The sequence below is a fragment of the Azospira oryzae genome, from assembly GCF_004217225.1.
Taxonomy (GTDB): domain Bacteria; phylum Pseudomonadota; class Gammaproteobacteria; order Burkholderiales; family Rhodocyclaceae; genus Azospira; species Azospira oryzae.
Window position 1 is genome coordinate 451,088 of sequence record NZ_SHKM01000001.1, and the last position, 57,037, is coordinate 508,124.

The 57,037-nt window shown below is 67.4% G+C and carries 46 protein-coding genes (2 of these 46 cut by a window edge); 19 read left to right on the forward strand and 27 right to left on the reverse strand.

The genetic code is table 11. The features are described from left to right. A protein-coding gene (locus EV678_RS02050) for a PDDEXK family nuclease (RefSeq protein WP_130458331.1) crosses the window boundary here: on the reverse strand, positions 1-274 show its beginning. It extends 914 nt beyond the left edge of the window; only the first 274 of its 1,188 coding nucleotides appear in the window; it begins with the start codon at positions 272-274; the stop codon falls past the left edge of the window. A 254-nt stretch (positions 275-528) separates the two neighbouring features. Between EV678_RS02050 and zapE the strand changes: the two genes are divergently transcribed. The 6 genes from zapE to EV678_RS02080 all read left to right on the forward strand — a co-directional run bounded on the left by zapE (position 529) and on the right by EV678_RS02080 (position 7,671). Next, positions 529-1,644, forward strand: a complete 1,116-nt coding sequence (zapE, locus tag EV678_RS02055; protein WP_014237278.1) for a cell division protein ZapE — start codon at positions 529-531, stop codon at positions 1,642-1,644. A 68-nt stretch (positions 1,645-1,712) separates the two neighbouring features. Beyond that, a complete protein-coding gene (locus EV678_RS02060) occupies positions 1,713-2,618 on the forward strand; it encodes a secretin N-terminal domain-containing protein (protein WP_130458332.1) in 906 nt (301 codons plus the stop codon). Positions 2,619-2,676: 58 nt separating this feature from the next. Continuing rightward, a complete protein-coding gene (locus tag EV678_RS02065) occupies positions 2,677-5,202 on the forward strand; it encodes a Lon protease family protein (RefSeq protein WP_130458333.1) in 2,526 nt (841 codons plus the stop codon). A 4-nt stretch (positions 5,203-5,206) separates the two neighbouring features. After that, positions 5,207-5,683 carry a YbaN family protein gene (locus EV678_RS02070; RefSeq protein ID WP_130458334.1) on the forward strand — a complete coding sequence of 159 codons (477 nt, stop codon included), beginning with the start codon at positions 5,207-5,209 and terminating at the stop codon, positions 5,681-5,683. A gap of 548 nt (positions 5,684-6,231) precedes the next feature. Next, complete coding sequence (locus EV678_RS02075) at positions 6,232-7,116, forward strand: helix-turn-helix domain-containing protein (protein ID WP_130458335.1); 885 nt, start codon at positions 6,232-6,234, stop codon at positions 7,114-7,116. A gap of 51 nt (positions 7,117-7,167) precedes the next feature. Beyond that, on the forward strand, positions 7,168-7,671 hold the full coding sequence (locus EV678_RS02080) for a NuoB/complex I 20 kDa subunit family protein (protein WP_235832431.1): 504 nt from the start codon (positions 7,168-7,170) through the stop codon (positions 7,669-7,671). Between the two features lie 75 nt (positions 7,672-7,746). On the opposite strand, the gene adhP is transcribed toward EV678_RS02080, so the two are convergent. Continuing rightward, complete coding sequence (gene adhP / locus EV678_RS02085; RefSeq protein WP_130458336.1) at positions 7,747-8,769, reverse strand: alcohol dehydrogenase AdhP; 1,023 nt, start codon at positions 8,767-8,769, stop codon at positions 7,747-7,749. A gap of 70 nt (positions 8,770-8,839) precedes the next feature. After that, positions 8,840-9,715, reverse strand: coding sequence for a LysR substrate-binding domain-containing protein (locus tag EV678_RS02090; RefSeq protein WP_014237286.1), 876 nt, complete (start codon positions 9,713-9,715; stop codon positions 8,840-8,842). A 95-nt stretch (positions 9,716-9,810) separates the two neighbouring features. Here EV678_RS02090 and EV678_RS02095 point away from each other — a divergent pair, with 95 nt between their 5' ends. Beyond that, complete coding sequence (locus EV678_RS02095) at positions 9,811-10,845, forward strand: YeiH family protein (RefSeq protein WP_130458337.1); 1,035 nt, start codon at positions 9,811-9,813, stop codon at positions 10,843-10,845. Here the strand turns inward: EV678_RS02095 and EV678_RS02100 are convergent. The 12 genes from EV678_RS02100 to EV678_RS02155 form a co-directional block, all read right to left on the reverse strand. Next, positions 10,765-12,039, reverse strand: coding sequence for an MFS transporter (locus EV678_RS02100; protein ID WP_130458338.1), 1,275 nt, complete (start codon positions 12,037-12,039; stop codon positions 10,765-10,767). The genes EV678_RS02095 and EV678_RS02100 overlap by 81 nt on opposite strands. A 222-nt stretch (positions 12,040-12,261) precedes the next feature. Then, positions 12,262-12,741, reverse strand: a complete 480-nt coding sequence (locus tag EV678_RS02105) for a hypothetical protein (protein WP_130458339.1) — start codon at positions 12,739-12,741, stop codon at positions 12,262-12,264. Between the two features lie 142 nt (positions 12,742-12,883). Continuing rightward, positions 12,884-13,402: a hypothetical protein gene (locus tag EV678_RS02110; protein ID WP_130458340.1), complete on the reverse strand. Its 519-nt coding sequence runs from the start codon at positions 13,400-13,402 to the stop codon at positions 12,884-12,886. Positions 13,403-13,720: 318 nt separating this feature from the next. After that, positions 13,721-15,901: a catalase/peroxidase HPI gene (gene katG / locus EV678_RS02115; protein WP_130458341.1), complete on the reverse strand. Its 2,181-nt coding sequence runs from the start codon at positions 15,899-15,901 to the stop codon at positions 13,721-13,723. Positions 15,902-16,161: 260 nt separating this feature from the next. Then, entirely contained in the window at positions 16,162-16,545 is a 384-nt protein-coding gene (locus EV678_RS02120) for a cupin domain-containing protein (protein WP_014237291.1), read from the reverse strand. Between the two features lie 84 nt (positions 16,546-16,629). Continuing rightward, on the reverse strand, positions 16,630-17,514 hold the full coding sequence (locus EV678_RS02125; RefSeq protein WP_130458342.1) for a hypothetical protein: 885 nt from the start codon (positions 17,512-17,514) through the stop codon (positions 16,630-16,632). A gap of 55 nt (positions 17,515-17,569) precedes the next feature. Further along, positions 17,570-18,526 (reverse strand): ABC transporter permease, encoded by a 957-nt coding sequence (locus EV678_RS02130; protein ID WP_130458343.1) that lies wholly within the window; start codon positions 18,524-18,526, stop codon positions 17,570-17,572. Further along, positions 18,523-19,491, reverse strand: coding sequence for an ABC transporter permease (locus EV678_RS02135; RefSeq protein ID WP_130458344.1), 969 nt, complete (start codon positions 19,489-19,491; stop codon positions 18,523-18,525). Before EV678_RS02135 ends, EV678_RS02130 begins: the two co-directional genes overlap by 4 nt. Positions 19,492-19,538: 47 nt before the next feature. Next, on the reverse strand, positions 19,539-21,113 hold the full coding sequence (locus EV678_RS02140; protein WP_130458345.1) for an ABC transporter substrate-binding protein: 1,575 nt from the start codon (positions 21,111-21,113) through the stop codon (positions 19,539-19,541). A 459-nt stretch (positions 21,114-21,572) separates the two neighbouring features. Then, entirely contained in the window at positions 21,573-22,661 is a 1,089-nt protein-coding gene (gene trmA, locus EV678_RS02145) for a tRNA (uridine(54)-C5)-methyltransferase TrmA (protein ID WP_130458346.1), read from the reverse strand. A 161-nt stretch (positions 22,662-22,822) separates the two neighbouring features. Then, a complete protein-coding gene (locus EV678_RS02150; protein ID WP_130458347.1) occupies positions 22,823-26,641 on the reverse strand; it encodes a response regulator in 3,819 nt (1,272 codons plus the stop codon). A gap of 259 nt (positions 26,642-26,900) precedes the next feature. Further along, positions 26,901-28,175, reverse strand: coding sequence for an O-acetylhomoserine aminocarboxypropyltransferase/cysteine synthase family protein (locus EV678_RS02155; protein ID WP_014237298.1), 1,275 nt, complete (start codon positions 28,173-28,175; stop codon positions 26,901-26,903). A 250-nt stretch (positions 28,176-28,425) separates the two neighbouring features. Between EV678_RS02155 and EV678_RS02160 the strand changes: the two genes are divergently transcribed. Beyond that, complete coding sequence (locus EV678_RS02160; RefSeq protein WP_014237299.1) at positions 28,426-28,920, forward strand: CZB domain-containing protein; 495 nt, start codon at positions 28,426-28,428, stop codon at positions 28,918-28,920. Here EV678_RS02160 and EV678_RS02165 read toward each other — a convergent pair. Then, on the reverse strand, positions 28,890-29,168 hold the full coding sequence (locus tag EV678_RS02165; RefSeq protein WP_130458348.1) for a hypothetical protein: 279 nt from the start codon (positions 29,166-29,168) through the stop codon (positions 28,890-28,892). The genes EV678_RS02160 and EV678_RS02165 overlap by 31 nt on opposite strands. A 9-nt stretch (positions 29,169-29,177) precedes the next feature. Continuing rightward, positions 29,178-31,781 (reverse strand): DNA mismatch repair protein MutS, encoded by a 2,604-nt coding sequence (gene mutS, locus EV678_RS02170; protein ID WP_130458349.1) that lies wholly within the window; start codon positions 31,779-31,781, stop codon positions 29,178-29,180. A gap of 187 nt (positions 31,782-31,968) precedes the next feature. On the opposite strand from mutS, the gene EV678_RS02175 reads away from it, so the two are divergent. The 7 genes from EV678_RS02175 to EV678_RS02205 all read left to right on the forward strand — a co-directional run bounded on the left by EV678_RS02175 (position 31,969) and on the right by EV678_RS02205 (position 38,521). Beyond that, a complete protein-coding gene (locus EV678_RS02175) occupies positions 31,969-32,391 on the forward strand; it encodes a DUF1924 domain-containing protein (protein ID WP_130458350.1) in 423 nt (140 codons plus the stop codon). An 11-nt stretch (positions 32,392-32,402) separates the two neighbouring features. Then, positions 32,403-32,882, forward strand: coding sequence for a Diheme cytochrome c (locus EV678_RS02180; RefSeq protein ID WP_014237303.1), 480 nt, complete (start codon positions 32,403-32,405; stop codon positions 32,880-32,882). Positions 32,883-32,891: 9 nt separating this feature from the next. Beyond that, on the forward strand, positions 32,892-33,551 hold the full coding sequence (locus EV678_RS02185; protein WP_130458352.1) for a cytochrome b/b6 domain-containing protein: 660 nt from the start codon (positions 32,892-32,894) through the stop codon (positions 33,549-33,551). A 40-nt stretch (positions 33,552-33,591) separates the two neighbouring features. Continuing rightward, a complete protein-coding gene (locus EV678_RS02190; protein ID WP_014237305.1) occupies positions 33,592-34,269 on the forward strand; it encodes a response regulator transcription factor in 678 nt (225 codons plus the stop codon). Further along, on the forward strand, positions 34,266-35,633 hold the full coding sequence (locus tag EV678_RS02195; RefSeq protein ID WP_130458353.1) for an ATP-binding protein: 1,368 nt from the start codon (positions 34,266-34,268) through the stop codon (positions 35,631-35,633). Before EV678_RS02190 ends, EV678_RS02195 begins: the two co-directional genes overlap by 4 nt. 24 nt (positions 35,634-35,657) lie before the next feature. Continuing rightward, positions 35,658-36,956: an HD-GYP domain-containing protein gene (locus tag EV678_RS02200; protein ID WP_235832391.1), complete on the forward strand. Its 1,299-nt coding sequence runs from the start codon at positions 35,658-35,660 to the stop codon at positions 36,954-36,956. A gap of 86 nt (positions 36,957-37,042) precedes the next feature. Then, positions 37,043-38,521, forward strand: coding sequence for a hybrid sensor histidine kinase/response regulator (locus EV678_RS02205; RefSeq protein ID WP_130458354.1), 1,479 nt, complete (start codon positions 37,043-37,045; stop codon positions 38,519-38,521). An 18-nt stretch (positions 38,522-38,539) separates the two neighbouring features. Here the strand turns inward: EV678_RS02205 and pdxR (EV678_RS02210) are convergent, their stop codons facing one another. Continuing rightward, entirely contained in the window at positions 38,540-40,081 is a 1,542-nt protein-coding gene (pdxR, locus tag EV678_RS02210) for a MocR-like pyridoxine biosynthesis transcription factor PdxR (protein WP_130458355.1), read from the reverse strand. 220 nt (positions 40,082-40,301) lie between these two features. Between pdxR (EV678_RS02210) and EV678_RS02215 the strand changes: the two genes are divergently transcribed. Both EV678_RS02215 and glyA read left to right on the forward strand, forming a co-directional pair. Further along, the gene (locus tag EV678_RS02215; RefSeq protein ID WP_130458356.1) at positions 40,302-41,528 is read left to right on the forward strand and encodes a benzoate/H(+) symporter BenE family transporter; all 1,227 of its coding nucleotides are present in this window, start codon (positions 40,302-40,304) and stop codon (positions 41,526-41,528) included. An 82-nt stretch (positions 41,529-41,610) separates the two neighbouring features. Next, a complete protein-coding gene (gene glyA, locus EV678_RS02220) occupies positions 41,611-42,912 on the forward strand; it encodes a serine hydroxymethyltransferase (RefSeq protein ID WP_130458357.1) in 1,302 nt (433 codons plus the stop codon). 53 nt (positions 42,913-42,965) lie between these two features. Here the strand turns inward: glyA and EV678_RS02225 are convergent, their stop codons facing one another. Both EV678_RS02225 and EV678_RS02230 read right to left on the reverse strand, forming a co-directional pair. Then, positions 42,966-43,682, reverse strand: coding sequence for a Crp/Fnr family transcriptional regulator (locus EV678_RS02225; RefSeq protein WP_130458358.1), 717 nt, complete (start codon positions 43,680-43,682; stop codon positions 42,966-42,968). A gap of 280 nt (positions 43,683-43,962) precedes the next feature. Next, positions 43,963-44,739, reverse strand: a complete 777-nt coding sequence (locus EV678_RS02230) for a ferredoxin--NADP reductase (RefSeq protein ID WP_130458359.1) — start codon at positions 44,737-44,739, stop codon at positions 43,963-43,965. Between the two features lie 134 nt (positions 44,740-44,873). On the opposite strand from EV678_RS02230, the gene EV678_RS02235 reads away from it, so the two are divergent. Beyond that, positions 44,874-45,830, forward strand: coding sequence for a LysR family transcriptional regulator (locus tag EV678_RS02235; RefSeq protein ID WP_130458360.1), 957 nt, complete (start codon positions 44,874-44,876; stop codon positions 45,828-45,830). A gap of 135 nt (positions 45,831-45,965) precedes the next feature. On the opposite strand, the gene EV678_RS02240 is transcribed toward EV678_RS02235, so the two are convergent. The 3 genes from EV678_RS02240 to pdxR (EV678_RS02250) form a co-directional block, all read right to left on the reverse strand. Further along, positions 45,966-46,301 (reverse strand): cupin domain-containing protein, encoded by a 336-nt coding sequence (locus EV678_RS02240; protein WP_130458361.1) that lies wholly within the window; start codon positions 46,299-46,301, stop codon positions 45,966-45,968. An 85-nt stretch (positions 46,302-46,386) separates the two neighbouring features. Then, positions 46,387-46,578 (reverse strand): hypothetical protein, encoded by a 192-nt coding sequence (locus tag EV678_RS02245; RefSeq protein ID WP_014237316.1) that lies wholly within the window; start codon positions 46,576-46,578, stop codon positions 46,387-46,389. 335 nt (positions 46,579-46,913) lie between these two features. After that, entirely contained in the window at positions 46,914-48,380 is a 1,467-nt protein-coding gene (gene pdxR / locus EV678_RS02250; protein ID WP_130458362.1) for a MocR-like pyridoxine biosynthesis transcription factor PdxR, read from the reverse strand. A gap of 93 nt (positions 48,381-48,473) precedes the next feature. On the opposite strand from pdxR (EV678_RS02250), the gene EV678_RS02255 reads away from it, so the two are divergent. Beyond that, entirely contained in the window at positions 48,474-49,187 is a 714-nt protein-coding gene (locus tag EV678_RS02255) for a pyridoxamine 5'-phosphate oxidase family protein (protein WP_130458363.1), read from the forward strand. A 69-nt stretch (positions 49,188-49,256) separates the two neighbouring features. Here EV678_RS02255 and EV678_RS02260 read toward each other — a convergent pair whose 3' ends face one another. The 4 genes from EV678_RS02260 to EV678_RS02275 form a co-directional block, all read right to left on the reverse strand. Continuing rightward, the gene (locus EV678_RS02260; protein ID WP_130458364.1) at positions 49,257-49,865 is read right to left on the reverse strand and encodes an HD domain-containing protein; all 609 of its coding nucleotides are present in this window, start codon (positions 49,863-49,865) and stop codon (positions 49,257-49,259) included. A gap of 191 nt (positions 49,866-50,056) precedes the next feature. Further along, positions 50,057-52,225 (reverse strand): AAA family ATPase, encoded by a 2,169-nt coding sequence (locus tag EV678_RS02265; protein ID WP_130458365.1) that lies wholly within the window; start codon positions 52,223-52,225, stop codon positions 50,057-50,059. Positions 52,226-52,522: 297 nt separating this feature from the next. Then, positions 52,523-55,843, reverse strand: coding sequence for an error-prone DNA polymerase (locus EV678_RS02270; RefSeq protein WP_130458366.1), 3,321 nt, complete (start codon positions 55,841-55,843; stop codon positions 52,523-52,525). A 248-nt stretch (positions 55,844-56,091) separates the two neighbouring features. Then, a protein-coding gene (locus tag EV678_RS02275) for a Y-family DNA polymerase (RefSeq protein WP_130458367.1) crosses the window boundary here: on the reverse strand, positions 56,092-57,037 show its 3' portion. 653 nt of this gene lie beyond the right edge of the window; 946 of the gene's 1,599 nt are visible here — the last part of the coding sequence; its start codon lies beyond the right edge, outside the window — the gene reads right to left on this strand; the stop codon is at positions 56,092-56,094.

The window sequence follows — 57,037 nt, forward strand, 5'->3', positions numbered from 1 at the left end:
ACTGTATGAGCCAGAGCCTGTCATCAATTCCCTCGCTGAAGGTCGATTCCTCCTCGACGGTTTCGCCTTCATCAGCTGAAGCAGAGGGTTGAGTCTCCTTGGCGACGATTTCGTAGCCTCTCGCATCGAACCCATCGTCGCTGCCAGAACGCCCCGTGGCTTCCAGTCGCCGCCAGGGCTTGAACTTGTACGCAAGCTGTCGCACGAGGTCTTCGAATCTCTTCGGGTCTAGGTCTTCGAAGTGCAGGGGGCCAATTGTGCGAGTGGTGGTCATGCCGTAAGCGTATCAGGAGAAAGGTTTGCTGGGTATGCGGGTGCTGTCGGCTTAATAGGATTAACCGTTGCTGGCATGCTCGGGAGCTGACGTCGGCGACAGCCCGGTTGTGGCCGTTAGCTGAAGTTCCTGATCAACGGCTGGGCCGTCCCCGGCTGATGTTTTAAAATAGCCTCCTTTCCGCGCCGATCCTTTCAGGCTGCCAGGCGCCACAACAACATCGCACCCCCCGAGGTGCTCCCGACGGATTCCCCATGCCCCACCGTACCCTCAACGTTCCCGAGCGCGGCATGCTCGATGCCTATGAGGCCCTGCTGGCCTCCCGCGGATTCACTGCCGATGCGGCCCAGAAGGCGGCGGCCGAGCGGCTGCAGAAGCTCTATTACGAGCTGGTGGCCTTCAAGGCGGCGCGGCGCAACAAGCTCTACAAGATGTTCAATTCCCGCCTGGAAGTGCCCCGGGGCGTCTATTTCTGGGGCGGGGTGGGGCGGGGCAAGAGCTTCCTCATGGACTGCTTCTACGATTCCGTGCCCTACAAGCGCAAGAAGCGCATCCACTTCCACGGCTTCATGCAGCAGGTGCACAAGGACCTGGAAAGCCTCAAGGGCGAGACCGATCCCCTGGCCATCCTGGCCGGGCGCATTGCAGCCGAGACCCGGGTGCTGTGCTTCGACGAGTTCCACGTCTCCGACATCGCCGACGCCATGATCCTGGGCCGCCTGCTGGAGAAGCTCTTTGCCAAGGGGGTGGTGCTGGTGATGACCTCCAACTACCCGCCGGAAAACCTCTACCCCAACGGCCTGCAGCGGCAGAACTTCCTGCCCACCATCGCCTTGCTCAAGCAGCAGCTGGACGTGGTGCAGGTGGAGGCGGGCATCGACTACCGCCTGCGTACCCTGGAGCAGGTGGAGATCTACCACTATCCGGCCGACGACGCGGCGGAAGCCAAGATGGCCGACTACTTCCGGGAGCTGGCCGGCGGGGAAGGGCAGGCCGGCGGCAGCATCGAGGTGCTAGGCCGGGAGATTCCCGTGCTGCGCCGCTCCGCCGGGGTGGTGTGGTTCGACTTCCAGGCCCTGTGCGACGGCCCCCGTTCCCAGAACGATTACCTGGAACTGGCCCGGGCCTACCACACGGTGCTGGTCTCCCGTCTGCCCCGCATGAATTCCACCCAGCGCGACATGGCCCGGCGCTTCACCTGGCTGGTGGATATCTTCTACGACGCCAAGGTCAAATTCATTGCCACCGCCGAGTGCGAGCCGGAAGGGCTGTACACCGAGGGCACCCACGCCGGCGAGTTTTTCCGCACCGTCAGCCGCCTGGTGGAAATGCGTTCCCGGGACTACCTGGCCTTGCCCCATCTGGCTTGAGTTTTCGGGAGGGCGGGGCGACACTGGTGCCGCCCCTTTCCTGCCGTGCCGATCATTGGAGGTCTGCCGTGAAGCGTCTGCTGCTGGTTCCGTTGCTCGCCCTGGGCCTGTTCCTGGGGATGTTCTCCATGGCCTGGGCCCAGCAGGAAGTGGAGATCGTGCCCCTCAAGAGCCGCACCGTGGACCAGGTGCTGCCGGTGCTGCAGCCCCTGGTGGAGCCGGGCGGCGCGGTGTCGGGCATGAACAACCAGCTCATCATCAAGGGCAGCCGGCGCAACCGGGAGCAGCTGAAGCAGGTGCTGGCCTCCATCGACACGCCGCCGCGCATGCTGCGCATCCGGGTCACCCAGAACCGGGACCTGGACAGCCGGGGCCGGGACGTGGGCGTCTCCGGCAACGTGGGCCTGGGCGGCAATGTGCGCATCATCCAGTCCCCCGGGGCCGCCGGCACCCTCAACGGCAGCGGCAGCCTCGGCCGTAGCGGCGGCGGCAGCGTGCAGATCCAGCGGGGCGGCTCCAGCGTGACCACGGAGATCGTGGACACCCGCAGCACCCGCAGCAGTTCCGCCGGGCAGATGGTGCAGGTGATGGAAGGGGGCCGGGCCTTCATCCAGATGGGCCAGTCCGTGCCGGTGCCCCTGCGCCAGGCCGTGCTCGGTCCCAATGGCGTGGTGGTGACCGAGAGCACGGTGTACCGGGACCTGGGCCAGGGCTTCTATGCCGAGCCCCACCTAGCGGGGGATCGGGTGACCCTGGAAATCAGCCCCCAGAGCGACACCCCGGGCAGCTACGGCCCCGGCAGCGCCAATATCCAGCGCCTCAGCACCACCGTCTCCGGCCGCCTGGGCGAGTGGATCGCCCTCGGCGGCATGGGCCAGGAATCGAGCGGACGGGAGCGGGCCAACAGCACCCTGTCCACCCAGGACGTACGCGACAACCGGACCGTCTGGCTGCTGGTGGAAGAGATCAAGTAGTCCCGGCTTTCCTTTTTTTCCGCAGCCCCGGCGGCGGAACACAACAACCAAGAAGAACATGACCGATTTTCGCCAAAATCCCTGCCGCCTGCCTCCGGAGCGCCTGTTCACGCCCTGTCCCGAGAGCCTGCTGGAATTCGCCACCACCGCCGAACTGGACGATCTGGCCGAGGAATTCGCCCACCCCCGGGCGGTGGAGGCCTTGAGCTTCGGTCTCGACATTCCCCGCCACGGCTACAACCTGTTCGTCCTCGGCGAGCCGGGCAGCGGCCGCCACGCCCTGGTGCACCGGGTGCTGGACACCCAGTTCCGCCATCGCGGCAACGGCGATGCCGCCTGGGACTGGTGCTATGTGCACAACTTCCAGGAGCCGACCCGGCCGCGCCTGCTGAGGCTGCCCGCCGGCCGCGGCAGCAAGCTGCGGGAGGACATGCAGAACTTCGTCTCCGGCCTAGCCCCGGCCCTCACCGCCGCCTTCGAGAGCGACGACTACCGGCGCCGCCTCAATGCCCTGGAAAGCGAGGCCAAGAAGCGGGAGGACACGGCCCTGCGTACTCTTGGCCGGGAGGCCATGAGCAAGGGCGTGGCCCTGCTGTCCACCGAGGAAGGCTTCACCTTCGTCCCCGCCAAGAGCGAGGACGAGACCATGAGCGAGGAGGAGTACGACGCCCTGCCCAAGGAGCGCCAGGAGGAGCTGGACGCCATCATCGAATCCTACGAGCCGCGCCTGCAGGACCTGGTCAGCCAGTTCCCCCGCTGGCAGCGGGAGCTGCAGGCCAAGGTCAAGGACATCTCCCGGGAGGCCCTGCGCCTGGCCGTGGGCCACGAGATCGAAGAACTCAAGCCCGCCTATGCCGACCTCGCGGAGGTGAGCGCCTTCCTCGACGCGGTGCTGCACGACGTGGTGGAAACCGGCGACAACCTGCGGGAATCCCAGAAGGGCGAGGGGGAGATGGAAACCCTGCTCTTCTCCGGCAGCATTTCCCTGCAGCGCTACCTGGTCAATCTGCTGGTGGACAACAGCGGCACCAGCGGCCGGCCGGTGGTGTGCGAGAGTCTGCCCACCTTCCAGAACTTGCTGGGCCGGGTGGAACACACCGCCCACATGGGCATGTGGGTTTCCAACTTCACCCTGATCCGGGCCGGCGCCCTGCACCGGGCCAACGGCGGCGCCCTGGTGCTGGATGCGGGCAAGCTGCTGACCCAGCCCTACGCCTGGGAAGGACTCAAGCGGGCCCTGCAGGCCGAGCGCCTGCGCCTGGAATCGCCGGAGGATCTCTTCGGCCTGCAGAGCACCCAGCAGCTCGAGCCGGAGCCCATGCCCCTGGACGTGAAGGTGGTGCTGGTGGGCGATCGCAACACCTACTACCTGCTCTCGGAAATGGACCCGGAATTCGGCGCCCTGTTCAAGGTGGCGGCAGACCTGGAAAACGACGTGGTGCGGGGCCCGGAGAATGCGCTGCTCTACGCCCGCCTGCTGGCCACCCTGGCCCGCCGCGACCAGCTGCGGGCCCTGACCCGGGCCGCCACGGCCTGGGCCATCGAACGGGCGGCCCGCCTGGCCGAGGATTCGCGCAAGCTCACCACCCGCACCCGGGTGCTGGCCGACCTGCTGCGGGAGGCGGACTGGATGGCGGAAAAGGACGGCGCCCCCGACATCGACCGCCAGCATCTGGAGCGGGCCCTGGCGGCTCAGGTACGGCGCGCCGACCGGGTGCGGGAGCGGCAGCAGGAGGCCATCCTCAACGGCGAATTCATGATCGCCACCGAGGGCATGGAAATCGGACAGATCAACGGCCTTGCCGCCATCGACATGGGCGAGCTGACCTTTGCCCACCCCATGCGGGTCACCGCCGCGGTGCGCATGGGCGACGGCGACGTCATGGACATCGAACGGGAAACGGAACTGGGCGGCCCCCTGCACAGCAAGGGCATGCTCATCCTCTCCGGCTTCCTCTCCAACCGCTTCGGCCGCCTGGTGCCCCTCTCGGTCAATGCCAGCCTGGTCTTCGAGCAGTCCTACGGCGAGGTGGACGGGGACAGCGCCTCCCTGGCCGAGCTGTGCGCCCTGCTGTCGGCCATCGGCATGCTGCCCCTGCACCAGTCCCTGGCCATGACCGGCTCCCTCAACCAGCTGGGCCAGGTCCAGCCCATCGGCGCCGTCAATGAGAAGATCGAAGGCTTCTTCGACATCTGCCAGGCCCGGGGCCTGACCGGCAAGCAGGGGGTGATCATTCCCGCCGCCAACGTCTCCCACCTCATGCTGCGGGCCGACGTGGTGGCGGCGGTGCGCCGCGGCGACTTCCACGTCTTCGCCGTGCGCCATGTGGATGAGGCCATGGCCCTGCTCACCGGCCTGCCGGCGGGCACTCCCGATGCCAAGGGCGAGGTGGCCCCGGACAGCGTCAGCGGCAAGGTGGCCACCCAGCTCATGGAACTGGCCCAGCAGCGCCACGGCCCGCCGGAAAAGCCCAAGGCGCCGCGCAGGAGCAAGGCCAAGGAAAGCCCGGCCAAGCCCAAGCCGGGCAAGGAGCCGGTGGAAGACGTGGCCGGCCACGGGGAGCGCGGGGCAGGGGAGGCCTGAGCCCATGGGCGATCCGGGGCAGGGGATGGAGCCCCTGGCGGAAGAGGGTGCGGTCACCCCGGCGGAACTGCAGGCCGCCGCCGAGGTGGTGGAACATGCCTCGCCCCTGGTGCGGGGCCTGCTCATCGCTGCCGGCAGCCTGTGCGTCGTGCTGGGTGTGGTGGGCCTGTTCCTGCCCCTGCTGCCGACCACGCCCTTCATGCTGCTGGCCGCCGCCTGCTACGCCCGGGCGTCCCTGCGTTTCTACCGCTGGCTCACCGGCCATCGCCTGTTCGGCCCGCCCATCCTGGAATGGCGGCGGCACCGGGCCATTCCCTACCGGGCCAAGCGGGCCGGAGTGCTGCTGATGGCCCTGACCTTTTCCACCTCCATCCTGCTGGTGGTGAAAAATCCCTGGGCCCAGGCCGGCCTGGCCGCGTTCGGCCTTTTCATGTGCCTGTGGCTGTGGCGCCTTCCCTCCCGGGACCGGCCGGGGGGCTGAGCGCCGTGGGCCGCCAGGGCCGGCTCCCTCCTTCAGGGGGCGTGGGCAGGCCCACAGGCCGGCGATGCGGGCCGGCTATAAGGACTATTTCCCGATTCAATTGGCTTGCGCCGCCGCCCCTTGCTAAGGTGGATTCACCTTTGATGCCACCACCGTGAAGGAGCCAGCCATGACCCGGATGATCGAAGAAGCCCGTTGCATCTTCACTCGGCTGTGGGCCGATGCGGTGTGGGGGAACCGGCCGGCCGCCCTCTCGTTCCGCCCCGCCAGGCCGCGCCACGCCGCGCGCCCCATGCCCCACCCCCAGCCGGCCCCCTGAGGCCGCCCCCGCGGCCCTGCGGCCCCATTGCGCCGCCAGAAGCCGCACCAGATAAGCCTTTCCAGGTGGTGCCGTGGGGTGGCCGGCAAGGTGGCCATGCCTGGAGGCGGTGCCGCTGACAGGCACGGCCGGGGCCGGTCCCGGCCGGCTGTCCCCGGTGCCACTTTTTTCATCGGCCGGCGGCTGCGCTAGACTGGCGGGCAATTCCCTTTGCATGAAGGTTCGGCCCATGGTTATGCCCCTGGTGGTGGCGCCCCATCCGGAACTGGCTCCCTGGATCTACCACATCCTGGTGATGCCCCTGGACGGCTGTCTCTCCCGTCTGCCCTCGGCCCTCAGCCCCGGCCTGCTGCTGTTCGCCCGGGGCGGTGCGGTGCAGCCCCTGGCCGACGGCAGCTGCCGGGCCGTGCCCCGTGCCAGCCTGACGGGGCCCTATCTGGGCCCCCGGGAGTCCCGGGCGGCGCTGGGCAGCGTCTTCCTTTCCGTCATGTTCCGCCCCGGCGTCATGGCCGAAGCCCTGGGGCCCGGCGTCGGCGAGCTGCGGGACCGCATCGTGCCCCTGGATGAAGTGCTGCCGCCCCTGCTGGTGCGGCAGATGCTGGAAACGGTGGATGCCAGCGACTCCCCGGCCGACTGGGTCGCGTCGGTGCAGGGCCTGCTGCGCCGCTGCCTGCGTCCGCGGCGCGACCCGGCGCGGCTGGCCGACCTGCTGGGCGCCTCCACCCACCTGTTTTCTCCCGCCGGCCAGATCGCCGCCCACCTGGGCATCGGCCTGCGCCAGCTGGAACGGCGGGTGGCCCACGGTTACGGCGCCAATCTGCGGGAGCTGCGGCGGGTGGCCCGTTTCGGCTTCTCCCTGGCCCGTCTCCAGGCCCAGCCGCCCCGGCGGGGCGAATTGACCCGCATCGCCCAGGACTTCGGCTACTACGACCAGGCCCACATGGACCGGGATTACCGGGACATGGCCGGCGCCTCCCCCGGGGAGCTGCTGCGCGCCGTCGCCGATGGGGCTCCCGGATACTGGTGGTATCGCCTCGGGCAGCGGGACTTCCGCGACCTCTTCCTGCCCGACGATGTCGACTCCGTACAAGCCGGACTCTTTTCCCCCGCCTAGACTGCCCACCGTTTCCCTTGTCTGGAGAAAACGGTGCAACACGCTCCCACCCTGTACGGCGACGGCTATCTGCTGACCCAGGTCGACACCCTGACCGAAGCGGTGCGCAGCAACAGCCTCTGGTATCTCAGTTTCGGCCTGGCCTGCTGCGCCGTGGAAATGATCCACGCCGCCGCCTCCCGCTACGACATGGACCGCTTCGGCATGATGCCCCGGGCCAGCCCGCGCCAGGCGGACCTGATGATCGTCGCCGGCACCGTCACCAACAAGATGGCCCCGGCCCTGCGCAAGCTCTACGACCAGATGGCCGAGCCCCGCTACGTCATCTCCATGGGCTCCTGCGCCAACGGCGGCGGCTTCTACCACTACTCCTACTCCGTGGTGCGGGGCTGCGACCGCATCATCCCGGTGGACATCTACATTCCCGGCTGCCCGCCCACCGCCGAGGCCCTGCTCTACGGCCTGACCCAGCTGCAGAACCTGGTGCAGCGGCGCAAGCGCCTCATCCATCGGGCCGAGGAGGCACGGGCGGCGGAGGCAACGAAAGGCGCCTAGGGCGGCCCGGGCGGCCATGAAAAAGGCCGGCTCGGAGGAGCCGGCCTAGCAGCCGTTGTGCTGATACTGGTGCAGCTAGATGTTGAGCACGATGCGGCCGTCGATGTGGCCGGCCTTCATGCGGCCGAAGATGTCGTTGATGTTCTCGATCCGGTCAGTGCTGTAGTGGGTCTTCACCTTGCCCTCGCCGGCGAAGGCCAGGGCTTCTTCCAGGTCCTTGCGGGTGCCGACGATGGAGCCGCGCACGGTCTTGGCGTTGAGCACCACGTCGAAGATGGGCAGGCCGAAGTCGCCGGGGGGCAGGCCCACCAGGGACATGGTGCCGCGCTTGTGCAGCATGCCCAGGGCCTGGCTGAAAGCACTGCGGGAGACGGCGGTGACCAGGATGCCGTGGGCGCCCTTGATCTGCTTCTGGATTTCCGCCACCGGGTCCACCCGGGCCGCGTTGAGGGTGACGTCGGCGCCCAGGGTCTTGGCCAGGGCCAGCTTTTCGTCCGCCACATCGACGGCGATGACGTGGAAGCCCATGGCCTTGGCGTACTGCACCGCCATGTGGCCGAGGCCGCCGATGCCGGAGATGGCGACCCAATCGCCGGGCTTGCATTCGAGCACCTTGAGGCCCTTGTACACCGTGACGCCGGCGCACAGCACCGGGGCGGCGGGGGCGAATTCCAGGGTGTCGGGCAGCTTGCCGACATAGCCCGGATCGGCCAGCACGTATTCGGCATAGCCGCCGTTCACCGTGTAGCCGGTCATCTGCTGGGAATCGCAGAGGGTTTCCCAGCCGGTGATGCAGTGTTCGCAATGGCCGCAGGCGGTGTGCAGCCAGGGGACGCCGACCCGGTCCCCTTCCTTGACGTGGGTGACGCCGGCGCCTACGGCGGCCACGTAGCCGACTCCCTCATGGCCGGGGATGAAGGGCAGGGAAGGCTTCACCGGCCAGTCGCCGTCGGCGGCGTGGAGGTCGGTGTGGCAGACCCCGGAGGCCACCACCTTGACCAGCACCTGCCCGGGCGGCACCTCGGGCACTGGCACTTCCTCGATCACCAGGGGCTTGCCGAATTCGTGGACGACGGCGGCTTTCATCATCTGGGCCATGACGCTTCTCCTCAATGGATGGACGATGTCTCCATCATAGGCCTTGCTGCCGCCGGTTTTCTGATGCGGGTCAAATCTCGATGCCGCACAGGGCCAGCACCGCCAGGAGCCCGGGGCTCAGGTGCCGGTCGGCATGGACCAGCACCTGCAGGTCCCGCTCCAGGTTGAGGAAGGGGGCCGCCACCGGGGCCAGCCAGCCGGCCTGGAAGGCATCCTCCAGCTCCAGGCGGGAAAGGCAGCCCAGGCCCAGGCCGGCCCGCACGCACTGGCGGATGGCCTCCGGCTGTTCCAGTTCCAGGGCCACCCGGGGCGTCAGGGTGGCGTTGGCCAGGGCCCGGTCGAACACCTCCCGGGTGCCCGAGCCCCGCTCCCGCAGCACCCAGCCGGCCCCGGCCAGGTCCGCCGGCGTGGCGGTGCCGCCGGCCAGGGGATGGCCCGCCGGGGCAAAGACCTGGAGCCGGTCCGGGCGCCAGGAAAAGCGCCGCAGGCGGGGCTCCTGCACCGGCCCTTCGACGAAGCCCAGGTCGATGCGGAAGGCCAGCAGGTCGGCCCGCACCTGTTCCGTGTTGTGCAGGGAGAGGCGCACCCGGCCCTGGGGATGGCGCCGCTGCAGTTCCGCCACCAGGGGCGGCAGCAGGTGGTTGCCGATGGTCAGGCTGGCCCCCAGATGCAGGTCGAAGGCGGCGGACCCGGCGGCACCGGCCTCGATCTCCCGCACCTGGTCCAGCACCTGCTGGGCCCGGGGCAGCAGCTGCCGGCCCGCCTCATTGAGCAGCAGCTGGCGCCCCACCCGGTCGAAGAGCTGCACCGAGAGCTGCCGCTCCAGGTCCGCCAGGGCCATGCTGGCGGCGGACTGGGTCAGGGCCACCGCCTCGGCGGCCCGGGTGACGTGGCCGTGGCTGGCCACGGCGGCGAAGACTTCCAACTGGCGCAGGGTGATTTTCATCGGCTTGACTGATGTATCGAATAAGAATTATCGGTTTTACCTATTGTATGAGCGGGGGCTAATGTTCGCCAGGTTCGTTTTCGAGAAAGAAACCCATGGCAAACCTGCGGCAGTGGAGACAGTGGATTCCCGGCCTGGCCCTGGCGGCCGCCATCAGCGTGCTGGCCTTGGGACTGGCCCTGGGCGCCGGTCTGGTGCGCTACGGCGCCAGTTCCCTGACCCTGGCCATCCTCATCGGCGCCGTGCTTGGCAACGGCTGGCCGGCCCTGGCCCAGGGCGCCCGCCGCGCCGGCCTGGGGCTGGCCCAGCGCAACCTGCTGCGGGCCGGGGTGGCCCTCTACGGCTTTAACCTTTCCTGGCAGCAGATCGTCGCCGTGGGCAGCGCCGGTCTGCTGGCGGACGTGCTGCTGGTGGCTTCCACCCTGGCCCTGGGCTGTTTCATCGGCATCCGTCTGCTCGGCCTGGACCGGGAGACGGCCCTGCTCACCGCCGCCGGCAGCGCCATCTGCGGCGCCGCAGCGGTGGTGGCGACGGTGCCCGTGCTGCGCCTGGACGAAGCCCGCACGGCGGAAAAGACGGCGGTGGCGGTGGGCACGGTGGTGCTCTTCGGCACCCTGGCCATGGGCCTCTATCCCCTGCTGTACGCCTGGATCGGCCCCCAGCATCTGGACTTCGGCCGCTACGTCGGCTCCACCGTGCATGAAGTGGCCCAGGTGGTGGCCATCGGCGATGCCCTGGGGCCGGAGGTGGCCCGCGGCGCGGTGGTGGTGAAGATGATCCGGGTGCTGCTGCTGGTGCCCTTCCTGCTCCTGCTCGGCGCCTTCCTGGCACGAGGCAGTAAGGCCGAAGCGGAGGGCGCGTCCCGCCGCAGCCCGGTGGCGGTGCCCTGGTTCGCCGCGGCCTTCATCCTGCTGGCCGGGGTCAATTCCCTGCAACTGCTGCCCGAAGGGGTGGTGGCGGCCCTGCGCCAGTGCGGCATGGTGCTTCTGACGGCCGCCATGGCCGCCCTGGGCCTGGAGACCACCCTGGCCCGCATGGGCCGGGCCGGCCTACGGCCGCTGCTGCTGGGTGCCGCCCTCTTTGTCCACCTGGTGCTCGGCGGCGGCCTGCTCAACTGGCTCTTGGGCTGAGGCGGCCTGGGTCAGGCGGCGGTAAACCAGCCCCGCTGCCAGGGTCAGCAGGCCGCAGGCCGCCAGGGTGGGGCGGATGCCTACCTGATGGGCGACACTGCCGACGATGAAGCTGCCCAGGGGGGCGATGCCGAGGAAGGCCATGGAGAAGATGGCCATGACCCGGCCCCGGTAGGCGTTGTTCACCCGGGTCTGGATCAGGGTGTTGCTGCCGGCGATGGTGATGATGACGCAAAAGCCGATACTCATGATGATGGGGTAGGCCACCTGCTGGGAGGGGCTGAGGGCGAAGCAGGTGAGGGCGGCACCCACCGCCGGGGCAGCCAGGGCCACCTTGCCCTCCAGGCCGCCCGTGTCGCGCCGGCTGGCGAGGAAGAAGCTGGCCACCAGGGAGCCGGCGCCGGCGCAGCCCATGAGCAGGCCGAAGGTGCCTGCGTCGCCGCCGAAAATCTCCTTGGCGAAGAGGGGCATCATCACCGCATAGGGGGTGGCCAGGAAGCTGATGCAGGAGACCAGCAGCAGGGAGCGCCGGATCGGGCCATGCCCGCGCACATAGCGGATGCCCTCCTTCAGCGCATCCAGGGCCGGCGCCGGCCGACTGGGGCCCTGGGCCGGCAGGCGGATGGCCGAGAGGGCCAGCAGCACCGCCAGGTAGGAAAGGGCATTGAGCAGGAAGCACACCGCCTCCCCCATCAGCACCACCAGATACCCCGCCAGGGCCGGGCCGACGAAGCGGGCTGCGTTCATGAGGAAGGAATTGAGGGCGATGGCGTTGGGCAGGTCTTCCTTGTCGTCCACCAGCTGCACCGCGATGGCCTGCCGCGCCGGCACGTCCAGGGCATTGATGCAACCCAGGCAGAGGGCCATGAAAATCAGCAGCCCCGGCGTGATCCACTCCATCCAGGCCAGCACCGCCAGCACCAGGGCCTGCACCATGGACAGGCTCTGGCTCAGCAGAAGCAGGCGCCGCCGGTCCACCCGGTCGCTCCACACCCCGGCGAAGGCGGAGAAAAAGAGGATGGGAATCTGGCTGGCAAAGCCCACGCTGCCCAGCACGAAAGCCGAATTGGAAAGCCGGTAGGCCAGCCAGGCCATGGCGATCTGCTGCATCCACGTCCCCGCCAGGGAAATCAGCTGGCCAACGAAATAGAGCCGGTAATTGCGGGAATTGAGGGCGCGGAGAAAGGCAGGCATGGCGGGGCGTCAGGAGAGCGTGCCCGACATGCTAACGAAAAGGGGAGATGGAGGTTGTGACGAATGGTAAAGCGGGGGCTAACTGCCTTAGGCAGAACTGGTAAGTTTGGATCGGCGGGGAGCTTGAAATGTAGAGCTAACGTTTGACATGAGGGGCGGCCGACAGCAGGCAAAGCCTGATGTTGGACGTCCCCTCGATGGAAGGGTTAGGCGTCGCCTTGTTCACAGCTCGAACGGCGGCAAATTGGGGTTGAGCTGCCGATCCATGGCATGCACCATTTGGCGAAAACCCCGTGAGTCAGCTAGAAACGTGGACAAGAAACCTGCGGAGTGCGCACACGCGTTGAACAGCACCACCGTATCAGACTCCTTCTTGACCTCTTCAACTCTTTCAAAGCCCGCCGCCTCGCGGAAGTAGACATCTTTGACCTTTGCTAGCCTCTTGCTGCGCTCAGGCGAATTCAATTTGTGCGCCAGGTTGTTGCGGAGGGCGTTGATTGCAAAAACCAGCTCCCACTCCCCAAGAGTGTTCTTACGAAGGCAAAGTGCCCGAGCGATGTGGGCCTTTTGAGCGAAGGTGAGGCGTGCCTCCTCGAGATGCTCTCGATGGAAGACGTACTGATCCAGTACAGCCGACAGACCCTCCTCGATAAGCAGGTGGCCTTTGAGCAGGACATGGGCCATCTCGTCGACGGTCTCCATCTCTGTTCGGAAACGCTCAATGGAAGCAAGAAGGTCGGGGTGCATCGCGTAGAGAGTATTTTGTGACGCCTAACGTTTGAATTCACCGGACTGCGCGGCTTTTCGCGCAGGTCCGGTGGAGTGATGGGTTGGGCCGCGCGCGTCAATCACCCAAGACGCTCCTGATGAACTCAACTTCCTTCAAGCGGAATGTTGAATAGATGAAGCCTTTAGTGTGCTCGTCGTAGACGCGCGAGAAATTGCCGGCCTCAGTGTAGGGTGCGCTGTACTGAACGAGCTTCTCAATGCAGTCGGCGGCACAGTTGCAATCTAGGCCACCAAAAGGAGACATGGCGTCTGGGCTGAACGCAAAGGAAACTTGTCCGGCCGGTGCAGAAAGCTCGCATTGCCGAATGAGCGGATCGTTGAGCGGCAAAGACGATAGCACCGGCGCGTGAATGCTTCCGCATCTTCGAACACCAACGAAATGGCCCGGAATGGGGTTCGATGTCATTCGATCGAGCAATGACCGAAGCTCACCGGCGGACACAGTCTTTTCACCCCGCTTAAGCGCCAAGGCTCCAGCTAGAAAGGGCAAGGTAATGCCGGTGTTTCCCATTCGTTGTTCCAGCCACTGACGCATAAGCATCAGCCAATCAGGCAGGGAGGCGGTTGTGGTCATTGCGAGGCCCAACGTGAAGTAGACGGCAAAACTGCCATATAAGCCGGTGGAACGCCGTATAAGCCGAAAAACACGGCAACCTGGGATGCTGACCGATGGAGGCTTCCGTTAACTCGTCGGCAATATTCGAGGGGATAGATGGCGGCCATACGCAACACTGATTCAATGTCGCGTTGATTTTGCCAGTCGTTCAGCTAAATGTCATGCGGGCAATTCTTGCAACCGCTTGCACATGAAAAAGGCCCGGGGCAACGCCGCCGGGCCTTGGGGTAAAGCGCCTCACCTGCCACCCTGGCGGGCGGCGGCGGGGTTGGTGCCTCAGTTGAGATCGAAGCGGTCGGCGTTCATCACCTTGGTCCAGGCGGCGATGAAGTCGCGCACGAACTTTTCCTGGTTGTCGTCCTGGGCGTAGACCTCGGCGTAGGCGCGCAGGATCGAGTTGGAGCCGAAGACCAGGTCGGCCCGGGTGGCGGTGAACTTGGTGGCGCCGTTGTTGCGATCGACGATGGCGTAGCTGTTGCGACCCGTGGGTTTCCAGGTGTAGGCCATGTCGGTCAGATTGACGAAGAAGTCGTTGCTGAGCACGCCGACCCGCTCGGTGAACACGCCGTGCTGGCTGCCGCCGTGGTTGGCGCCGAGAACGCGCAGGCCGCCGACCAACACGGTCATCTCGCTGGCGGTGAGGCGCAGCAGTTGGGCCTTGTCGAGCATCATTTCTTCCGGCGTCACCACGTAGTGGGTCTTCTGCCAGTTGCGGAAGCCGTCGGCCAGGGGTTCGAGCACTTCGAAGGATTCCACGTCGGTCATGGCCTGGGTGGCATCGCCACGGCCCGGGGCGAAGGGCACTTCGACCGGGAAGCCGGCGGCCTTGGCGGCCTGCTCCACGCCCACATTGCCGGCCAGGACGATGACGTCGGCGACGCTGGCGCCGGTCTCAGTGGCGATCTTTTCATAGACCGCCAGTACCTTGGCCAGGCGGGCCGGTTCGTTGCCTTCCCAGTCCTTCTGCGGCGCCAGGCGGATGCGGGCGCCGTTGGCGCCGCCCCGCTTGTCGGAGCCCCGGTAGGTGCGGGCGCTGTCCCAGGCGGTGGCCACCATCTCGCCGACGGAGAGGCCGGCGGCGGCGATCTTGGCCTTCACCGCGGCCACGTCGTAGTCCTTACGACCAGCGGGGATGGGGTCCTGCCAGATCAGGTCTTCCTGGGGCACGTCCGGGCCGAAGTAGCGGGCCTTGGGGCCCATGTCCCTGTGGGTCAGCTTGAACCAGGCCCGGGCGAATGTCTCCGAGAAATAGGCCTGGTCGTCGCGGAAGCGCTCGGCGATCTTGCGGTATTCCGGGTCGAATTTCAGGGCCATGTCGGCGTCGGTCATGATGGGCTTGCAGCGGATGCTGGGGTCTTCCACATCCACCGGCATGTCCTCTTCCTTGATGTTGATGGGCTCCCACTGGTGGGCGCCGGCGGGGGACTTCTGCAGCCACCAGTCGTAGCCGAGCAGCAGCTTGAAGTAGCCGTTGTCCCACTGGGTGGGGTTGGTGGTCCAGGCGCCTTCGATGCCGCTGGTCACGGTGTCGCGGCCAATGCCGCGGCTGCTGTGGTTGTTCCAGCCCAGGCCCTGTTCTTCCAGCTCGGCGCCTTCCGGGGCGGGGCCCAGGTTGGCGGCGCTGCCGTTGCCGTGGGCCTTGCCGACGGTGTGGCCGCCGGCGGTGAGGGCCACGGTTTCTTCATCGTTCATGGCCATGCGGGCAAAGGTGGTGCGCATGTCCCGGGCGGTCTTCAAGGGATCGGGCTTGCCATCCACGCCTTCGGGATTCACATAGATGAGGCCCATCATGACGGCGGCCAGGGGGTTTTCCAGGTCCCGCTCGCCGGAGTAGCGGCTGCCTTCGGCGCCGGTGGGGGCCAGCCATTCCTTCTCGGAACCCCAGTAGATGTCCTTTTCCGGGTGCCAGATGTCTTCTCGGCCGAAGGCGAAGCCGAAGGTCTTGAGACCCATGGATTCATAGGCCATGTTGCCGGCCAGGATCATCAGGTCGGCCCAGCTGATCTTGTTGCCGTATTTTTTCTTGATCGGCCAGAGCAGGCGGCGGGCCTTGTCCAGGTTGGCGTTGTCGGGCCAGGAATTGAGGGGGGCGAAACGCTGGTTGCCGGTGCCGGCGCCGCCCCGGCCGTCGGCGATGCGGTAGGTGCCGGCGGAGTGCCAGGCCATGCGGATCATGAGGCCGCCGTAGTGGCCCCAGTCGGCCGGCCACCAGGGCTGGCTGTCGGTCATGAGGGCCTTGAGGTCGTTCTTCAGGGCAGCCACATCCAGCTTCTTCAGTTCTTCACGGTAGTTGAAGCCGGCACCCATGGGATTGGTCTTGGCATCGTGCTGGTGCAGGATGTCCAGGTTCAGGGCCTTGGGCCACCATTGCATGGTCTGGCTGCCGGCGCTGGTCTGGGCACCGTGCATGACCGGGCATTGGCCGGCGGGCTTGGTTTGATTCGTGTCGTTTGCCATTTTTTCCTCCTTGGGTGAACCGTTGATGATCGGATATGAGGCAGTCTAGTGAATCGGTTGTAATTATTAAAATTGATTAATTGAATATTCTAAATAGCCAATGGCTATGATGAAGGGTGGCGGAAAAAGCGACTGCCCGGGCCGACCTGTCCGGGCAGTATAGTCCGCCGCCCAAAAAGAAAACGGCCGCATCGCTGCGGCCGTTTTGGCGTCTGCAACCGGCGGCATCAGGGCCGCCAGGGGATTGCCGGGAACCGGCCTTACACCTTGACGAACAGGGTCACCAGGGGCTCGTCGCCCACCTGGCAGCTCCAGTGGCCGTGCACCTTGGGATCGAAGGTGGCGCCGGCGGGCAGGGTGTCGGCGGAGTAGAAGTGCTGGCCGGCCTTGAAGTTGCGGCTGCTGCCGTCCTGCAGGCCGATCTTCATTTCGCCGCCGAGCACGAACAGCCATTGTTCTTCGGTGGTGCAGTGGAACTGGCTGCGGAAACCCACCGGGCTCTGGCGGAATTGGCAGGCCTTGGCCGGGGTGAGGGCGGAGAGCATGGCCTGGGGCGTGCCTTCGCTGAGGGGCACTTCTTCCTCGCGGAAGCGGGCGTAGCCGTCGTGATCGGTATACAGGGTGACTTTGGTGAAGGTGCTCATGGCTGGCTCCGGCGGAGTGGAGGGAATGGAAAGTGGTGGGAGAGTGGTGGTAGAAGCGGGCGCCGTCCGGCGCGGCGGCACCGTTCAGCGCTTGGGTTCGTGGAAATAGGGCAGCAGGGCCTTGGCCGCCTCGATGCGCTGCTCGGTGCTGGCGCCGGCGTCGTTCATCACCGCCAGGAGAAAGTCCCGGGGATCGCTGAACTGGCTGCCCAGGCTGGGAGCGGCCAGGGATGCGGCTGTCGCGGCAGGTGCCGTGGAGAATGGCTTGGCTGTTGGCTGTGCGGGCGGTTCGGCCAGCGGCTCGTTAGCCACGGCCGCGGCGGACTCCGCCTGCAGTTGCGCCAGGGCCCGCTGGAAATCCGTGGTGCTGATGCTTTTCAGGGCGGCCAGCATGTCCGCCTGCTTGTCGGCGTTGGGGGCCATGGGCAGCCAGGTCTCGTCGGCGAACATGGCGCCCATGGTGGGGTCGATGAAGGCGCTCCAGCCTTCGTTGGCCAGCCGGGCCGGAGGCAGTTGGGGGCAGTCGTTGCCCTCGCCACCGTCGACCGGGTAGCAGCGACGGGCGGCGGCGGGCACGTCAGCCAGATACTTGTGCACCAGGGCCTGGAGGAAGGCATGCAGCGCGGCGACGGGCTGGGGCTCGGCCAGGGACAGCCACAGCTGGTAGCCCGCCGGGCCGCCGACGGCCACGGCCGGGGCCGGTAGTTCCAGTTCCTCGGTGAGGGCCTGGCAGAGGGCGGCGGCCTGGGGCCAGTGGGCGCTGCGGGCAAATTCGATGACCAGGGCCCGGGCGTAGCCTTCCGGGCTGGTCAGGTGCAGGGCGATGGCGGCCTCGCCGGCCGGGCCCCGTTCCAGGTCGGCGGCGGTAAGGCGGCGGGCCGGGGCGGTGACGGCCGCGCCCGGAGGCAGGACGTGGCCGCTCTGTTGGGGCAGGCAGTAGAGGCGTTGCAGTTGGTCGATCAGTCGCATGGCGGATATCGGTTGGAAGGCGGTTGGTGTGCGGGGCCTGGGCAGGGGGCGATTGTCAGTCCTCCTGCCGGCGCGGGTCCAGCACCGCGGCCAGCCGGTCGGCGGCCAGGGTGATGGCGGTGACCGCCAGGGTCAAAAGCAGGCCCGGATAGAGGCTGATCCAGTACTGGCCCGAGAGCAGGTAGGCAAAGCCGTTGGCGATGAGGCGGCCGAGGGAGGGCTCGGTGGCCGGGGCGCCGAGGCCGAGGAAGGAGAGGGTGGCTTCCAGGGAAATGGCGGCGGCCAGCTGCAGGGGCAGGATCACCAAGAGGGGCGGCAGGCAGTTGGGCAGCAGGTGGCGCCACAGCAGGCGGGCGTGGGAGAGGCCCTGCAGGCGGGCGGCGGCCATGTAGTCCTTGCCCGATTCCACCAGGGCGGCGGCCCGGGCGCTGCGGGCGAAGTAGGCCCACTGGGAGGCGGCCAGGGCCAGGGCCACCTTGAAGAGGCCCGGGCCGGAGAGGGCCAGCAGGGCCAGGGCGATGAGCAGGGCGGGGAAGGACAGCTGCAGGTCGGCCAGAGCCAGCACCAGCCGCTCCCAGCGGCCGCCGAAGTAGCCGGCGGTCAGGCCCAGGGCAGCCCCCAGAAGGCAGGCCAGGCCGGTGCCGGCGCCCGCCACCACGAGGCTCAGGCGCAGGCCGTAGACCATGGCCGAGAGCAGGTCCCGGCCCTGTTCGTCGCTGCCCAGGAGGTAGGTGCCGCCGGCTGCGGCGGCGCTGCCCGGGGGCAGGCGGGCATCCAGGATGTCCAGGGCCGCCGGGTCGTAGGGGTCCTGGGGCGCCAGGAAGGGGCCGGCGAAGGCAGTCAGCAGGGTCAGGGCGAGCAGCAGCAGGGCCAGCTTGCCGGCGGGGTTGGCGGCGAAGCGGGCGAGGAAGGATGACGAGAAACGGCCCATGCAGCGGGCCGCAACGCCGCCGCCAGCGGAAGTGGATATGGGAGTGGAATCGGGAGTGGAATCGGGACGGGACTCACTCATTGCCGCCCCTCCCGCACCCGGGGGTCGAGCCAGCCGTAGAGCAGTTCCACCAGCAAGTTGAGGACCACGAAAAGGGCGGCGGCGAAGAGCAGGTAGGCCACCACCACCGGCCGGTCCAGGGCGTTGATGGCGTCCATCAGCAGCTTGCCCATGCCGGGCCAGCCGAACACCGTCTCGGTGACCACGGCGAAGGCGATCAGGGCCCCCAGCTCCATGCCCAGCACGGTGACCACGGGAATGAGGGTGTTGGGCAGCACATGGCCCGTCACCACCCGGCTTTCCGTCAGGCCCTTGGCCCGGGCGAAGCGCACGTAGTCCTGGGCCAGGGCTTCCCTGCTGCCGGCCCGCACCAGGCGCACCACCAGGGCGGCCTTGTAGAGGGCCAGGTTGAGGGCCGGCAGCAGCAGGTGCCGCCAGCCGTCCAGGGTGAAAACCGACAGGGACAGGCCCAGCACTTCCCGGGTCTCGCCCCGGCCCCCCGGCGGCAGCCATTGCAGTTGCACGGCGAAGACCAGGATCAGCATCAGCCCGACCCAGAAGGCAGGCAGGGCGAAGCCCAGGGTGGAGGCGGCACCGATGAGGCGGCCGGCGAGGGAGGTCGGCCGGAGACCGGCCCACAGGCCCAGGGGTATGCCCAGCAGCAGGGCCAGGAAGAGGGCACTGAGGGCCAGTTCCAGGGTGGCCGGCAGGCGTTCCAGAATCAGGGAGAGGGCCGGCACGCCGTGGATGAAGGAGGTGCCCAGATTGCCCCGGGCGGCGTTGCCGAGGAAGGTCAGGTACTGGCGCCAGAGGGGCTGGTCCAGGCCCAGGGCGGCGATGGTGCGGGCCGTGTCCGCCGGGTCGGCCTGGGGATCCACCAGCAGTTCCACCGGGTTGCCCACCACGTAGAGGGCGGCGAAGACCAGGGCGGAGACCGCCAGCAGGACCCAGGCCCCGTGCAGCAGACGGCGGAGGATGAAGGTCACGGTGCGGGTCTCGTCCGGGGTTGGGGCAGCTCGGCGTGCCTGCCGGCCTAGCGGGGCCGCACCTGGGCGGCGAAGGTGAATTCGTCGATGCGGGCCGGGTAGGTGAGGCCGGCGCGCAGGGCCCAGGTGGCCACCTGATGGTGCAGGGGGATTACCGGCAATTGCTGCATGGCCTGATCCATGGCCGTCTCGGCGGCGCGGCTGCGGCGGGCCGGGTCGGTGCTGGCCAGGGCGCTGCGGATGTCCGCATCCACCCTGGCGTCGCTGAAGCGGCCCCAGTTCCAGGCACCCCAGCCGGATTTTTCGTCCGGGGTGCCGAGCAGGGTGCGCAGGGCGAAGTCGCCGGAGAGGGAGCCCCAGCCGAGCAGGGCAGCGCTGAAATCGGCATGGCGCAGGCGGCCGAAGTAGGCGGCCAGGGGCAGGGTTTCCACCTTGGTCTTGACCCCGATGCGGCCGAAGAACTGGGCCAGGGTCTGCAGGATCTGCTCGTCGTTGAGGTAGCGGTTGTTGGGGCCGTGCAGGGTCAGGGCGAAGCCCTGGGGGTAGCCCGCTTCTGCCAGCAGGCGCTTGGCCCCTTCGGGGTCGTAGGGCTCCGCCGCCGGCTGCTGGCCGTGGCCGGGAATGCCCGGCGCCACCAGGCGGCTGGCGGGCACGCCGAGGCCGTCCAGGGTGCGGGCGGCGAGGGCCTCCCGGTTGATGGAGCGGGAGAGGGCCTGGCGCACCTTGAGGTCTTTCAGGGGATTCTTTGCCAGGGGCTTGCCGGCCAGGTCGGTGACGAAGGGCGAGGCGTCGCGGAAGAGGTCCAGTTGCAGGAACAGGGTGCGCCAGGAGACGCGCTGCTCCAGCCGGAAATTGGCAGAGAGGCGGGCATCCTTTTTCAGCCTGGCCACGTCGGCGCCGGGCACGCCTTCGATCATGTCCACCTGGCCCGCCAGCAGGGCGGCGAGGCGGGCGGCATCCGCCGGCAGGATGCGCAGGGTGAGCGTATCCCACGCGGGCTTCTCGCCCCAGTAGCCGTCGAAACGGGCCAGCTCCACCGCCTCGCCGCGGCGGAACTTGAGCAGGCGGAAGGGGCCGGTGCCCACCAGGGCCTTGCCGCTGTTGAAGTCCTCCGTGCCGGCCTTGGCCGCGGCCTTTTTGGAAACGATGAAGATGGAGGCCAGGTCCAGGGGCAAGGGGCCGTAGGGCTGGGCCGTGGTCAGGCGCAGGGTGTGGGCATCCACCACCTTCTTGCCGCTGATGGCCCTGGTGAAGCCGGTGAAGGGGCCGGGGCTCTGGGTGAGGCTGGCGGGGCGCTCCAGGGAGAAGACCACGTCCTCCGCCGTGAGGGGGCTGCCGTCGTGGAATTTCACTCCCGGGCGCAGCTTGAATTCCCAGGTGGTGGGGTTGACGGCCTGCCAGGACTGGGCCAGGCCCGGCACCAGCTGGCCATCCTTGTCCACCGCCACCAGGGTCTCGAAGAAGTGGCTGGCCACGGCGATGTTGGGGGCGGCGTTGAGATAGTGGGGGTCCAGGGAGGAAACGTCGGCGGCCAGGCCCACGCTGAGTCCGGCCGCCCGCAGGGACGGGCTGGCGAGCAGCAGCAGGGGGAGCAGGAAGGACAGCAGCAGACGACGGGCCATGGGGTTTCTTCGGGGCGTAGGAATGAAGCGCGTTGGGATGAGGGCCGACAACGGAATGATGGGGCCATGGAGGCGCCAGTCTACCGAGGCCGGCGGCCGGGGGAAAGGACGGCGGCCATCGCGGAGCGGCGTTGCTGCGGCATCAGCCGGCGGTGGTAAGTGGTGGAAGGCACCAGTCGCCGGGCGGTGCCGGGTGTGGGGGCAAGGTGCGGCGGATGAAATGGACCGGCCGGCTGGCGGGGAAGGCGGCAGCAAAGTGGGCGAGAAAGATAAGCAAGAAAGGCGGCGCCAGTCCCGGGGTTGCTGCCTCCAGACCATCGGCCTGAGAGCAAGGAAGGACGGACATTCCGGCCTATCATGGCTGGAGAATGGCGTCCTGCCTGCCTTCCAGGGCATGCCATAAAAGCATTCCGCCCCGCCCGGGGCCGGCTGCCGGCAGGGGCGCCGGCAGGCCGGGTGTCAGCGGCGGCTCAGCAGCAGGCCGCACTCCAGGTGGTCGGTGTAGGGGAACTGGTCAAAGGCGGCGGCCGCGGCGATGCGGTGGGTGTCGTGCAGGGCCGCCACGTTGGCCTTGAGGGTCTCCGGGTTGCAGGAGATGTAGAGGATGTGGTCGAAGCCCCGCACCAGTGCCAGGGTGCCGTCGTCCAGGCCGGCCCGGGGCGGGTCCACGAAGACGGTGGAGAAGCGGTAGCCCTTCAGGTCGATGCCGGCCAGGCGGGTGAATTCCTTGGTGCCGCTGTAGGCTTCGCTGAATTCCTCGGCGGAAATACGCACCACCTTGACGTTGTCCACCCGGTTGGCTTCCAGGTTGTACTGGGCGGCATGGACCGAGGTCTTGCTCATTTCCGTGGCCAGCACCCGCTCGTAGTGGGACGCCAGGGCGATGGTGAAATTGCCGTTGCCGCAATACAGCTCCAGCAGGTCGCCGCCCAGGGTGTCGGCCTGGGCGCAGGCCCAGGCCAGCATCTGCCGGTTCACCTCGCCGTTGGGCTGGGAGAAGGCGCCCTCGATCTGCTGGTAGCGCAGCTGGCGGCCTTCCAGTTCGAAGCTTTCCTCGACCCAGTCCCGGCCCAGGACCAGTTTCTGCCCCCGGCTGCGGCCGATGAGCTGGATGTTGAGCCGCTGCGCCAGGTCCCGGGCGGCCGCTTCCCACAGGGGGCGCAGGGGCCGCTTGTACACCAGGGTCACCAGCAGTTCGCCGCTCAGGGTGGAGAGGAAGTCCACGCGGAACAGGTAGTCCTTGAGCAGTTCGCTGGCCTGCAGTTCGTCCCGCAGCCGCGGCATCATTTCGCAGATGGTGGCGGAGGCCACGGGGAAGGTTTCCAGGGGCACCGCTTCCCGGGGATTGTCCGGGTTGAACATGGCGTAGGCCACCTGGCCCTCGCGGCGGACGATCTGGAACTCGGCCCGCAGCCGGTAGTGCAGGGGGGCGGAGCGGGCGATGTGGGGCTCGGGCAGGTCGAAGGGGGCGAAGTCGGCCCGGTAGCGGGCGATCTTTTCGGCCAGCAGGGCGTCGTAGGCGGCGGGGTTGATTTTGCGTAGCGGCATGGTCTTGGCAGGGCGGCAGTCACGGTGCGCCGGCGGCATGACAGGGGGCGTGACCGGGTGGATATTCGGGTCGGGCGGGCCGGCGCAGCCGCAATATACACAACTCGCCGGGGCCTTTCAGGATTTTGTGCCGGGGCGGCGGAGGCGGCCCCGGGGCTGCCCTAGAGCTTGAGCCGGTGGCTTGCCGCCAGGGCCTGCAGCCGGGCCTGGGCCTGGGTGAAGTCGAAGTCGCGCACGGCCCGGGCCAGGGGCGGGAAGTCCTCGCCCAGGGCGCCGTGGAGCAGGGCCTCGTGTTCGTCCAGGAGCTTTTCGCAGGCGAAATCGTCGTTTGCCAGCTGCTGGGCCAGGCGGGCGCAGACTTCCTCCACCTGCATCCAGTTCACCGTGGCCTTGGCCGCCGGCACTTCCTGGGTGGCCAGGACGGCGGCGATGGCGTCCACCAGCGGGGGCAGGCTGTCGGCGATCTTGCCCAGCAGGTCCTGCAGCAGGTCCGGGGGGTCCCGCTGGCGGATGGCGTGCTCCAGCCCTTCGGCCAGGTCGCGCAGGGGCATGGCGCCGATCTGGGCGCTGACGCCCTTGAGGGTGTGGGCCTCCCGTTCGGCCCCGACCCAGTCCCCGGCATCGATGGCCCGGGCCAGCCGTTGCGGGGCGTCGCGCTGGCCGCTGACGAACTTGTCCATGAGGCGCAGGTAGAGGCCTTCCCGGTCCAGGGCCTGGTGCAGGCCCAGGGTCGCATCCAGCCCGGGGATGCCGGCGAAGGGCTGGCGGTCGGCCTTGGCTGGGGCCGCGACCGGCGGCGTCGGCGTGACGGTGCCGGGCAGCGGCGCGGCGGCCTGCGGGGCCACGAGGGGCGCGCCGGGGGCCAGCCACTTGAGCAGCTTGCCCAGCAGGTCCCTCGGGTCCACCGGCTTGGCGATGTGGTCGTTCATGCCCGCCGCCAGGCAGCGTTCCCGGTCCTGCTCCATGGCGTTGGCGGTCATGGCCAGGATGGGCAGGACGGCGGCGGGGAACTGTCGGCGGATTTCCCGGGTGGCGGCGATGCCGTCCATGACCGGCATTTGCATGTCCATCAGGATCACGTCGTAACGCTGCTGGCGCACCTTTTCCAGGGCGCTGGCGCCGTCGTCCGCCACATCCACCACCATGTTGGCGCCGGCCAGGAATTCGCTGGCCACTTCCTGGTTCAGCTGGTTGTCCTCCACCAGCAGCACCCGCAGGCCGGCCAGGGGCGCCAGGTCGGGCAGGGCCTCCGGGTCGGCCGCGCTGTGGGGGCCGTCCTCATGGTCGAGGATGCGCATCACGGTGTTGAACAGCTGGGAAGGACTGACCGGTTTGATGAGGATTTCCTCGATGCCCTGGAGGCCGCTCTCGCCGGCGCTGCGGGCCAGCTCATCGCGGCCGTAGGCGGTGATCATCAGCACCAGGGGCGGCTGGGGCAGCTCCAGGCGGCGGATTTCCCGGGCCGTGGCGAGGCCGTCCATTTCCGGCATCTGCCAGTCGAGGAAGACGATGTCGTAGGGCTCCCCGGCGGCGCTGGCCCGCTGCAGTTCGGCCAGGCAGCGGTTGCCCGAATCGGTGTCGCTGACCTGGAAGCTCATGCTGCGCAGCATGTCGCAGACCACGTCCCGGGCATGGTCGTGGTCGTCCACCACCAGCAGGCGGCGGGTCCGCAGGTCGGGCCGGGGCGGGGCCCGGTGGCGGGCGGTGCTGCTCCGGCCCAGGCGGGCGGTAAACCAGAAGGTGGAGCCCCGGCCCGGTTCGCTCTCGGCCCCCACCTGGCCGTCCATCAGTTCGGCCAGGCGCTTGGCGATGACCAGGCCGAGGCCGGTGCCGCCGTACTTGCGGGTGGTGGAGCTGTCGGCCTGCTGGAAACTGTTGAAGAGGGTGGGCAGTTCCCCGGCCTTGATGCCGATGCCCGTGTCGTGCACGGCAAAGCGCAGCAGCACCTCCTGGCCCTGGTCTTCCTCCAGGCCGACGTGGATGGCCACCTCGCCCCGTTCGGTGAATTTCACCGCGTTGCTGGCGTAGTTGATCAGCACCTGGCCGATGCGCAGGGGGTCGCCCACCAGGTGGCGCGGCACCTCGTCGGCCATTTCGATGACGAACTCCAGGCCCTTGCTGGTGGCCCGCTCCGACATCAGGCTGGAGACGTCCTCCAGCACTTTCTCCAGGTCGAAGTCGATCTGCTCGATGTGCAGCTTGCCGGCCTCGCTCTTGGAGAAGTCCAGGATGTCGTTGATGATGCCCAGCAGGTGCTGGCTGGAATGCTGGATCTTGCGCAGGTATTCGCGCTGGCGTTCGTCCAGGTCGGTCTTCAGGGCCAGGTGGGTCATGCCGATGACGGCATTCATGGGGGTGCGGATTTCGTGGCTCATGTTGGCCAGGAAGTCGGCCTTGGCCTGGGCCGCCGCTTCGGCCAGGGCTTTGGCCTGGGCCATCTCCGCCAGGATGCGGCGCTCCTCGCCGATGTCTTCCACGGTGCCGGCCATGCCCTTTTCCGGGGCGTTGCGGTCGATCACCTGGGCCATGATGCGGCCCCAGAAGCGGCTACCGTCCTTGCGTACCAGCTCCAGTTCCTCACGGAAGTAGCCGTGGCGGGCCAGGCCCTCCCGCACCCGCTCGCCCACGGCGAGGAAGGTGGCCTCGTCCGGGTACCAGATGCGGGTGCTCTGCTCCAGGATTTCCCCCGGCTCGTAGCCGAGGATTTCCTCGATGGTGCGGTTGCAGCGGCGGATGATGCGGTCCCGGGTGAGCACGATACCGATGCGAGTGCCGTCGAAGACCGCCTGCTGCTCCTGGTTGGCGTCCCGCAGGGATTTGGCCAGCTCCACCAGCTCGGCGGTGCGCTCCTCCACCAGCACCTCCAGGTGGTCCCGCTCCCGGCGGATGGTCTCGTTCTGGGCGGCGATGTGCTGCTGCAGCAGGTTGAAGTTCTGCAGCAGCATGCGGATCTCGCCGCTGCCCTGGACCTCCACCGGCTCCAGGGGAATGTGGCCGGCCCCGGTTTCGCCGATCTGGCGGGCGGCCCGTTCCAGGGGCGCCAGGGAGCGGCGCACTCCCAGCCACACCAGCAGGGCCACCAGCAGGGTGATGAGGGCGGCGCCGCTGTAGATGCGCTTGGTAGCCCGTTCCAGGGGGGCGAAGGCTTCCCGGGTGGGCAGGTAGGACACCACCATCCAGTTGGCGGTGGGCACCATGGCGGCGGCGCTGATGATTTCCAAGCCCTTGGAATCCACGGTCTGGCCCGGGCCGATATAGCCCTTGAGGCGGCGATCCAGCAGGGGATTGATGCCGGGAGCCGGCAGCTTTTCCAGGACCCGGGTGGGGTCGGTGCTGGCGGCGAAGATGCCCTGGTCCAGGGCGTATACGTGGAAGCCGCCGCTCTGGCCGTTATGCACTTCGTCGGTGAGGTGCAGGGGGCTGCCCGGGGCGATCACGTCGGCACCGCAGAGGGCGCCGAGGAAGGTGCCGTCGGCGGCGATGACGGGTACCGCCACCAGCAGCACCGGCTTCTTGGCGAAGCGGCCGAACCAGACCCGGATGGCCGGCTTGCGGGTGTCCCGGATGCTGATGAAATAGCTGCTGTCGTTGTAGGGCGTGCCGACGTGGCCCCGTTGCGGATACTCGGCGGTGCGGATGCCGTTGGCGGCGATGAAGTAGATGTCCCGGGAAAAGATGCGGCTGGCCACCGTCTGCTCATTGAGGAAGGTCTGGATCTGCCGGGGCGAGTTGAGGGACTGGGCAACCAGGTGGCGGGCCAGGCCGTCGATGACGTCCAGGCGCAGCCGCAGTTCCGCTTCCAGGGTCCGGGCGAGGAAGTCGGCGCCGGTCTTCTGCTCCTGGCCGATGAGGACCACCGAATCCCGGCGCAGGGCGTCGGCCACGTAATAGGCGAGGGAACCCATGCCCAGGGCGAAAATGAGGGCGCAGAAGAGGGCCGCCTTGATCTTCAGGGGCAGGCTTTCGATTTTTCGGCGCATCCGCGTTGCTAAATTGCCCATCCGCACTCCCGCTCAGGCTCGATCCCCGCTTCCCTCCACTGCTGGGACAGCGGCGGAGGGGTTTGATTCACCCGGCATGGCCGGGCGGGCTTGCCGCCCATGGTTCCAGTGTCAAAAATTCGGGGGCGTCTTGTCAATCGGCATATGCCGAATGCGAGGCGACGGTTGTCCCGGGGGGCGCCGGGAGCAAAAAAAAACGGGGCCTGGGGCCCCGTTTCGTGGTTGCGGCAGGTTTGGCTCAGACGGCGGCCAGGGCCTGTTCCAGGTCGGCGATGAGGTCGTCGATATGCTCGATGCCGATGGACAGGCGCACCGTATCCACCGTGACGCCGGCCTTGGCCAGTTCTTCCGGGTTGAGCTGGCGGTGGGTGGTGGAGGCCGGGTGGCAGGCCAGGGACTTGGCGTCGCCGATGTTCACCAGGCGGGTGAACAATTGCAGCGCGTCCTGGAAGCGGGTGCCGCCCTCGATGCCGCCCTCGACGCCGAAGGTGAGGATGCCGGAGGGCTTGCCGCCCAGATACTTCTTGGCCAGGGCGTGGTCCGGGTGGTTTTCCAGGCCGGCGTAGTTCACCCACTTCACCTTCTTGTGGCTCTGCAGGTACTTGGCCACGGCGATGGTGTTGTCGGTGATGCGCTCCATGCGCAGGGCGGCGGTCTCGATGCCCTGCAGGATGAGGAAGGCGTTGAAGGGGCTGATGGCGGCGCCGGTGTTGCGCAGGGGCACGACCCGGGCGCGGCCGATGTAGGCGGCGGGGCCCAGGGCTTCGGTGTACACCACGCCGTGGTAGGAAACGTCGGGCTCGTTGAGGCGCTTGAAGCGGGTCTTGTGCTCGGCCCAGGGGAACTTGCCGCTATCGACGATGATGCCGCCGATGGAATTGCCGTGGCCGCCCAGGTACTTGGTCAGGGAATGCACCACGATGTCGGCGCCGAACTCGATGGGGCGCAGCAGGAAGGGGCTGGCCACGGTGTTGTCCACGATCAGCGGAATGCCGTTGCGGTGGGCGATCTCGGCCAGCTTCTCGATGTCGGTGATGTTGCCCAGGGGGTTGCCGATGGTTTCGGCGTAGATGGCCTTGGTCTTGCCGTCGATCAGCTTCTCGAAGGAGGCCGGGTCCCGGTAGTCGGCGAAGCGCACCTGGATGCCCAGCTGGGGGAAGGTGTGGGCGAACAGGTTGTAGGTGCCGCCGTAGAGGGTGGCGGTGGAGACGATGTTGTCGCCGGCTTCGGCGATGGTCTGGATGGCGTAGGTGATGGCAGCCTGGCCGGAAGCCAGGGCCAGGCCGGCGATGCCGCCTTCCAGGGCGGCGACGCGCTTTTCCAGGACGTCCTGGGTGGGATTCATGATGCGGGTGTAGATGTTGCCCGCCACCTTCAGGTCGAACAGGTCAGCCCCGTGCTGGGTGTTGTCGAAGGCGTAGGAGGTGGTCTGGTAGATGGGTACCGCCGCCGCCTTGGTGGTGGGATCGGGGGAATAACCGGCATGTACGGCCAGGGTTTCGAGCTTCGGCATCAGGAGTCTCCCTTGTTTGGATGATCGGTGGGGCGGCCCCTCGGTGGCCGCCATGACAGTGGATGAGAGTCTAGCACTAAAAAAGCGGTTTTCTAGATCGATTGGGTATATGCAAACTACGAGTTGGTTCCTAGGGACTTTCCCGGGAAGTACCTAGGACGAACCCTGGGGGCGCCGAATATTACTTTCGTTTTATGCGCAAAGGCATAAAATTAAATCAAGCCAACCACTATAAGAAAAGAGGTGTGCCATGCGTCCCCTCGACCTTATCCGAGCCTTTTTCAGCGGTAGTCCCTTCTCCCGGCGGGAACGGGAGGAAGTGCGCAGCCAGATCAACTTCTGCCGCGTGGCGGCCGAATGGACGGCGGTGCGCCGCGAAGTCACCGCCTGGGTGGTGGACGGGCGTACGCCCGGGCCCATGTGGTGCGAGCGCCTGCCCCGGCTGGAAGAACGGCCCCTGGGCCGCTGGATCGCCAGCGGCGCCCGGCGCAACTTCGGCGATCTGGGTTCCTTCTCCGATTTCGCCCGCATCCACCGCCAGGTGTGCGAGGACGTGCGGACCATCGCCCGGGCCCAGGCCCAGGGTGACGAGCAGGAGGCCAGCCGCAGCTTCCACCACGACTTCGAGCCCCACTACCGGGAGTTGCGCAGTTGGCTGGTGCATCTGGCCGACCTGTTCGACGCCGGCTGCGCCCAGGGCATGGAGGAAGAGTTTCAGTTCACCCAGCCGGCGATGATGCGGTAGAGGGCTGCGGGCAGGCCGACGCAGAGCAGGGCGAAGACGGTCAGTTTCAGTTCGGCCCACTGGCCGTCCCAATAGCGGCCCTGGAGCCAGGCCCACCAGTCGGGGAGGGCGGCCAGGCGCAGGTCTTCGGCAAAGTCGGCAGCGTCGCCGAATATCATGCGCCAGATGTCCCGCAGGGGCGGCACCGACAGGGCCAGGCAGGCCAGCAGCAGCCAGGGATGGTCCACCCAGGGGATGAGGCTCTGCAACACCCGCGCCTAGCCCCGTTGCAAGGTCTTCAGTTCGTAAAGCAGGTCCAGGGCCTCTCGCGGCGAGAGGCTGTCCGGATCGATCTCCCCCAGTCGCTCCAGGGCCGGGTGGGCCGGAGCTTCCGGCCCTTCGTCGGGCGCCGGGACGGCGGCGAAGAGGTCCGGCTGCAGCGGGTCCACCGCGGCCCGGGTTTCCAGCTGCCGCAGTTCCTTCTTGGCGGCCCGCACCACCGCACTGGGAATGCCGGCCAGGGCCGCTACCTGAATCCCGTAGCTCTGGTTGGCCGGGCCTTCTTCCACAGCGTGGAGGAAGACGATGCGGTCGCCGTGCTCCACCGCGTCCAGATGCACATTGACCAGGGCCGGGTATTCGTGGGCCAGGCGGGTCAGCTCGAAATAGTGGGTGGCGAACAGGGTCAGGCTGCGGTTCTTTTCCAAGAGGTGGCGCAGGATGGCCATGGCCAGGGCCATGCCGTCGAAGGTGGAGGTGCCCCGGCCCACCTCGTCCATCAAGACAAGACTTTGTTCCGTGGCGTTGTGCAGGATGGCGGCGGATTCGGTCATTTCCACCATGAAGGTGGAGCGGCCCGAAGCCAGATCGTCGGAGGCGCCGATGCGGGTGAAGATCTGGTCCATGGGCCCCAGCCGGGCCGCCTTGGCCGGAACGTAGCAGCCGACGTGGGCGAGCAGGGCGATCAGCGCCGTCTGCCGCATGTAGGTGGATTTACCGCCCATGTTGGGGCCGGTGATGAGCAGCAGGCGGAGTTCCGCGTCTTCGCTTTCCCCCAGGTCCAGGTCGTTGGGGATGAAGGTGTCGCCCTGGGCCTGCAGTTCGTTTTCCACCACCGGGTGGCGGCCCGCTTCCAGCCACAGGCCGGGCCGGTCGGTGAATTCGGGGCGGCACCAGTTGCGGGCCACCGCGGTGTCGGCGAAGGAGGCCAGCATGTCCAGCTGGGCCAGGGCCCGGGCCACCGCCTGCAGCTGCGGCACCACCGGCTGCAACTGATCCAGCACCTGCTCGTAGAGCCACTTTTCCCGGGCCAGGGCGCGATCCTGGGCGGAGAGGGCCTTGTCCTCGAAGGCCTTCAGTTCCGGGGTGATATAGCGTTCGGCGTTCTTCAGGGTCTGGCGCCGGCGATAGTCGTCCGGCACCTTGTCGGCATTGGCGTGGGTGACTTCGATGTAGAAGCCGTGCACCCGGTTGTATTCCACCTTGAGGGTGGCGATGCCGGTGCGTTCCTTCTCCCGGGCTTCCAGGTCCACCAGGAAGGCGCCGCAGTTGTCGTTGAGGGCCCGCAGCTCGTCCAGCTCGGCATCGAAGCCGGTGGCCATGACGCCGCCGTCCCGCACCATGGCCGCCGGTTCCTGGGCGATGGCGCGCAGCAAAAGCTCGATGGCCTCCACCGGCGCTTCCAGCTGGCCCCACAGCTCACCCAGCAGGGGCGAGGGATGGCCGGCCAGGGGGCGGCGCAGTTCCTCCAGGCAGGCGAGGGAGTCGCGCAGGCTGGAGAGGTCCCGGGGGCGGGCGTTGCGCAGGGCAATGCGGCCGGCGATGCGCTCCACGTCGGCAAAGCCCTTCAGGCCGCTGCGCAGGTACTGGGCCAGGGCCAGGTGGTCCGCCATGAGGGCGCCGATGGCATCGATGCGGGCCGCCGGCACCGCCCGGTCGCGCCGGGGGTGGTGCAGGGCGTGGCGCAGGTAGCGGGCGCCCATGGCGGTGACGCAGGAGTCCAGCAGAGAGAAGAGGGTGGGGGAGGCTTCGCCGCGCAGGGTCTCGGTCAGTTCCAGATTGCGGCGGGTGGCGGCGTCCAGCCCCAGGTAGGCCGACTCCCGCTCCACCACCAGGCCCTGGACGTGGGGCAGGGCCTGGGTCTGGGTGGCCTGGGCGTACTGCAGCAGGGCCCCGGCGGCCCCCAGGGCGGGGCGCAGGTCCTCGGCGGCGAAGGCGGTGAGGCTCTGCACCTTGAAGTGTTCCAGCAGCAGGCGCTTGGCCGCTTCGGCGTCGAAATGCCAGTCGGGGCGGCGGGTGGTGGCGGCGCTGATGTTCACTTCCGGCACCAGGGAATCGGGCAGCAGCACTTCGGCCGGGCGGATGCGTTCCAGGGTGGCGGTCAGCTTTTCCGTGGCCACTTCGCTGACGCGGAATTCACCGCTGGCCAGGTTGAGCCAGGCCAGGCCCCAGACGCCGCGGCCGCCGGTCAGGGCCATGAGCAGGGTGTCCCGCTTCTCGTCCAGCAGGGCGGCGTCGGTCAGGGTGCCGGGGGTGACGATGCGGGAGACGGCCCGCTCCACCGGGCCCTTGCTGGTGGCCGGGTCCCCCACCTGTTCGCAGATGACCACGGATTCGCCCATCTTCACCAGCTTGGCCAGGTACTGCTCCACCGCGTGGTAGGGCACCCCGGCCATCTTGATGGGCAGGCCGGCGGACTGGCCCCGGGTGGTGAGGGTGATGTCCAGCAGGCGGGCGGCCTTTTCCGCATCCTCGAAGAACAGCTCGTAGAAATCCCCCATGCGGTAGAAGAGCAGGGTGCCCGGATGCTGGCTCTTCAGCGCCAAATACTGCTGCATCATCGGGGTGTGGCCGGAGGGATCGCTGTTCTTCTTGGTTGCCATGGGCTTCGAAAAAATGGATGGGCGCGGCAGGGGCCGCCGAAGGGGCGGATTATCCCGTGTCTGGCGGCGGGGGGGAAGGTCGGGGGGAGAAGTCTGGCCGAATTTCCCTTGGGGCGGGAGGGGAACTTAAGGTTGGCTTAATCCTGGCTGCCAATACTGGCTCCCGTATTCACTTTGGGAGACCCAAATGTATTTCCCCAGACCCCTGGCCATGGGCGTCGCCCTGGCGCTCCTGGCCGGCAGCACCCTGGCCGCATCGCCCACCTCTCCTGCCGAACTCCAGGCCGCCTGGCTGGCCGAAGCCCGACAGTCCAATCCCGCCTTGCGCGCCTTTTCCGCCGAGCGGGGCCGCAGCTTCTTCAGCACTACCCATGGCAGCGACTGGAGTTGCGCTTCCTGCCATACCAGCAACCCGGGCCAGGGCGGCGCCCATGCGGTGACCCGCAAGCTGATCGAACCCCTGGCCCCGGCCGCCAATCCCCGTCGTTTCAGCGATGCCGCCAAGGTGGACAAATGGTTCGGCCGCAACTGCAAGGATGTGCTGGGCCGGGCCTGCACGGCCGAGGAGAAGGGCGACCTGCTGGCCTATCTGCTGACCGTCAAACCCTGAGGAGCGATGCCATGAAAACACTACAGAGCCTGTCCCTGGCAACGCTGCTGCTGGCCGGCGGCGCCTGGGCCGGCGACCATCGTTATGCCCTGTCCCCTACCTACGCGGCGGAGTGCGGCAGTTGCCACGTCGCCTATCCGCCGGCATTGATGGACGCTGCCGGCTGGAAAGTGACCCTGCAGCAGCTGGAGCGCCATTTCGGCAGCGACGCCAGCCTGGAGCCCCAGGCCCAGCGGGAGATCGCCAGCCTGCTGCAAGCCCAGGCCAGCACCCGCAGCGCCCATGAGGGCAAGGGAGCGGCGCCACGCCTCACCACCACCGCCTGGTTCCAGCGCAAGCATCGGCCCGAGGAGCTGCGCGGCTACCCGCTGCCCAAGGTGCCGGCCGGCGCCAGGGCCACGCCCATGGCCCAGTGTCAGCAATGCCATCGCCGGGCCGAACAGGGCGATTTCGGCGAAGGCTCCCTGCAGCCGGCCGATGGCCGTCGATGAGGAACCGCCATGACTACCCATGATCAACAACGTATTACCGCCGCCAACGCGTCGGATTCCTCCCCCCGAAAAATCCTGGTGTGGGATATGCCGGTGCGCCTGTTCCACTGGAGCCTGGCCCTGGCCTTCACCACCGCCTTCATCACCAGCGAGTCGGAACGCTGGCAGCTGATTCACATCGCCAGCGGCTATGTGGTGGCGGCCCTCATCGTCTTCCGCCTTCTATGGGGGCTGGTGGGCAGCCGTTACGCCCGCTTCAGCCAGTTCGTCCGGGGCCAGGCGGCGATCCGCGAGTATTTGCTCGGCATGCTGAGCTTGCGCCCGCCGCACTACACCGGCCACAATCCCGCCGGCGCCCTGGCCGTGCTGGCGCTCCTGGGCCTGGGCCTGCTGACGGCCGCCACCGGCTGGATGACCTTCAACGAGGTGGCCGGTGACTGGCTGGAAGATATCCATGAAGGCGTGGCCTCGGCCATGCTGGGGCTGGTCTTCGTTCATGTGGCAGCTGTGCTGTGGAGTAGTCTGGTGCACCGGGAAAACCTGGTGGCCGCCATGTGGCACGGTTACAAGCAGGGCCGGCCGGAAGACGGCATTGCCCGCCGTCACCTGCCGGTGGCCGTGGGGCTGCTGGCCCTGATCGGCGGCGCCATTGCCCTGGCGCTGGTGTGATTGGATAGGGCGCACACAATAGAGAGGTCCGGCAGCGATCATGCGAATTCTCATCGTGGAAGACGACCAGGCCCTGGGGGAAGGCATCCAGATGGGCCTGCGCCAGGGCGGCTGGCAGGCCGACTGGGTGCAGGATGGCGAGGCTGCCGGCCATGCCCTGGCCAGCGAGCCCTTTGCCGCCCTGGTGCTCGATCTGGGGCTGCCCAAGGTGTCCGGCCTGGAGGTGCTGCGCCAGCTGCGGGCCCGGGGCGATGCCATGCCGGTGCTGATCCTCACCGCCCGGGATGCGCCGGATGACGTGGTGGCCGGCCTCGATGCCGGGGCCGACGACTACATGATCAAGCCCTTCAACCTGCAGGAACTGGGCGCCCGCCTGCGGGCCCTGACCCGCCGCCGCGGCGGTCGCGCCGTGCCGGAAATCGTCCATGGCAATCTGCGCCTGGACCCGGCCGGGCGGCGGGTGACCCTGGCGGGGCAGGCGGTGGAACTGTCGGCCCGGGAATTCGACCTGCTGCACGAACTGCTGGCCCAGGCCGGCCGGGTGCTGACCAAGGCCCAGATCGAATCCCATCTCTATGCCTGGGGCAGCGAGCTGGAATCCAATGCCATCGAAGTGCACATCCATCACCTGCGGCGCAAGCTGGGGGCCGACCTGATCCGCACCGTGCGCGGCGTCGGCTACCTGATTCCCGAAGCCGGCCGGAGCCCGGCGCCATGATGCGCACCTATTCCCTGCGCCTGCGCATTCTCTTCGGCATCCTCGCCGCCGTCGCCCTGGTGTGGAGCGTGGTCGGGGTCATCGCCTACCGGGAGGCCCGGCACGAGGCCGAAGAACTGCTCGATGCCCACCTGGCCCAATCGGCCACCCTGCTCTTCGCCTTTCTCGGCGACGAGGCCGACGACATCGGCGAGCGCCTGCCCCGGCATCGCTACGACAAGAAGGTGGCCTTCCAGGTGTGGGAGGGCGAGCGTCTGCTGACCCGCTCCCCCCGGGCGCCCGACAGCCGTCTGTCGCCGCGGGAGGAGGGCTTTTCCGATGTGCATATCGACGGCAAGGCGTGGCGCGTCTTCAGCGTGCGCGATGCCCGCCGCCACTACCTGATCCAGGTCGCCGATGCGGCCGAAAGCCGGGCGGAAATCAGCAACGAGGTGGCCAGCCATCTGCTGCAGACCATGGGCGTGGGCCTGCCGGTGCTGGGCCTGGTGCTCGGCATTTTCGTCCTGCTGGCCTTCCGCCCCCTGTCCCGTCTCGCCGATTCCATCGGCGCCCAGGCGCCCCAGCGGCTCCAGCCCATATCCCTGGCCGAGGCCCCGCGGGAAGTGGTGCCGATTCTGGAACGTCTCAACCGTTTGTTCGAACAGGTCCGGCGTGCCCAGGACGACGAGCGCCGTTTTACCGCCGATGCGGCCCACGAATTGCGCACGCCCCTGGCCGTTTTGCAGACCCATGCGGAAGTGGCCCAGGCCGCCGGCGACGACGCAACCCGGCAGCGGGCCCTGGCCCATCTGGTCAGCGGCAGTCGCCGGGCGGCGCGGCTGGTGGATCAGCTGCTGACCCTGGCGCGGCTGGACGCCCAGGCCGAATTGCCGGACCAGGAAGCCTGCCCCCTGCGCCGCCTGGCGGTGGAAACCGTGGCTTCCCTGGCCCCGACCGGCTTCGACAAGGGGGTGGAGCTGGAGGTGGAAGAGGGGCCGGAAATCAGCGTCACCGGTTCGCCCCTGCTGCTGCAGGTGCTGCTGCGCAACCTGCTGGACAACGCCATCCGCCATACGCCCGCCGGTGGCCGGGTGCTGGTCTGCTGCCAGGCGCAGGGGGACGGCGGCGCTGATGCCGTCCTGCATGTGCGCGACAGCGGCCCGGGCATTCCCGCGGAGCAGCGCCAGGAGGCCCTGGCCCGCTTCCGCCGGCTCGATCCGGGCGCCGGTGACGGCCACGGCCTGGGCCTTTCCATTGTCACGCGGATCGCCGAACTGCATGGCGCCCGCCTCAGCCTGGGAGCCGCCGCCGATCTGGGGGGACTGGACGTGGCGATTGCTTTCCCCGGTCATGCCCGGCAGCCGTCTCCTCCCCTGGGTGATTGACTAGCTGACTTGAACCAGTGCGTCATGCACACTGAGTGGTCCCATCCCATTCCCGCAAGGATGACTGTGAATACCTCGCCCATTGCTGCCTCCTACATCGATGTGGACCTGCGCCAGGTCATCTACGCCCTTTCCGACGCCCTCGACCTGGTGGGTATCGACGACGTGGCCCACGGCAAGCGGGTGGGCATCATGGCGGCGGCCTGCGCCCGGGTCATGGGGCTGGACCGGGGCGACACCACCTTTCTCTTCGACCTGGGGCTGCTGCACGACATCGGCGTTTCCTCCACCCGCACCCACAACCATCTGGTCAGCGAATTCGACTGGCAGATGTCCCAGGAACACTGCAACGTCGGCTGCGAGCTGCTGCGGGACTTCGGGCCCCTGGCCGCCATGGCCGAGCCGGTGCATTACCACCACACCCACTGGCAGGACCTGCAGGGGCGGGCCGACGTCTCCCGCCAGGTGGCCGAGCAGGCCAACCTGATTTTCCTGGTGGACCGGGTGGATGCCCTGACTGCGCCCTACTACAGCAGCGGCAACGTGCTCATGCAGGCGCCGGCCATCCGCCAGAAAATCCGCGACAGCGCCGGCACCTTCTTCGCCCCCGAACTGGTGGAAGCCTTTCTCCAGGCCTCCGCCGCCGAGGCCTTCTGGCTGCGCCTGGAGCCCCGGGGCATCCAGTCCGCCCTGGAGGACATGCTGGCCCAGGGCCAGCCCTGCCGCGCCTCCCTGGCCCAGCTGAAGCAGCTGGCCGGCATCTTCTCCCGCATCGTCGATGCCAAGAGCCCCTTCACTGCCGAGCATTCCCTCGGCGTCGCCCGTCTGGCCCGGCATCTGGCCGAGGCCATGGGGGTGCCCCAGGCCAACTGCGAGCGCCTGGAAATCGCCGGCCTGCTGCACGACCTGGGCAAGCTGCGGGTGCCCGACGAGGTGCTGGACAAGCCGGGCCAGCTCGACGAGCGGGAACGCAAGATGATCAACGCCCACAGCTTCGAGACCTACCAGATCCTGCACCGCATCCGGGGCTTTGAGGAAATCGCCGCCTGGGCCTCCTATCACCACGAGGAGCCGGACGGCAGCGGCTACCCCTTCCACCTGACCGTGGACGCCATGTCCCGGGAGGCCCGCATCCTGCGGGTGGCGGACATTTTCCAGGCCATGGCCCAGGACCGTCCCTACCGGGCCGGCCTCTCGGCCGATGCCGTGCTGCAGTTCCTCCAGGAACTGGCGCACCAGGGCCGCATCGATGCCGAGGTGGTGGCGGTGGCGGCCCGGGACATGGCGGCCGCCATGCGGGCGGCCCGGCCTGCCGCCGCCTGATGCCGTCGGAGAGCGGCTCCGGTGCTTGGCCCGAAGGGGCCGGGAATGCGACCATGACGCCATTGCGGCGTCGTTAGAAAAGGTGAATGACGATGGATGTGGTCTATCTGGTCTACGGCCTGGCCTTCCTCCTCATGGGCGTGGTCATCGTCGTCCGCTACGACCACCGCAGCCATCTGCAGCTGTCCCGCATCCTGTGGATGCTGGCAGCCTTCGGTTTCGTTCACGGCTTCCTCGAATGGACCGACCTGTGGCGCGAAGTGCGGGGCGACGTGCCCTGGCTGGCCGCGACGCGTCCCTTCTTGCTGCTGCTTTCCTACCTTTTCCTGTTCGAGTTCGGCCGAAACCTGGTGCTGGCCTCCCTCGCCCCATTGCCCTGGCAGGCCCGTGTACGCTGGCTCCTGGGGCCCTGGCTGTATTTCCCCATGCTGCTGGGCGTCGCTCTCGGCGCTGGCCTCAGCGCCGCGCCGCTCCTGGGCATGACCATCTGGTCCCGCTACCTGGGCGGCTTTCCCGCCAGCCTGCTGACCGGCATCGGCTTCTACCTCTACTGCCGGCAGGTCCTGCTGGAGACCATGCCGGCGGCGGAGCAGCGCTCCATCCGCCTGGCCAGCAATGTGGCGGCCGGGGCCTTCATCCTCCATGCCGTGCTGGGGGGCATCGTGGTGCCCCGGGCCGACTGGTTCCCACCGTCCCTCATCAACCAGCAGGCCTTCCTCGAACTGTTCCACGTCCCGGTGCAACTGCTGCGGGCGGCCTGCGCCGTGCTGGTGGCCCTGGCGGTGATGGGCCTGCTGAAGATATTCCAGCTGGAGAGCCTGCAGCGGCTGCAGGATGCCCTGGCGTCGGCGGAGCAGGCGAGCCGGGCCAAGTCCGAGTTCGTCGCCAACATGAGCCACGAGCTGCGCACCCCCATGAACGGCGTCCTCGGCATGGCCCAGGTGCTGCGGGAAACGCCCCTGGACGAGGAGCAGCGGGAATACGTGGAGGTCATCAACAGCAGCGGCGAATCCCTGCTGGCCATCATCAACGACATCCTGGACCTGTCGAAGATCGAAGCCGGCCGGCTCGACCTGGAGAGCCGGGACTTCGACCTGGGGCAGCAGCTGGCCCAGGTGATGGAACTGTTCGCGCCCCAGGTGCGGAGCAAGCGCCTGGAGATGCACCTGCATGTGGAGCCGGACGTGCCCCTCAAGCTGCGCGGCGATCCGGGGCGGTTGCGCCAGATCCTGGTCAATCTGGCGGCCAACGCGGTCAAGTTCACCGCCCGGGGCGAGATCACCCTCTCGGTGTGGCGGGAAGGGGAGAGCGGCGGCAACGTCATCCTGCGCTTCGCCGTCAGCGACACGGGCATCGGTATCCCGGCGGAAAAGATTCCCCAGCTGTTCGCCCCCTTCACCCAGGTGGACGGTTCCATCGCCCGCAAGTTCGGCGGCACCGGCCTGGGGCTTTCCATCAGCAAGCACCTGGTGGAAATGATGGGCGGCTGCATCGGCATCAACAGCCAGGCCGGCCAGGGCGCCACCTTCTGGTTCACCGTGGTGCTGGCCCGGGGCGAGGCCTAGGCCGGCACCGCCACCGTTTCAGCCGGCGTCCGGATAGAGCCCGCACAGGGTGCGTACGGCGGCCCGGATCGCTTCCGGCCGGGTGTTGCCGAAGCCCATCAGCAATCCCCGTGAGGCGCTGGCCCCGGGGCCGACCCGGTAGGCCGACAGGGGCGTGACGCCGATGCGGTGGGCGCGGGCGGCGGCGGCCAGGGCCAGGTCGTCCACCCGCCCGGGCAGATGGGCCAGCAGGTGCAGCCCGGTGGCGGCATGGGTGACGGAAAACCGCGCTTCCCCGGCTTCCCTGAGGGCCTCGAGCAGGGCGGCCCGCCGCTCCCCGTAAAGGGCCCGGGTGCGGCGGATGTGGGCGCCCAGGTGGCCGTTGCCGATGAATTCGGCCGCCGTGGCCTGGATCGAGGCGGGTACCCGGTGGTCGGTGCCGTTGCGCACCGTCTGCAGCACCTCCACCAGTTCGTCGGGCACCACCAGATAGCCCAGCCGCAGGCCCGGGGCCAGCAGCTTGCTCAGGGTGCCGATATAGATGACCCGGCCGTTGCGCGCATCCAGGGCCTTCAGCGCCGGGGTCGGCGCCCCTTCGTGGCGGAACTCGCTGTCGTAATCGTCTTCCAGGATGAAGGCGTTGGCTTCGTCGGCCCATTGCAGCAGGGCCAGGCGGCGCTCCAGGCTCATGGTGACGCCCAGGGGATACTGGTGGGAGGGCGAGACCAGGGCCAGCCGCGCCTCCGGCGCCCGCCGGCGGCCGTCCTCCACGTCCAGGCCCGCGTCATCCACCCGGATGCCCACCGCCGTCACGCCGGAGAGGACCAGGCTGCGGTAGGCAGCGTCGTAGCCGGGGTTTTCCACCCACACCGAATCCCCCGCATCGGTCAGGGCCAGGGCGGCGATGGCGATGGCCGCCTGGGCGCCGGGGGCGATGATGATGTTGTGCGGGCGGCAGACCACGCCCCGGGCGGCGCCCAGGTATTCGGCCAGGGCCACCCGCAGGGCCAGCAGCCCCTGGGGCTCGCCGTAGGACAGGTCGGGGGCCGGATGGCGGCGCCAGAAGCGGCCGTCGAGGCGGCCCCAGAGGGCGTAGGGAAAGGCATCCAGGGCCGGCAGGCCCGGCGTCAGGGGCCAGGCGGCCTGGGCCATGGACATGGAGTCGGGGCCGCGCAGGCAACGGGCGCGCTGGGAGCCCGGCGTGCTTGCGGGGGCTGCCGCCGGCGGCCGTGGGGCAGTGTTCCTGGCGGAAGCGGCAGACGCGATCGAAGCGCTGCCCCCAGGAGCCGGTGCCCGGGCCGGGCCGGCGGCGTGGGCTGCCACATAAGTCCCCGATCCCTGGCGCGCCTCGAGAAAGCCTTCGGCGATCAGTTGCTCGTAGGCGCCGGAGACGGTGATCCGGGACAGCTTCAGTTCCGCCGCCAGCACCCGGGAGGCGGGCAGGCGGATGCCGGCCTGCAGGGTGCCGTCCGCCACCCCCTGGCGGAAGAAGCGCACCAGCTGCTCGCGCATGGACAGCCGGCTGCCCGCTTTCGGGGTGAAGCGGTTCCAGATCGGATAGGCGGTGGCGCGGGTTCTCATGGGGAGTTTCTCAGCTTGGTGGGAAGCGCAGTTCGGTGCACGGGAATCGGGAAAAGCGGCGTCGGCAGCGGCTGGAGAAGCGCGGCAGGCGACATCCGGCACTGTCCGGGCAATGGCAAAGTGGTCTTATTTATTATCAAAAGTGGCAATTTATACAAGGCCATTTTGCCGCCACACTGGCGAGGCTGACAAGGCCAATCGACGCCCCAGGAGACCGCCCGTGAACACCCAATCCCTCAAGCCCGCCGACCTGCTGCATCCCACTGTGGCAGCCCTGATCTCGGTCATCGTCAATTACGGCGGCACCTTCATCCTGGTTTTCCAGGGTGCCAAGGCGGCCGGCCTGAGCCCGGAGCAGACCGCCTCCTGGATCTGGTCCATTTCCGTGGGCGTCGGCCTGACCGGCGCCTGGCTGAGCTACCGCTACCGGGAGCCCATCATCACCGCCTGGTCCACCCCCGGCGCCGCTTTCCTCATCGCCGTGCTGCCGACCACGCCCTATGCGGAAATGATCGGCGCCTACATGCTCTCCGCCATCGGCTTCATGGTGCTGGGCGTCTCCGGCTACTTCGAGCGGGTGGTGAGGATGATTCCCCCCGGCATCGCCGCCGGGCTGCTGGCAGGCATCCTGCTGCGCTTCGGCATCGGCGCCTTCGGCGGCGCCGGCATGGACCCGCTGCTGGTGGGGGTGCTGGTGCTGACCTATGCCCTGCTGCGCCGCTTCACCGCCCGCTACGCCATCGTCGGCGTGCTGGTGGCCGGCATCCTGCTGCTGCTCGGGCTCGGCCAGGCCAGCTTCGCCGGGGTCTCGCTGAAGCTGGCCCTGCCGGTGTTCACCACGCCGGCCTTCTCGGTAAACGCCCTGCTCAGCGTGGCCCTGCCTCTTTTCGTCATCACCCTCACCGGCCAGTACATGCCTGGCATGCTGGTGCTGCGCAACGACGGCTTCAAGACCAGCGCCAGCCCCATCCTGGCGGTGACCGGGCTGGGCTCCCTGCTGATGGCGCCCTTCGGTTCCCATGCCTTCAACGTCGCCGCCATCACCGCCGCCATCTGCACCGGCAGGGAATCCCACGAGGAGCCGGGCAAACGCTACATCGCCGGCCTGGCCTGCGGTGTGTTCTACACCCTGGTGGGCATTTTCGGCACCACCCTGGCGGCCCTCTTCGTGGTGCTGCCACCCACCTTCATCACCACCCTGGCCGGCCTGGCCCTGCTCGGCGCCATCGGCGGCAGCCTGGCCACGGCTCTGGTGGATCTGCGGGGCCGGGAAACGGCCCTGATCACCTTTCTCGCCACTGCCGCCAACGTCACCCTGTTCGGCTTGGGGGGCGCCTTCTGGGGCCTGCTCGCCGGCCTGGCGGCCCACGCCCTGATCCATGGCGACCTGCGCCTCCTGCGCGGCATGCCCCGCCTGGGCCAGTCCGCAGCCGGGGAGGGGCGCTAGGGCCGGGCCCGGGTGGATACCCGCAATGGGCGCCGGGTCTGTCGGCGCCTCGTCCATCAGCAACAGAGAAAGGCAACGAGAGATGAACAACCCAAACGATCTGCCCCGGCCGCCATACGACCAGGCCTCCGGAGCGCTGGGCCGTACCGACCCCGAAGCGGCCCGCTACGTGGCTGCCGAATATGCGCGGCAGCGGAATTCGATCGAGCTGATCGCCTCGGAGAACATCGTCAGCCCCGCCGTGTTGCAAATGCAGGGCTCGGTGCTCACCAACAAGTACGCGGAAGGCTACCCGGGCCGGCGCTATTACGGCGGCTGCGGCCCGGTGGACGGGATCGAAGCCCTGGCCATCGCCCGGGCCCGGAGCCTCTTCGGCTGCGCCTACGCCAACGTGCAGCCCCACTCCGGCAGCCAGGCCAACCAGGCCGTTTATCTGGCCCTGCTGCAACCCGGCGACACCATCCTCGGCCTGGGCCTGGCCGCCGGTGGCCACCTGACCCACGGGGCACCGATGAACCAGTCGGGCAAGTGGTTCCGCGGCGTCGCCTACGGCGTGCGGGCGGACGACCACCGCATCGACATGGCGGAGGTGGAACACCTGGCCTATGAACACCGGCCCAAGCTGATCATCGCCGGCGGTTCCGCCTATTCCCGCGTTCTCGATTTCGCCGAGTTCCGCCGCATCGCCGACTGGGTCGGGGCGCGGCTGTTGGTGGACATGGCCCATTTCGCCGGCCTCGTCGCCGGCGGCGCCCATCCGTCGCCCCTGCCTTACGCCGACGTGGTGACCTCCACCACCCACAAGACCCTGCGCGGGCCCCGGGGCGGCCTCATCCTGAGCAACGACGCGGCCCTCGGCAAGGCCATCGATTCCGCCGTTTTCCCCGGCCTGCAGGGTGGGCCCCTGATGCACGTGATCGGCGCCAAGGCGGTGGCCTTCGGCGAGGCCCTGCAACCGGAGTTCCGCAGCTATGCGGCCCGGGTGGTGGAAAATGCCCAGGCCCTGGCCCAGACCCTGGCGGCCGGCGGCCTGCGCATCGTCTCCGGCGGCACCGACACCCATCTGGCGGTGGCCGACCTGCGGCCCCTGAATCTGACCGGCAATGTGGCGGAGAAGGCCCTGGAGCGGGTCGGCATCACCCTCAACAAGAACGCCATTCCCCACGATCCGCAAAAGCCCATGGTCACTTCCGGCATCCGCGTCGGCAGCCCGGCCGGCACCAGCCGGGGCTTTCGCACCGCCGAGTTCCGCCTGATCGGCGGTCTCATCGTGCATCTGCTCGAAACCCTGGCCGCTAATCCGGAAGCGCCGGACCCGGCGGTCGCCGCTGCGGTCCGGGCCCAGGTGGCGGAACTGTGCCGCCGCTTTCCCTTGCCTTACTGAGGCTGACTCACGTACCCGGGCCTTCCTGCCGTGACGGTGAGCTGGCCTGGCACCTAGGCGCAGCCTTCGCAGAAGGCGTAGGGCCGTTCGCCGTCGCCCTGCAATTGCAGGCGCCCGTCCTGGCGCAGCAGCATGCCCTGGCGCACCATGGTGCTGACCGAGCGGGAGAGGTGGCCGGCGCTGCAACCGATGCGCCGGGCCAGCAGGTGCATGGGCAGGGTGGCTTTGCCGCTGGGCTTCTGTCCGCTCCGGATGCCGTTTTCGCCGCAGCGCAGATAGCACAGCAGACGGTTGTTGGTGGGCATGGAGCGGCCGTGTTCCCGCTCCCGTTCCAGGGCCCAGATGTGGTTGGCGATGCTGCTGGTGAGAGCCTTGCGGAAGAGGGGCAGCTGGGCGATCAGCTGATCCACGATGTCCAGGGGAATCTGCAGCACTTCGGAATAGGTGACGGCGCGGATGCCGTAATCCTGCCGGGCGGCCTCGCCCTCGGCGGCGGGGCCGGCGGCCAGGGCCTCGGTGCCGAACAGTTCCGATTCGGCCAGCAGGCGCAGGGAGCGTTCCCGGCCTTCCGCATCCGTCACCGCCAGTTCCAGACGGCCGTGGCGGACCACAAACAGACTTTGCCTGCGGTTGTGGCAGGACTGCCACAGGGTGCCCGGGGCCCAGCGTTCCCAGCTGACCCGATGGGCGATCTTGGAGTCCTGCAGCACTTCCTGCAGGACTTCCATGAGCGTTGGCGAGGCGATGCTCTCACCTGTCGTGATTTCCATGTCCAACCCCCGTTGATGTCGTCTTGGTTTTTTTTGTGCAACGGGCGAAAGATGGCGTCTGGCAAGCGATGGCGCGGGGGTGGCGTGGGGAGCGGATTTTCTCCTTGCAATCCAGTACCTTGGAAAGTCGAAAACTTGATGTGAATCAAGTTTCACAAATTCATGCCGGCAGGATGCCGCCGCAGTGCCGTGAGCCGACTGCCGGCATGGCGGACTGAGATTGCCGCCGGCAAAAAAAAACCGGGCGCCGGGCCCGGTTTTTGGTAGCGCGCGAAGCGCCTTATTTTTCCACGAAGGCCCGCTCGATGACGTAGTCGCCGGGGGTGCCGATGTGGGGGGAAACCTGGAAGCCGAGGCGGTCCAGCATGGCGCTGGTGTCGGCCAGCATGGCCGGGCTGCCGCAGAGCATGGCCCGGTCGGTTTCAGGGTTGAGCTGAGGCAGGCCGATCTGGGCGCACAGCTTGCCGCTTTCCAGCAGCTCGGTGAGGCGGCCCTGGTTGCGGAAGGGTTCCCGGGTCACGGTGGGGTAGTAGATCAGCTTTTCCCGTACCAGCTCGCCGAAGAACTCATTGTTGGGCAGCTCGTTCTCGATGAAGTCGGAATAGGCCAGTTCACTCACCGTGCGCACGCCGTGGATCAGCACGATCTTGTCGAACTGCTCGTAGGCCTCCGGGTCCCGGATCACGCTCATGAAGGGGGCCAGGCCGGTGCCGGTGCCCAGCAGGTAGAGGTGCTTGCCGGGCTTCAGGTCGTCCAGCACCAGGGTGCCGGTGGGCTTGCGGCTGACCAGCATCTTGTCGCCCGGGTTGAGGTGCTGCAGGCGGGAGGTGAGGGGGCCGTCCGGCACCTTGATGCTGAAGAATTCCAGATGGTCCTCGTAGTGGGCGCTGGCGATGCTGTAGGCGCGCATCAGGGGGCGGCCCTCCACTTCCAGGCCGATCATGACGAACTGGCCGGTGCGAAAGCGCAGGCCCGGGTCCCGGGTGGTCTTGAAGCTGAACAGGCTGTCGTTCCAGTGATGCACGCTGGTGACTTCTTCGTGGATGAACGAGGACATGGCAGGACTTTCGCGGATCGTGGGGACAAAGGTGACGGGAAGTTGGAACGGATTCTAGGGGCCGGGTTCATATAGATGAATCGAATTAAATTTATATAATCCGTCAGACAAATTGATAAGCAAGGCCCCTCGCCATGAAATTCACCCTGCGCCAGTTGGAATCCTTCGTCGCCGTGGCCCGCCAGGAGAGCGTCTCCCGGGCGGCGGAGAGCCTGTCCCTGTCCCAGTCGGCGGTGAGCATGAGCCTCAACGAGCTGGAAAAGCAGTTCGATACCCGCCTCTTCGACCGCCACGGCAAGCGCCTGCAGCTCAACGAACTGGGGCGCCAGCTGCTGCCCCGGGTGCAGGCCCTGCTGGACCAGGGGCGGGACGTGGAGGCCCTGCTGCAGGGCGAGGGTGAGGGCGGCCCCCTGCGCCTGGGGGCGACCCTGACCATCGGCAACTACCTGGCGCCCCTGCTGCTGGGGGAGTTCATGGGCGGGCGGCCGGAGGAATCCCGGGGCCGGGTCCATCTGGAGGTGCACAACACCGCCACGGTGATCCGCCAGGTGGCCAATTTCGAGCTGGATTTCGGCCTCATCGAAGGCGTCTGCCAGCACCCGGATCTGGAAGTGTCGCCCTGGATCGAGGACGAACTGGCGGTCTTCGCCGCTCCGGACCATTCCCTGGCGGGCAGGCAGGACGCCACGCTCGAAGACCTCCTGGCCGAACCCTGGATTCTGCGGGAGCCCGGCTCGGGTACCCGCCAGACTCTTGAAGGGGCGCTGGGGTCACGGCTGCCCCGGCTGAAAGTGGCGCTGGAACTGGAACACACGGAGGCCATCAAGCGGGCCGTGGAAGCGGGCCTGGGCATCGGCTGCATTTCCCGCCTGGCCCTGAAGGAGGCCTTCCGCCGCGGCAGCCTGGCGGAGCTGCCGGCCCCCGGGCTCAACCTGCGGCGCCAGTTCCACTTCATCATCCACCGCCAGAAATTCCGCACCCGGGGCATCCAGCATTTCCTCGACCTCTGCCGCCGGGCCGTGGACGGCATCCAGCGCAGCGACCAGATCGTGCTGCGCCGGGCCGACGGCTCGGTCATCGACTACCGCTAGGGCAGGGCGGCGCGGCCCCGGGCGGAGCAGCGGCGGGGCTTGGCGCAAGACGGGGTGTGAAGCAAGGCAGGGAAGGGCGCCGGCATTTGCCGGCGCGGCAAAGCGAATTGCCCGAGGGGCAGCCGGCAGGAACGGCTAACGGTAGTGGATGGCCAGCCAGACGGTGGTCTGGTCCTGGGCGGTCCAATGTACCCGGTGGCGGCGGTGGGGGGCGATGTGCAGCCAGTCGCCGGGGGCCAGGCGGCGCGGCTCGGCCTCGTCCTCGAACTGCAGTTCGGCGGCGCCGCTGAGCAGGGCCACCCATTCGCCGTCCTCCTGGTCGTACCAGAAACCGGGCGGGCTGGACTGACCGGTGGAAACGATGCGCTCGAGGCGAAAGGCGCCACCCGCCAGCAGCGCGTCGAAGCGCTCTCCGTCGAAGGGGCCGTCGGGAACGGCCAGCAGATTGCCCCAGGGGGCGGGTGCGTCCATGGCGCCTGTGCTTTCTGCCCCTTGGCTGCCCCCGGCCTGGAGTGGCCGGCCGGGGCGGGTCGGGGCGGAGGGGCTGGGAAGCCCCTTAGCCGTCGATGCGGACCACGTCTTCCGGTTCGAATTCGTCGGGGATGGTGCCGTCGCCGATGCCGGTGACCATGGCGGCGGTGGTGTCGGTCAGCTTGACGAAGTATTCGGCGCTGATGGGGTCGAAAAACTTCTGGCCGATCTCGATCTTGTCGAAGGTGCTGCGGCGCTGCGTGCCTTGGGTGCTCATGGTGTGCCTATGGATTTGCAGGTGGGGAAAGCGCCGGCGGGCGCCCCGATTGGTTTCTGGCCCCGGATTCTCTCACAACGGCGCCATCTTTGCCGCTGCCGGACCGCCGTCGCCGTCTTCATTCTAGGCGAGGCGGCAGCGTCGTTTAAGGACGATTTTCCGCCCCGGCCCGGGCAGCGGGCCATGGCTGCGGCAGGTTCTAGCTTCATGCCGATGGGATGGTCGGTGGGCGGCGCCGGGCCCGTTCCCGGCGGGGGCCGGTACTGTCCGCCCGGGCCTGTTCCGGGCGTTCGCGAAAAGCGGCCGTGCCCCGCATCCCCGTGCCCGCCCCTGTCTCAGCCCGGCAGCGGTTCCCCGAGCGCCAGGGCCAGTTTCAGCCGTTGCACCGCATCGCCCACCATGCCCGTTTCCAGATTGCCGTAGCCCAGCACCAGGCCGTTGCAGCGCACCGGGGGGCGGGCGTAGTGGCTGAGGGGGCGCGGGCCCAGGCCCAGGGCGGCGGCCCGGGCGGCCACGGCCCGGTCGTCCTGCTGGGGCGGCAGTTCCAGCACCAGATGCAGGCCGGCCTCGCCGCCGCCGAGTCGCAGGCCCGGCCCCAGGGCGGCGCTGAGGGCCTGGCGCAGGGCCGTCTGGCGGGCCGCGTAGCGGGCGCGCATGCGGCGCAGGTGGGCGGTGTAGTGGCCGCGCCGGATGAAGTCCGCCAGGGCCCGCTGCTCGATGCCCTGGCCGGCCCGGGTGGTCTGGGCCGCGGCCAGGGCGAAGTCGGCGGCGATGCCCCGGGGCAGCACCAGATAGCCCAGGCGCAGGCCCGGGTAGAGGGTCTTGCTGAAGGTGCCCACATAGACCACCGGCGCCTCCTCCTGCAGGCCGAAGAGGGCCGGGGGCGCCGGGCCGGCGCGGCGGAATTCGCTTTCGTAGTCGTCCTCGACGATCCAGGCCCCGGCCTGCCGGGCCTGCTCGATGAGGTCCAGCCGGCGCCCCAGGGGCATGACCCGGCCCGTGGGGTACTGGTGGGAGGGGGTGAGGAGGATCAGCCGGGGCGGCCGTTCCGTCCAGTCCGCCGCCGTCGGCGCCATGCCGGCCTCGTCCACCGCCACGTCGTGCAGGGCCAGGCCAGCCAGGCTCCAGGCGATGCGGGCCGCCTGGTAGCCCGGGTTTTCCAGCCAGGCGGTGTGGCCGGCGTCGGCCAGGAAGCGGGCGCACAGGTCCAGGCCGCTCTGGGTGCCGCTGGTGATGACGATCTGCTCCGCCGCTACCGGCAGGCCCCGCACCGTGGTCAGGTGGGACGCCAGTTCCCGGCGCAGGGCCGGGTCGCCGCCGTGGGCGGTGTAGCCCAGTTCCCGCCAGCTCACCTCCTGCCAGGCCCGCTCCAGGCAGCCCCGCCAGGCGCGGAAGGGAAAGGGGCCGTAATCCGGAATGCCCGGGCTGAAGGGCAGGGGCGGCGCATGGGGCACGGCGGCGGGCTGGCGGGCGATTTCGGCCCGGGCCGACAGCCCCGGCGAAGGCGGGGCCGGGCCGCGTTGGGCAGGCCCGTCGGCGGCGGCGCCCAGGGCGGCCAGGGGCGCCACCCGGGTGCCCTGGCGGTCCGCCACCATGCAGCCTTCGGCCGTCAGCTGCTCGTAGGCGAAGAGCACCGTGTTGCGGGCGATGCCCAGGGAATCGGCCAGGGCGCGGCTAGCCGGCAGGCGCGTGGCCGGGGCCAGGCGGCCGCTGAGAATGGCGTCCCGCAGGCGGTGGTAGAGCAGGCGCTGCCGGGGCATGGCCTCGGGCAGGGGCGGGGCCAGCAGCCAGTCCAGTTCCATCGTGGCTCCATGAATAAGGTGTTTGGTGGCGCTACAGAAGGTACCACGCAAGCCTTAGGCTGGCCCTGTTTCCATTCACCGGAGCTTGCCGCCATGCGCGAATCCCAGCCTTCCCCAAACACTCCTAGCCCTTCCGCCTCTTCCAGCCCTTCCGTCCGTACCCGGATCCTGCGCCGGCCCCAGCGGGCCGCCTACGACCTGGCCAGCGTCGCCGCCATCGTGGATGCGGGCCTGCTGTGCACCGTGGCCTTCCAGTGGGAGGGCAGCGTACACGCCATTCCCACCCTGCACTGGCGCGAGGGCGACCACCTCTACCTGCACGCCGCCAAGGCCTCGCGCCTGGGCCAGGCCCTGCTGGCCGGGGAGGCCTGCGTCAGCATCGCCCTGGCCGACGGCCTGGTGCTGGCCCGCTCCGCCATGCACCACTCCCTCAACTACCGCTCCGTGGTGATCTACGGTCGCTTCGAGGCGGTGACCGAGCCGGAGGAAAAGCACCGGGCACTGCGGGCCTTCATCGAGGGCCTTTACCCGGGGCGCTGGGAGGAACTGCGGCCCATGACGGCCAAGGAGGTGAACGCCACCGCCGTGCTGCGCCTCTCCCTGGCCGAAGCCTCGGCCAAGGTGCGCCAGGGCGGCCCCAAGGACGATGCGGAGGATCTGGCCTGGCCCGCCTGGGCCGGCGTCATTCCCCTGCAACGCCGCCAGGGCGAGCCGGAGATGGAGGCCGACAGCCCCCTGGCGGAAGCGCCCCCGACCCGCTTCGGCAGACCGGGGCAGGATGGGGTGGGTGTGGTGGGTGTGGATTAGGCGGCAAGCCAGCCCCCGGGCGGGACCCGGCGGGCAGAAGGAGGATTTACCGAGGCCCGGAACCGGGCCTCAGGCGGCCTGGTCCGGCGTTTCGCCGTCGGCCGGGCCCAGGTGGGCCTCGGCCATCTGCTCGGCCACGGCCCACAGGGCGGGGGAGCCCTTCTCGATGGGCGGGCGGCAGCGCTGCTTCACCTGCTCCAGGGTGACGGCGCATTCCACCCAGGTGCCGCCCTCGGTGGCGGCGTTGTGCAGCATGGGCTGGAAGCGGTCCAGGGCCTTGGCGAACTTGGCGTCGTCGCTCTGTGCTGCCTCGAACTCGAACCACAGCTCCCGGAACTCCGCCGCCTGGGCTTCCGGCAGCAGGCCGAAGAGGCGCTCCGCCGCCAGCCGCTCCCGCTCCGCCTGGCCCGCATGGCTTTCCGGCACATGGAAGGGCACGTCCCCCGCGTCGATCTCCACGATGTCGTGGATCAGCAGCATCTTCACCACCCGCAGCACATCCACCTCCCCCGCCGCATGTTCCGCCAGCACCAGGGCATAGAGGGCCAGATGCCAGGAATGCTCCGCACTGTTCTCCCGCCGCGAGCGATCAAGCAGGGGCGTCAGTCGGACGACGCTTTTCAGCCGGTCGATTTCGCGGAGGAAGGTGAGTTGTTGGGGGAGGGGGGAGGAGGGCATGGTACGCAGGGGGGTGTAGAGCGAAGGGTGGGGAGTCTATCAGAACCAAGTTTTTTACTTTATATGACCACTAATGACCAAAATCGGAAGTTGTCAGTCTAAGAATACTCATCTTCAGAAACGTGAAAACGAGCGGCCTGCTCAGTTCTTGCGCAGGGTCACTTTATATGGGCTGGGCATCGTGGATGCTGTTAAAGCTTGGACATGGCTTTGTAGTGGTCTGGATATCCAGTTTGCTCAAAAATTAATCTCAGTCCGTCTTTGAAAGTGCTGTAGTCAAACTCTTTCATATCGATAATGTTTTGCCCAAGAGAGTGGGACTCTCTGTTGATATATCGACAAAATGCTTGGTATTTAGCATCTTGAAGTTCTGGCATCTGAAAGACATTGTTTAGGTCTTTTTTTCGAACGAAGTTGAAAAAATACTCGATGATGTTTCTCATGCAGTTTGCTATAAGTGCAGGAGGTTGACTGTGGTCGTTTATAACTGACCAATACGCCTGGTAATCATTCTGTATTTCCTCGTACTTCATTTCTTGGATAACGCTGCCAGAAGAGGTTTTTGTTAGTCTGAAAAGTTTTTGATTTTCCTTGCGACGGTCGTGATTGGTTTCAGTTAGTTCGTAGAAAAAATATAGACTATGAGTCAATACAATAACTTGGCAAAATCTTTCGTCATTAAAGAAAACCGTACGAATCAATCGTCCCACGTTAAAGACGAATATGTGTGACAAGCTAGAGATAGGGTCATCAATTACTACGATTCGTTGAGTGTGAGTATCGTCTACACTTGATTTTCCTTTGCAAAGTTCGCAAAAATACAAGAAGCTGATCATCATCTTCTCGCCTTCGCTGAGCGATTGAAAGGCGTCTTTATCTCCTCCTGCACGCACTACGCGATAGAGACTATTTGAGTGTTTTTTTACGCTGAAATCGGCGATGCCTAAGTCAAGAAGGCCTGCGTTGATTGCATCCACAGCAGCTTCAACATTAACCGTTTGCTTCTGTGCCTCTGTTATCTGTTCCTTGATTTTTCCGAGCTCGGAATTTATCTTGACTATTTCAATGTCCAAGGATTTAAGCTTCTGGTTTGTGGCTTGTAGATCCTGCTCAAATCGCGATACTGTTTGGTTGTATTGCCACCGCATTATTAACCAAAATTCGCCTTTTAAATTGGTGAGTGATGCATCGCGATTTTGTAATTTTTGGTTGTATTCATTTATTGCTTTGTTTATTGCGCTAATTTCAAGATTGAAATCTGCAGCAAAGCTGGATGTGTCAGTCAATGCTACAGGAGCTTTGGGGCTTCTAATCTTTTCTCCGATATACCCAGCATTGTTTCTTATGGTTGTGACGAGCAGCTTGTACTTGCTCGAAAGAGTGTCTTTGTGTTTTTCTGCAAATGGATGATCTAAAAATGCACTAATTTCGGGAAGGGATTCAATGGCGATTTGATATTTTTTCTGCATTGAAATTAGCGTATCCAGTTGCTTCTGATAGCTCTCGTCAAAATAAAATCGGACGCCTTCAACGAATTTTTTAGTGATAGTCATCTCTTGGCAGAAGGGGCACTGAACTCCTGCATCGCTAACCTCATTAGGTAGGAAATCAACTCCTTGTTTAACCCAGTCTGCATTCCCGAGTTGCTCTATTAGTAATGCAACCTCGCTGTCAGAGTTGCCAAGTATGGCTGTTCCGAATATTTTGTCAGACTCGATGTGGTGTGCTTGGAATTCAATTTTTGATAACAGCTGCAGAGGGTTTGAATCATCGCCCTTGAGCGCATCAACATCTTTCCGTAAATCTTGAATACCCCTTGTCGGTTCGCTTGTGGGTTTTGGGATGGTGAGTAAGTGCTCGAATAGCGTTTCCTTTTTTCCCATTAAACCTTTGAGGCAGTACTCAAGAACGCGATCCCCACCCGCGTATGTTTTTTTTATATCCCATACCTCCTCCATTGCTTGTTGTTTTTGATTGAGAAATGCTTGATTAATTTTTTCTTTGTCGCTGCGCTTCGATTGAAGGGACTGCTCAAGCTCTATTTGTTTTTTTGTTCCTTCTGCTATTTTTTGTTCAGCCTCCTTATTCTCTTTGGCGAGGCTAAAAATTCCTTTTAGATTATCAGCGATAAAGAAATTATCTTTTATGAAATTTTGGTTGTAGACAAGAACTGGCGTAGTGTCTGCTGTCACTTTGCTGCAGGAGATGAAATCAGGAGCATCTGGCTCATAAAGGAAATTGGATATTGTTGACTTGCCGGTTCCATTTAGTCCGTAGACTAGATTAATCTTTTTGTCAGTCTCAAGACTTGTCGCGTGCTTGAAGCTGGCGACGGCATCCATTCGGATTTCAGTAATCATTTATTTCGACTCCATACAGATAAGCGCATAGCGTGAAGTAGATGGCAAAGCTGCCATATAAGCCGGCAGAGCGCCGTATAAGCAGGAAAATGTAGGGGCCTGAGAGAGTTTTGAATAGAGGCTCCTACTAGATCGGCGGCAATATTTACGAGAATAGATGGCGGTCATTTGCGTTACTCGTTCAATGTCGCCTTGATTTTGCCAGTCATCTAGCTAAATGTCATGTTTGTGGTTTTTTGCCAGCCTCTACATTGAGATGCTTTCCCTCTCGTCCGGTTCTTTACCGACAACCACCTCTTAGTGGAAGTCCCGACTCCGCGTCGCCAGCCTCCCCAGTAACGGCGTCAGATCCACCAGCCGCTTGGCCACCAGATGGGTGACGCCGTGGTGGGATTCGAGTTGGCCGTAGACGCCCAGGAGGCGGGCGGCCAGGGTTTCGCGGCGCTGTTTTTCCACCAGTTCGGGGCGGAGGATGACGTTGATGGGGCCGGTTTCGTCTTCCATGGTGACGAAGACGATGCCGCTGGCGGTGCCGGGGCGCTGGCGGTGGGTGACGATGCCGGCGGCCCGGGCCAGTTTCTTGTCCGGCGCGGCCCGCAGTTCGGCGGCGGTGATGAAGCGGCCGGCCGTGAGGCGATCCCGCAGCAGGGCCAGGGGGTGGCGGCCCAGGGTGAGGCCCAGGGTGGCGTAGTCGGCCACCAGATCTTCCCCTTCCGTGGGAGTAGGCAGGGGCGGCGGGGCTTCCGCGGGCGGGGGCAGGGCGGCGAAGAGGTCGCCCTGGATGGGGAGGGCGTGGCCCCTCTCGTCTTTCTCTTCCATCCCGTTTTTGCTGCGGCCTGTTGCGTTGGCGGCATCGCTGGCGCTGCTGCGGTTGCCAAGGGCCTTGGCGCTTCCTTTTTCCTTTCTCTGTTCCGCCTCCTGGCCATGGCCGCTGCGGCTGCCATGGCGGCGGGGCTGGCCGGTGTTCTCCACGGCGGCGCTTTCCCAGGCGGCGGCGCGGCGGTGGCCGGCCAGGGCTTGCAGGGCGTTGGCGGCGGCGAGGCGTTCCAGTTCCGGGCGCTGCAGTCCGGCCCGGGCGGCCAGATCGGCCACCGAGGCAAAGGGGCCGTCTTGCCGGGCGGCGACGATGCGTTCGGCGGCGGCCTGGTTGAAGCCGGCGATTTCCCGCAGGCCCAGGCGCACGGTGCGGGGGCGGGAAGGCGGGTGATCGGGCAGCAGTTCCACCAGCAGGGATTCCCAGGCGCTGTGGGTGACGTCCGGGGGCAGTACGGTGACGCCGTGGCGCTGGGCGTCCTGCACCAACTGGGCGGGGGCGTAGAAGCCCATGGGGTGGGCGTTGAGCAGGCCGCAGAGGAAGGCGGCGGGCTCGAAGCGTTTCAGCCAGGCGGAGAAATAAACGAGGATGGCGAAGCTGGCGGCGTGGGATTCGGGGAAGCCGTAGTCGCCGAAGCCCTTGATCTGCTCGAAGATGCGCCGGGCGAAGGATTCGGGCAGGCCCCGCTCCTGCATGCCGCGGATGAGCTTCTGCTCGAAGGGTTCCAGGCCGCCCTTGCGCTTCCAGGCGGCCATGGCCCGGCGCAGCTGGTCCGCCTCGCCCGGGGTGAAGCCGGCGGCCACCACGGCCAGCTGCATCACCTGTTCCTGGAAGATGGGCACGCCGTAGGTGCGCTCCAGCACCTTGTCCACCGCCGGGGAGATTTTCTCGATCTTCTCTTCGCCGTGGCGCCGCTTCAGGTAGGGATGGACCATGTCGCCCTGGATGGGGCCGGGCCGCACGATGGCCACCTGCACCACCAGGTCGTAGAACTGGCGCGGCTTGAGACGCGGCAGCATGGCCATCTGGGCCCGGGATTCGACCTGGAAGATGCCCAGGCTGTCGCCGCGGCAGAGCATGTCGTACACCGCTTTCGATTCCCGGGGAATGTCCTGCAGGCGCACCGGCTTGCCGTCCCGGGCGCCGAGCATGTCGAGGGCGCGGCGGATGGCGGAGAGCATGCCCAGGGCCAGCACATCCACCTTCATCAGGCCCAGGGCGTCGATGTCGTCCTTGTCCCACTGGATGACGCTGCGCTCAGCCATGGCGGCGTTCTCGATGGGCACCAGCCGCGACAGGGGCCCGCGGGAGATGACGAAGCCGCCCACGTGCTGTGACAGGTGCCTTGGAAAGCCCCGCAGCGCGCGGCTCACCGCCAGCCACTTGGCCACCCGGGGGCTTTCCGGGTCCAGGCCCACGGCGCGCAGGCGGTCGGGCAGTTCGTCCTGTTTGTCCCACCAGGCCAGGGTGTTGGCCAGGGCATCGATCTGCTCCCGGCCGAAGCCCAGGGCCCGGCCTGCGTCCCGTAGCGCCCCCCGGGTGCGGTAGGTGATGAGGGCGCCGGTGAGGGCGGCCCGCTCCCGGCCGTATTTTTCGTAGAGGTACTGGATCACTTCCTCCCGCCGCTGGTGCTCGAAATCCACGTCGATATCCGGCGGCTCGCCCCGCTCGGCGGAGATGAAGCGCTCGAAAAGCAGTTCGGATTTGGCCGGGTCCACCTCGGTGATGCCCAGGGCGTAGCACACCGCCGAGTTGGCGGCGGAGCCCCGGCCCTGGCAGAGAATTTCCCGGCTGCGGGCAAAGCGCACGATGTCGTACACGGTGAGGAAGTAGGCCTCGTATTGCAGCCGGGCGATGAGGCCCAGCTCGTATTCCACCTGGGCCCGGGCTTTCTCCGGCACGCCATCCGGGTAGCGCACCGCCAGGCCCGCTTCCACCTCCTGGCGCAGGTAGGCGGCGGGGGTGAGGCCGTGGGGCACCACTTCTTCCGGGTACTCATAGCGCAGCTCGTCCAGGGAGAAGGTGCAGCGGGCGGCCACGGCCAGGGTTTCGGCCAGCAGTTCGGGCGGGTAGAGCCGGGCCAGGCGCAGGCGCGGGCGCAGGTGGCGTTCGCCGTTGGGGTGGAGGGCGTGGCCGGCGGCGAAGACCGTGGTGTTGAGGCGCAGGGCGGTGAGCACGTCCTGCAGGGGCCGGCGGGCGCGGCTGTGCATGTGCACGTCGCCCGCCGCAAGCAGCGGCAGGCCGCAGTCGGCGGCCAGTTGCTGCAGTTGTTCCAGGCGGCCCCGGTCGTCCGGCCCGGCGTGGAGTTCCACGGCCAGCCAGGCACGGTTGGGAAAGCGCTGGGCCAGCCAACGGCCGTCGGCGGGGTCGGGATTGAAGCTAGGCACCCATAGGGCTAAACAGTCGGGCAGGGCGCCGCTGGGGCCGAAGCCTTCCAGGTCGCCCCGGGTGAGGCGGTAGGCGCCTTTCTCGGCCCGGCGCCGGGCCAGGGTGATCAGGGCCGAGAGGTTGCCGTAGCCCTCCCGGTTTTGCGCCAGCAGCACCAGCTTGAGGCCGTCGGCGAGGACGATCTCGGTGCCGTGGATGAGCTTGAAGCCCACCGCCTTGGCCGCCACGTGGGCCCGCACCGAACCGGCGAAGGAGCATTCGTCGGTGACGGCCAGGGCGCCGTAGCCCAGCTCCACGGCCCGCTGCACCAGTTCCTCCGGGTGGGAGGCGCCCCGCAGGAAGGAGAAGTTGGAGAGGCAGTGCAGCTCGGCGTAGTCGGGCAGGGCCGGCGGCAGGGTGGTTTCCGGGAGCGGCATGGTTCAGCGGCTTCTGCTGGCGGGAGCGGTGGTGCAATGCCTTGGCCGGTGTGCGGCAAGGCGGGCCGGGCGAGGGAGTGCCCGGTTGGAAAGAGCCCAGTTGGAAGGCGGCAGGCGGCTGGGGCGCCGGGGGCTGTCGTTCCCTCGGGCGGTTGCCGGAGACAGGCTGGCCGGGAGGCTGGCTGGAAGGCCGCCGGCGGTACGGCTTGCGTCGTCCTGGGCCGGGAGCCGCCCGTGATGCTGCCGGCTCATGCGAACCTGCCGTGGAGGAACCAGCCGCTCTCGTCCCGGAACACCCACAGCCATTCGCCGGCCGGGTTGCGGGCGACGAAGTAGTCGCGGCGCAGGTCGCCGGGGGCGGGAAGGCCGTCGGCACTTTCCCCTTCATCCCACCAGCCGCTTTCGATGCGCTCGGGGCCGGCCAGGAGTTGCAGGGGGCCGCCGTGCCGGGGGCGGCCCTGGGTCTCGCCCAGGGCCTGGGGGTGGGCCAGGAGCCAGAGGGGGCGCGGCCCCTGGCCTGCCATGGCCTGTGAGTGGCCCGGGTCCTGTGTCCTGGCCATGATGCCATGGAGATCGAGGTTCGGGGCGCAGCGCCGGGTGGCTTGCTCGGGGCGGTGGTCCGGTACGGCGGCCAGGCTGTAGACCTTGTCCTCCCCCAGGCGGGCCTTGATGCGTTCCAGGGCCACGGCGGTGCGGGCCGGGTCGGTGCCTTCTTCTTCCGGCGGCGCCTGGCCGGGGAGCTGGCGGTCGCTGCCCGGCAGTTCCTCCACCTGGTCGGCGATCAGGGTCAGGGCGTCCACCGGCGCCGCCAGGGCGAGGCGGCCCAGGCGTTCGCTGAGGACCCGCTGCAGCCGCTCCCCGTCCCGGGTGAGGCCGGCGAAACCCAGCACCAGCCGGGTCGGCGGCAGGCCGCGGCGGGTGCTGCCGGCATATTTTTCGTGCTGCAGTTCCAGGGTGCAGCGGCCGACGCCGGCGCCCCGGCTGGCGAGCCAGCCCTGCAACTGTTGCAGCAGGCGGCGGGCGGCGAAGTTGAGGGCGGGGGCGTCGTCCACCCGGGCCGGCAGTTCCAGGCCCTGGCGGAAGGTGTCGGGAAAGGGAAAGCGGGGCCGGGGGTCGGGCACTTCGCCCAAGGCCCGGGCCAGGTCGGCGGCCAGTTGCAGGCCCAGGCGCCGGTTGAGGCCGGCCCGGGGCAGG

What these genes read in the sequence shown, in the direction of transcription:
- EV678_RS02265 (WP_130458365.1), bottom strand. Translation starts at nt 52,225, where the DNA reads ATGATTACTGAAATCCGAATGGATGCCGTCGCCAGCTTCAAGCACGCG.
- EV678_RS02240 (WP_130458361.1), bottom strand. Translation starts at nt 46,301, where the DNA reads ATGGACGCACCCGCCCCCTGGGGCAATCTGCTGGCCGTTCCCGACGGC.
- EV678_RS02185 (WP_130458352.1), top strand. Translation starts at nt 32,892, where the DNA reads ATGACTACCCATGATCAACAACGTATTACCGCCGCCAACGCGTCGGAT.
- adhP (WP_130458336.1), bottom strand. Translation starts at nt 8,769, where the DNA reads ATGGCCCAGATGATGAAAGCCGCCGTCGTCCACGAATTCGGCAAGCCC.
- EV678_RS02070 (WP_130458334.1), top strand. Translation starts at nt 5,207, where the DNA reads ATGGGCGATCCGGGGCAGGGGATGGAGCCCCTGGCGGAAGAGGGTGCG.
- EV678_RS02235 (WP_130458360.1), top strand. Translation starts at nt 44,874, where the DNA reads ATGAAATTCACCCTGCGCCAGTTGGAATCCTTCGTCGCCGTGGCCCGC.
- zapE (WP_014237278.1), top strand. Translation starts at nt 529, where the DNA reads ATGCCCCACCGTACCCTCAACGTTCCCGAGCGCGGCATGCTCGATGCC.
- EV678_RS02120 (WP_014237291.1), bottom strand. Translation starts at nt 16,545, where the DNA reads ATGAGCACCTTCACCAAAGTCACCCTGTATACCGATCACGACGGCTAC.
- EV678_RS02190 (WP_014237305.1), top strand. Translation starts at nt 33,592, where the DNA reads ATGCGAATTCTCATCGTGGAAGACGACCAGGCCCTGGGGGAAGGCATC.
- EV678_RS02205 (WP_130458354.1), top strand. Translation starts at nt 37,043, where the DNA reads ATGACGATGGATGTGGTCTATCTGGTCTACGGCCTGGCCTTCCTCCTC.
- EV678_RS02255 (WP_130458363.1), top strand. Translation starts at nt 48,474, where the DNA reads ATGCGCGAATCCCAGCCTTCCCCAAACACTCCTAGCCCTTCCGCCTCT.
- EV678_RS02075 (WP_130458335.1), top strand. Translation starts at nt 6,232, where the DNA reads ATGGTTATGCCCCTGGTGGTGGCGCCCCATCCGGAACTGGCTCCCTGG.
- katG (WP_130458341.1), bottom strand. Translation starts at nt 15,901, where the DNA reads ATGGCAAACGACACGAATCAAACCAAGCCCGCCGGCCAATGCCCGGTC.
- EV678_RS02260 (WP_130458364.1), bottom strand. Translation starts at nt 49,865, where the DNA reads ATGCCCTCCTCCCCCCTCCCCCAACAACTCACCTTCCTCCGCGAAATC.
- EV678_RS02200 (WP_235832391.1), top strand. Translation starts at nt 35,658, where the DNA reads ATGCACACTGAGTGGTCCCATCCCATTCCCGCAAGGATGACTGTGAAT.
- EV678_RS02270 (WP_130458366.1), bottom strand. Translation starts at nt 55,843, where the DNA reads ATGCCGCTCCCGGAAACCACCCTGCCGCCGGCCCTGCCCGACTACGCC.
- glyA (WP_130458357.1), top strand. Translation starts at nt 41,611, where the DNA reads ATGAACAACCCAAACGATCTGCCCCGGCCGCCATACGACCAGGCCTCC.
- EV678_RS02090 (WP_014237286.1), bottom strand. Translation starts at nt 9,715, where the DNA reads ATGAAAATCACCCTGCGCCAGTTGGAAGTCTTCGCCGCCGTGGCCAGC.
- EV678_RS02150 (WP_130458347.1), bottom strand. Translation starts at nt 26,641, where the DNA reads ATGCGCCGAAAAATCGAAAGCCTGCCCCTGAAGATCAAGGCGGCCCTC.
- EV678_RS02155 (WP_014237298.1), bottom strand. Translation starts at nt 28,175, where the DNA reads ATGCCGAAGCTCGAAACCCTGGCCGTACATGCCGGTTATTCCCCCGAT.
- EV678_RS02125 (WP_130458342.1), bottom strand. Translation starts at nt 17,514, where the DNA reads ATGCGACTGATCGACCAACTGCAACGCCTCTACTGCCTGCCCCAACAG.
- EV678_RS02160 (WP_014237299.1), top strand. Translation starts at nt 28,426, where the DNA reads ATGCGTCCCCTCGACCTTATCCGAGCCTTTTTCAGCGGTAGTCCCTTC.
- EV678_RS02195 (WP_130458353.1), top strand. Translation starts at nt 34,266, where the DNA reads ATGATGCGCACCTATTCCCTGCGCCTGCGCATTCTCTTCGGCATCCTC.
- EV678_RS02140 (WP_130458345.1), bottom strand. Translation starts at nt 21,113, where the DNA reads ATGGCCCGTCGTCTGCTGCTGTCCTTCCTGCTCCCCCTGCTGCTGCTC.
- EV678_RS02175 (WP_130458350.1), top strand. Translation starts at nt 31,969, where the DNA reads ATGTATTTCCCCAGACCCCTGGCCATGGGCGTCGCCCTGGCGCTCCTG.
- EV678_RS02230 (WP_130458359.1), bottom strand. Translation starts at nt 44,739, where the DNA reads ATGTCCTCGTTCATCCACGAAGAAGTCACCAGCGTGCATCACTGGAAC.
- EV678_RS02065 (WP_130458333.1), top strand. Translation starts at nt 2,677, where the DNA reads ATGACCGATTTTCGCCAAAATCCCTGCCGCCTGCCTCCGGAGCGCCTG.
- EV678_RS02245 (WP_014237316.1), bottom strand. Translation starts at nt 46,578, where the DNA reads ATGAGCACCCAAGGCACGCAGCGCCGCAGCACCTTCGACAAGATCGAG.
- trmA (WP_130458346.1), bottom strand. Translation starts at nt 22,661, where the DNA reads ATGCCGCTACGCAAAATCAACCCCGCCGCCTACGACGCCCTGCTGGCC.
- EV678_RS02110 (WP_130458340.1), bottom strand. Translation starts at nt 13,402, where the DNA reads ATGACCACAACCGCCTCCCTGCCTGATTGGCTGATGCTTATGCGTCAG.
- EV678_RS02130 (WP_130458343.1), bottom strand. Translation starts at nt 18,526, where the DNA reads ATGAGTGAGTCCCGTCCCGATTCCACTCCCGATTCCACTCCCATATCC.
- pdxR (WP_130458355.1), bottom strand. Translation starts at nt 40,081, where the DNA reads ATGAGAACCCGCGCCACCGCCTATCCGATCTGGAACCGCTTCACCCCG.
- EV678_RS02100 (WP_130458338.1), bottom strand. Translation starts at nt 12,039, where the DNA reads ATGCCTGCCTTTCTCCGCGCCCTCAATTCCCGCAATTACCGGCTCTAT.
- pdxR (WP_130458362.1), bottom strand. Translation starts at nt 48,380, where the DNA reads ATGGAACTGGACTGGCTGCTGGCCCCGCCCCTGCCCGAGGCCATGCCC.
- EV678_RS02225 (WP_130458358.1), bottom strand. Translation starts at nt 43,682, where the DNA reads ATGGAAATCACGACAGGTGAGAGCATCGCCTCGCCAACGCTCATGGAA.
- EV678_RS02095 (WP_130458337.1), top strand. Translation starts at nt 9,811, where the DNA reads ATGGCAAACCTGCGGCAGTGGAGACAGTGGATTCCCGGCCTGGCCCTG.
- mutS (WP_130458349.1), bottom strand. Translation starts at nt 31,781, where the DNA reads ATGGCAACCAAGAAGAACAGCGATCCCTCCGGCCACACCCCGATGATG.
- EV678_RS02105 (WP_130458339.1), bottom strand. Translation starts at nt 12,741, where the DNA reads ATGGAGACCGTCGACGAGATGGCCCATGTCCTGCTCAAAGGCCACCTG.
- EV678_RS02180 (WP_014237303.1), top strand. Translation starts at nt 32,403, where the DNA reads ATGAAAACACTACAGAGCCTGTCCCTGGCAACGCTGCTGCTGGCCGGC.